General features: G+C 44.4%; 51 protein-coding genes (2 of these 51 only partly in view). 29 read left to right on the top strand and 22 right to left on the bottom strand.

Annotated features, from left to right (window positions below):
- Positions 1-589, top strand: the 3' portion of a protein-coding gene (locus NB504_RS16120) for a cytochrome d ubiquinol oxidase subunit II (protein WP_017042970.1). The gene continues 404 nt to the left of window position 1, outside the view; the window shows 589 of its 993 coding nt (coding positions 405-993); its start codon lies off the left edge, out of view; the stop codon is at positions 587-589.
- A 63-nt stretch (positions 590-652) separates the two neighbouring features.
- On the opposite strand, the gene NB504_RS16125 is transcribed toward NB504_RS16120, so the two are convergent.
- A complete protein-coding gene (locus tag NB504_RS16125; protein ID WP_258429301.1) occupies positions 653-2,284 on the bottom strand; it encodes a methyl-accepting chemotaxis protein in 1,632 nt (543 codons plus the stop codon).
- Positions 2,285-2,747: 463 nt separating this feature from the next.
- On the opposite strand from NB504_RS16125, the gene NB504_RS16130 reads away from it, so the two are divergent.
- Positions 2,748-3,515 (top strand): potassium channel family protein, encoded by a 768-nt coding sequence (locus NB504_RS16130; protein WP_019282399.1) that lies wholly within the window; start codon positions 2,748-2,750, stop codon positions 3,513-3,515.
- A 46-nt stretch (positions 3,516-3,561) separates the two neighbouring features.
- Here the strand turns inward: NB504_RS16130 and NB504_RS16135 are convergent, their stop codons facing one another.
- The 3 genes from NB504_RS16135 to NB504_RS16145 form a co-directional block, all read right to left on the bottom strand.
- A complete protein-coding gene (locus tag NB504_RS16135; protein WP_258429302.1) occupies positions 3,562-4,956 on the bottom strand; it encodes an EAL domain-containing protein in 1,395 nt (464 codons plus the stop codon).
- 259 nt (positions 4,957-5,215) lie between these two features.
- Entirely contained in the window at positions 5,216-6,136 is a 921-nt protein-coding gene (locus NB504_RS16140) for an aminoimidazole riboside kinase (protein WP_258429303.1), read from the bottom strand.
- Between the two features lie 84 nt (positions 6,137-6,220).
- Entirely contained in the window at positions 6,221-7,660 is a 1,440-nt protein-coding gene (locus NB504_RS16145) for a sucrose-specific PTS transporter subunit IIBC (protein ID WP_258429305.1), read from the bottom strand.
- Between the two features lie 273 nt (positions 7,661-7,933).
- Between NB504_RS16145 and NB504_RS16150 the strand changes: the two genes are divergently transcribed.
- From NB504_RS16150 to NB504_RS16165, 4 genes are all read left to right on the top strand, one after another.
- Positions 7,934-8,920, top strand: coding sequence for a LacI family DNA-binding transcriptional regulator (locus NB504_RS16150; RefSeq protein ID WP_010319758.1), 987 nt, complete (start codon positions 7,934-7,936; stop codon positions 8,918-8,920).
- A 118-nt stretch (positions 8,921-9,038) separates the two neighbouring features.
- A complete protein-coding gene (locus tag NB504_RS16155) occupies positions 9,039-10,718 on the top strand; it encodes a glycoside hydrolase family 32 protein (protein ID WP_258429306.1) in 1,680 nt (559 codons plus the stop codon).
- A 249-nt stretch (positions 10,719-10,967) separates the two neighbouring features.
- Positions 10,968-12,506, top strand: a complete 1,539-nt coding sequence (locus tag NB504_RS16160; protein ID WP_013856727.1) for a methyl-accepting chemotaxis protein — start codon at positions 10,968-10,970, stop codon at positions 12,504-12,506.
- Between the two features lie 25 nt (positions 12,507-12,531).
- Positions 12,532-13,263 carry a transporter substrate-binding domain-containing protein gene (locus NB504_RS16165; protein ID WP_013856728.1) on the top strand — a complete coding sequence of 244 codons (732 nt, stop codon included), beginning with the start codon at positions 12,532-12,534 and terminating at the stop codon, positions 13,261-13,263.
- A 92-nt stretch (positions 13,264-13,355) separates the two neighbouring features.
- On the opposite strand, the gene NB504_RS16170 is transcribed toward NB504_RS16165, so the two are convergent.
- The 7 genes from NB504_RS16170 to NB504_RS16200 all read right to left on the bottom strand — a co-directional run bounded on the left by NB504_RS16170 (position 13,356) and on the right by NB504_RS16200 (position 18,978).
- Positions 13,356-14,339 (bottom strand): rhodanese-related sulfurtransferase, encoded by a 984-nt coding sequence (locus tag NB504_RS16170; RefSeq protein ID WP_258429307.1) that lies wholly within the window; start codon positions 14,337-14,339, stop codon positions 13,356-13,358.
- 90 nt (positions 14,340-14,429) lie between these two features.
- Positions 14,430-15,212, bottom strand: a complete 783-nt coding sequence (locus NB504_RS16175) for a heme ABC transporter ATP-binding protein (RefSeq protein WP_010319753.1) — start codon at positions 15,210-15,212, stop codon at positions 14,430-14,432.
- Complete coding sequence (locus NB504_RS16180) at positions 15,209-16,153, bottom strand: iron ABC transporter permease (RefSeq protein WP_232471681.1); 945 nt, start codon at positions 16,151-16,153, stop codon at positions 15,209-15,211. Before NB504_RS16180 ends, NB504_RS16175 begins: the two co-directional genes overlap by 4 nt.
- A gap of 100 nt (positions 16,154-16,253) precedes the next feature.
- The gene (locus NB504_RS16185; protein ID WP_258429308.1) at positions 16,254-17,102 is read right to left on the bottom strand and encodes a hemin ABC transporter substrate-binding protein; all 849 of its coding nucleotides are present in this window, start codon (positions 17,100-17,102) and stop codon (positions 16,254-16,256) included.
- A 51-nt stretch (positions 17,103-17,153) separates the two neighbouring features.
- On the bottom strand, positions 17,154-17,564 hold the full coding sequence (locus NB504_RS16190; RefSeq protein ID WP_258429309.1) for a biopolymer transporter ExbD: 411 nt from the start codon (positions 17,562-17,564) through the stop codon (positions 17,154-17,156).
- The gene (locus NB504_RS16195) at positions 17,561-18,268 is read right to left on the bottom strand and encodes a MotA/TolQ/ExbB proton channel family protein (protein WP_013856734.1); all 708 of its coding nucleotides are present in this window, start codon (positions 18,266-18,268) and stop codon (positions 17,561-17,563) included. The genes NB504_RS16190 and NB504_RS16195 overlap by 4 nt, the downstream gene beginning before the upstream one ends.
- Positions 18,268-18,978, bottom strand: a complete 711-nt coding sequence (locus NB504_RS16200) for an energy transducer TonB (protein WP_208892639.1) — start codon at positions 18,976-18,978, stop codon at positions 18,268-18,270. The genes NB504_RS16195 and NB504_RS16200 overlap by 1 nt, the downstream gene beginning before the upstream one ends.
- Positions 18,979-19,133: 155 nt before the next feature.
- Here NB504_RS16200 and hutW point away from each other — a divergent pair, with 155 nt between their 5' ends.
- Genes hutW through hutZ form a run of 3 tightly spaced genes read left to right on the top strand, consistent with a single transcriptional unit; the run spans position 19,134 to position 21,631 of the window.
- Positions 19,134-20,534, top strand: a complete 1,401-nt coding sequence (hutW, locus tag NB504_RS16205) for a heme anaerobic degradation radical SAM methyltransferase ChuW/HutW (protein WP_258429310.1) — start codon at positions 19,134-19,136, stop codon at positions 20,532-20,534.
- Between the two features lie 2 nt (positions 20,535-20,536).
- Entirely contained in the window at positions 20,537-21,046 is a 510-nt protein-coding gene (hutX, locus tag NB504_RS16210) for a heme utilization cystosolic carrier protein HutX (protein ID WP_258429311.1), read from the top strand.
- Positions 21,047-21,100: 54 nt separating this feature from the next.
- On the top strand, positions 21,101-21,631 hold the full coding sequence (gene hutZ, locus NB504_RS16215) for a heme utilization protein HutZ (RefSeq protein WP_064625323.1): 531 nt from the start codon (positions 21,101-21,103) through the stop codon (positions 21,629-21,631).
- A 124-nt stretch (positions 21,632-21,755) separates the two neighbouring features.
- On the opposite strand, the gene NB504_RS16220 is transcribed toward hutZ, so the two are convergent.
- Complete coding sequence (locus tag NB504_RS16220) at positions 21,756-23,906, bottom strand: TonB-dependent hemoglobin/transferrin/lactoferrin family receptor (RefSeq protein ID WP_258429312.1); 2,151 nt, start codon at positions 23,904-23,906, stop codon at positions 21,756-21,758.
- A 212-nt stretch (positions 23,907-24,118) separates the two neighbouring features.
- On the bottom strand, positions 24,119-25,015 hold the full coding sequence (locus tag NB504_RS16225) for an ROK family protein (RefSeq protein WP_047691821.1): 897 nt from the start codon (positions 25,013-25,015) through the stop codon (positions 24,119-24,121).
- 223 nt (positions 25,016-25,238) lie between these two features.
- Here NB504_RS16225 and ribA point away from each other — a divergent pair, with 223 nt between their 5' ends.
- The 8 genes from ribA to NB504_RS16265 all read left to right on the top strand — a co-directional run bounded on the left by ribA (position 25,239) and on the right by NB504_RS16265 (position 34,105).
- The gene (gene ribA, locus NB504_RS16230) at positions 25,239-25,886 is read left to right on the top strand and encodes a GTP cyclohydrolase II (RefSeq protein WP_013856740.1); all 648 of its coding nucleotides are present in this window, start codon (positions 25,239-25,241) and stop codon (positions 25,884-25,886) included.
- A 166-nt stretch (positions 25,887-26,052) separates the two neighbouring features.
- Positions 26,053-27,315 (top strand): imelysin family protein, encoded by a 1,263-nt coding sequence (locus NB504_RS16235; protein ID WP_019282386.1) that lies wholly within the window; start codon positions 26,053-26,055, stop codon positions 27,313-27,315.
- Between the two features lie 78 nt (positions 27,316-27,393).
- Complete coding sequence (locus NB504_RS16240) at positions 27,394-28,776, top strand: di-heme oxidoredictase family protein (protein WP_258429313.1); 1,383 nt, start codon at positions 27,394-27,396, stop codon at positions 28,774-28,776.
- Positions 28,777-28,785: 9 nt separating this feature from the next.
- A complete protein-coding gene (locus tag NB504_RS16245; protein WP_258429314.1) occupies positions 28,786-29,823 on the top strand; it encodes an imelysin family protein in 1,038 nt (345 codons plus the stop codon).
- Entirely contained in the window at positions 29,813-30,913 is a 1,101-nt protein-coding gene (locus NB504_RS16250; protein WP_258429315.1) for a DUF1513 domain-containing protein, read from the top strand. Before NB504_RS16245 ends, NB504_RS16250 begins: the two co-directional genes overlap by 11 nt.
- Positions 30,914-31,056: 143 nt before the next feature.
- Positions 31,057-32,610 carry a murein L,D-transpeptidase gene (locus NB504_RS16255; protein WP_094123355.1) on the top strand — a complete coding sequence of 518 codons (1,554 nt, stop codon included), beginning with the start codon at positions 31,057-31,059 and terminating at the stop codon, positions 32,608-32,610.
- A 220-nt stretch (positions 32,611-32,830) separates the two neighbouring features.
- Complete coding sequence (locus NB504_RS16260; protein ID WP_047691839.1) at positions 32,831-33,373, top strand: YcbK family protein; 543 nt, start codon at positions 32,831-32,833, stop codon at positions 33,371-33,373.
- A gap of 75 nt (positions 33,374-33,448) precedes the next feature.
- A complete protein-coding gene (locus tag NB504_RS16265; protein ID WP_010320728.1) occupies positions 33,449-34,105 on the top strand; it encodes an MBL fold metallo-hydrolase in 657 nt (218 codons plus the stop codon).
- Positions 34,106-34,152: 47 nt separating this feature from the next.
- On the opposite strand, the gene NB504_RS16270 is transcribed toward NB504_RS16265, so the two are convergent.
- Entirely contained in the window at positions 34,153-34,818 is a 666-nt protein-coding gene (locus NB504_RS16270; protein ID WP_064625306.1) for a DUF2982 domain-containing protein, read from the bottom strand.
- A gap of 199 nt (positions 34,819-35,017) precedes the next feature.
- On the opposite strand from NB504_RS16270, the gene NB504_RS16275 reads away from it, so the two are divergent.
- Positions 35,018-35,407, top strand: coding sequence for a MarR family transcriptional regulator (locus NB504_RS16275; protein ID WP_161439660.1), 390 nt, complete (start codon positions 35,018-35,020; stop codon positions 35,405-35,407).
- Positions 35,408-35,485: 78 nt separating this feature from the next.
- Here the strand turns inward: NB504_RS16275 and NB504_RS16280 are convergent, their stop codons facing one another.
- Positions 35,486-35,962, bottom strand: a complete 477-nt coding sequence (locus NB504_RS16280; RefSeq protein WP_010320725.1) for a MarR family winged helix-turn-helix transcriptional regulator — start codon at positions 35,960-35,962, stop codon at positions 35,486-35,488.
- Between the two features lie 393 nt (positions 35,963-36,355).
- Here NB504_RS16280 and NB504_RS16285 point away from each other — a divergent pair, with 393 nt between their 5' ends.
- Both NB504_RS16285 and NB504_RS16290 read left to right on the top strand, forming a co-directional pair.
- Positions 36,356-37,933, top strand: coding sequence for a BCCT family transporter (locus NB504_RS16285; protein WP_017044778.1), 1,578 nt, complete (start codon positions 36,356-36,358; stop codon positions 37,931-37,933).
- Between the two features lie 198 nt (positions 37,934-38,131).
- Positions 38,132-40,015 carry a methyl-accepting chemotaxis protein gene (locus NB504_RS16290; RefSeq protein ID WP_017043629.1) on the top strand — a complete coding sequence of 628 codons (1,884 nt, stop codon included), beginning with the start codon at positions 38,132-38,134 and terminating at the stop codon, positions 40,013-40,015.
- Between the two features lie 127 nt (positions 40,016-40,142).
- Here NB504_RS16290 and NB504_RS16295 read toward each other — a convergent pair whose 3' ends face one another.
- The 4 genes from NB504_RS16295 to NB504_RS16310 form a co-directional block, all read right to left on the bottom strand.
- Positions 40,143-40,862: a 3'-5' exonuclease gene (locus tag NB504_RS16295; RefSeq protein ID WP_405054818.1), complete on the bottom strand. Its 720-nt coding sequence runs from the start codon at positions 40,860-40,862 to the stop codon at positions 40,143-40,145.
- 5 nt (positions 40,863-40,867) lie between these two features.
- Complete coding sequence (locus tag NB504_RS16300; protein ID WP_013856754.1) at positions 40,868-42,757, bottom strand: putative nucleotidyltransferase substrate binding domain-containing protein; 1,890 nt, start codon at positions 42,755-42,757, stop codon at positions 40,868-40,870.
- A 269-nt stretch (positions 42,758-43,026) separates the two neighbouring features.
- Complete coding sequence (locus NB504_RS16305; RefSeq protein ID WP_088721173.1) at positions 43,027-44,217, bottom strand: amino acid aminotransferase; 1,191 nt, start codon at positions 44,215-44,217, stop codon at positions 43,027-43,029.
- A gap of 291 nt (positions 44,218-44,508) precedes the next feature.
- Positions 44,509-45,963 carry an HD domain-containing phosphohydrolase gene (locus tag NB504_RS16310; RefSeq protein WP_258429319.1) on the bottom strand — a complete coding sequence of 485 codons (1,455 nt, stop codon included), beginning with the start codon at positions 45,961-45,963 and terminating at the stop codon, positions 44,509-44,511.
- 432 nt (positions 45,964-46,395) lie between these two features.
- On the opposite strand from NB504_RS16310, the gene NB504_RS16315 reads away from it, so the two are divergent.
- The 9 genes from NB504_RS16315 to NB504_RS16355 are packed head-to-tail and all read left to right on the top strand — an operon-like array spanning position 46,396 to position 55,210.
- Positions 46,396-47,568, top strand: a complete 1,173-nt coding sequence (locus tag NB504_RS16315; RefSeq protein ID WP_013856758.1) for a methyl-accepting chemotaxis protein — start codon at positions 46,396-46,398, stop codon at positions 47,566-47,568.
- Positions 47,569-47,585: 17 nt separating this feature from the next.
- Positions 47,586-47,969 (top strand): response regulator, encoded by a 384-nt coding sequence (locus NB504_RS16320; protein ID WP_013856759.1) that lies wholly within the window; start codon positions 47,586-47,588, stop codon positions 47,967-47,969.
- Between the two features lie 9 nt (positions 47,970-47,978).
- The gene (locus NB504_RS16325; RefSeq protein WP_258429320.1) at positions 47,979-48,290 is read left to right on the top strand and encodes a lipid asymmetry maintenance protein MlaB; all 312 of its coding nucleotides are present in this window, start codon (positions 47,979-47,981) and stop codon (positions 48,288-48,290) included.
- A 17-nt stretch (positions 48,291-48,307) separates the two neighbouring features.
- The gene (locus tag NB504_RS16330) at positions 48,308-50,503 is read left to right on the top strand and encodes a chemotaxis protein CheA (RefSeq protein ID WP_309303451.1); all 2,196 of its coding nucleotides are present in this window, start codon (positions 48,308-48,310) and stop codon (positions 50,501-50,503) included.
- Positions 50,504-50,538: 35 nt separating this feature from the next.
- On the top strand, positions 50,539-52,158 hold the full coding sequence (locus NB504_RS16335) for a methyl-accepting chemotaxis protein (RefSeq protein WP_094164230.1): 1,620 nt from the start codon (positions 50,539-50,541) through the stop codon (positions 52,156-52,158).
- Between the two features lie 15 nt (positions 52,159-52,173).
- The gene (locus NB504_RS16340; protein WP_228209078.1) at positions 52,174-52,722 is read left to right on the top strand and encodes a chemotaxis protein CheW; all 549 of its coding nucleotides are present in this window, start codon (positions 52,174-52,176) and stop codon (positions 52,720-52,722) included.
- On the top strand, positions 52,706-53,584 hold the full coding sequence (locus NB504_RS16345) for a protein-glutamate O-methyltransferase CheR (RefSeq protein ID WP_064625292.1): 879 nt from the start codon (positions 52,706-52,708) through the stop codon (positions 53,582-53,584). The genes NB504_RS16340 and NB504_RS16345 overlap by 17 nt, the downstream gene beginning before the upstream one ends.
- Positions 53,584-54,102 (top strand): chemotaxis protein CheD, encoded by a 519-nt coding sequence (locus tag NB504_RS16350; RefSeq protein WP_258429322.1) that lies wholly within the window; start codon positions 53,584-53,586, stop codon positions 54,100-54,102. Before NB504_RS16345 ends, NB504_RS16350 begins: the two co-directional genes overlap by 1 nt.
- Positions 54,103-54,136: 34 nt before the next feature.
- The gene (locus NB504_RS16355) at positions 54,137-55,210 is read left to right on the top strand and encodes a chemotaxis response regulator protein-glutamate methylesterase (protein WP_017044770.1); all 1,074 of its coding nucleotides are present in this window, start codon (positions 54,137-54,139) and stop codon (positions 55,208-55,210) included.
- A 65-nt stretch (positions 55,211-55,275) separates the two neighbouring features.
- Here the strand turns inward: NB504_RS16355 and NB504_RS16360 are convergent, their stop codons facing one another.
- The 3 genes from NB504_RS16360 to NB504_RS16370 form a co-directional block, all read right to left on the bottom strand.
- Positions 55,276-55,575, bottom strand: a complete 300-nt coding sequence (locus NB504_RS16360; protein WP_017043621.1) for a hypothetical protein — start codon at positions 55,573-55,575, stop codon at positions 55,276-55,278.
- Between the two features lie 246 nt (positions 55,576-55,821).
- Complete coding sequence (gene asnS, locus NB504_RS16365) at positions 55,822-57,222, bottom strand: asparagine--tRNA ligase (protein ID WP_026028293.1); 1,401 nt, start codon at positions 57,220-57,222, stop codon at positions 55,822-55,824.
- A 154-nt stretch (positions 57,223-57,376) separates the two neighbouring features.
- A protein-coding gene (locus NB504_RS16370) for a methyl-accepting chemotaxis protein (protein WP_258429323.1) crosses the window boundary here: on the bottom strand, positions 57,377-57,671 show its final stretch. It continues 1,337 nt past the right edge of the window; 295 of the gene's 1,632 nt are visible here — the last part of the coding sequence; its start codon lies beyond the right edge, outside the window — the gene reads right to left on this strand; the stop codon is at positions 57,377-57,379.

The following is a 57,671-nucleotide window of genomic DNA, read 5'->3' on the forward strand; positions in this document are numbered from 1 at the left end:
GTATGTGATGAGCTTTGAGGAGTCGATGCAGGCTTATGGCTTTGCACTACTCAGTTCGCTGTGCGTGACGGCCGCTTATGTTTATATCGGTGGTGCTTGGCTGGTGTTAAAGACCGAAGGCGCGTTACAAATTCGAGCGGCGCGCTGGTCACGCCGCGCGGGTTGGTTGGCCGCGCTGGGTATTTTCTCAGTCAGTATTGTTAACCCGCTATTTAATCCACTGGTCGCGGAACGTTGGTTTAGCTTCCCTGAAATGCTGTTATTAGCTCCTGTTCCGCTGGTGGTGTTAGTCACGATTTTTATGGTTGACCGCTATTTAAAAAGAGTGCCTGTAGTGAATGATATGGGCGTTCAATGGCCATTTTTTGGCGTGATGCTAATTTTTGCATTAAGCTTTCTTGGATTAGCCTATAGCTTTTTCCCTGATGTCGTCCCCGGGATAATGACGGCTCAAGAATCAGCCGCCTCTACGGCTAGCTTATTGGTAGTGGGCATTGGTGTCGTGATTGTGATGCCGATGATCTTGCTGTACACCTTTGTGGTTTACCGAATCTTTAAAGGTAAAGCGACAGATTTAAGCTATAAATAGCAAGAGAATGGATACTATAACGGCCTCAAAAGAGGCCGTTATTTTTAAACCCACGATATGAGGCTAGACTTGGAAGCGACGTACCGTATTTTGTAGCATTGCTGCCAACTGACTCAGCTCTGCACACGCTTGAGCGGCGCTGGAAGAACCTTGTGCAACTTGCTTGGCTGATTCACTAATGCGTTCGATATTGCGGCTGAGCTCTTCGCTAACCGAATCTTGCTCTCCGCACGCACTGGCGATTTGAATGGTCATATCAGCAATATGCGCGCTTTGATTACTAATGTGGTCAATCGCGATTTGAGTTTGGCCACTTTGCTCCACACATTGTCCCATAAGTACACTGCTTTGTGACGTCGCTTCACGAGCACGCAGTGCACATGTTTGTAGGCTTTGGATAATATTGACGATGTCGCCCGTCGATTGCTGAGTTTTGCCAGCTAAAGCACGGACTTCATCAGCCACAACCGCAAAACCACGCCCTTGTTCACCAGCACGCGCCGCTTCAATTGCTGCGTTAAGTGCAAGCAAATTGGTTTGGTCGGCGATGTTGCTTATCACGTCAACGACAACGTTAATTTGCTGTGCTTGCTGCTCAAGTTCTAATACGCGTTGTTCTGCTTGATCAATTTCTTGAGTCACAAGAGAGATAGCATTGGCGACGGAATCCATCTGTTTTGATCCAAGGATGGATTGTTGGTTACTTTCACGAGCGGCGTCAGAAGCGACTTCTGTGCTTCGTGCCACTTCTGCAACCGTTGATTTCATTTGCGTCATGGCCGTAGCAATGTGCATCACCTCGACCTGTTGCTCTTGCATGCCCTGTGATGTCTGTTCAGAGACGGCGCTAACTTCATCGACAGCATGAGATAGTTGAGTCGCTCCGGCGATGATCTCTTCCACCATTGAGCGTAAATTCTCTTGCATACTTGAACACGCATCGGCCAATTCACCTAGCTCATCTTGTCCAATATGCTGACGTGCTAATCGATGGCTTAAATTACCTCCAGCAATGGCGTTCGCTTGCTGTACAACCAACTGTAGTGGCTGGCAGATTAAGCGAGAAAGCAATAGTGTAATGAACACCATAAATGCCATCAGCGCAACAATGCTGCCTGTGGAAAATGAGGTGATAGCTTGAATAAGCGTCATCAGTTCAGAGCGGTTTTTGACAACAAAGGTTTGGTTTAAATTGAGAAGATCATCAACCGCACTCTCTAGGCGTTCAAACGTGACCAAAGAAGCTGAAATATCCCCCTGAGCTTTTACGATATTTTGATTGAGGATATCGTCATTAAAAGAGCCAAGCGCAGCCAAGTAGTCACGCCAGAGGTTTTTAACTGGCATAAAAATCGAACGCTCGTGATCGGTCCAAACCGCACGCTCATAGGTGGCTAGTGCACTATCAATTTCCTCATACCGTTCTTGCATCCAACGAATATCTTCCGTAATTTCGGCTTGATCGGTTGCGGAAAGCAAACTGATTTGAGCACGTCGCACAGAAGCCATATTGTATTTGACGTTATTGACCATCATCATTGATGGAAGTGTGTCATCCGTTAGATTGAGTAGGTCATCTTGTATTTCGTTCAATGAACGATATAGGTAATAACCGAAGGCGATGTTGACTAACGCGATAATAGTAAAGGCAAGCGCAATTTTTTTGCGAATGGCTAAATCTTTTAAAAAAGACATGGTAATAAGTGACCTCGGAGTAAAACAACGGAGTTATACCTGTCCCACTTGCAGCATTGCTGTATTGATCACGTTCATTGACGCCAATTCCATCATTTTATTGATGTTTTTTCGGCCTCACTTACTGGTCATCGACAGCATCCTAAGTGGCTTGGGTATCGGGTCACGTCCATATGAAAATAGAGAGATATCCATAAAGTTGTGCATCGTATCACAATTGAAACTTGACTCCTATGGTGTTTTTGAGATTTTTGTGAGTGAGATATTGGGTGTGAAGAGCTTAGAATAACGCTCAAGACGGTTATTTTAAGCTCTGTTAAGGTCACAATTCTTTACATCTCAACCACCTAGTTTATAGTGATTTCCATTTTGAATTGGGTGCTAATTGGGTAACGAAAGGGATGGTTGTACTGTTCACTTAGTACTTTTGGCGTTAAGGTAAACGGAAAAAGGTATTTGAATCATGAAATTAAAAACACGTTTACAGCTACTGTCTGCGATCGAACATAAAACTGAAATTCCGATGCTGCTGCTATCGGTAGTGTATGTGATCGTCGCTTTACTACCAGATATTGCACCTTTACAGCCCGAAGAGCTTGATTTTCTGGAGCATCTGCTTTGGATTATTTGGGCATTGTTTGCAACGGAGTTACTGGTTAAGGTCTTACTCAGCCCACATCCAGTGCGTTACATGGTAAAAAACTGGCCTGACGTGTTGATTGTGGCCATGCCATTCCTACGTCCGCTCCGTTTTTTACGCATTTTACTGATCTTGCCAAGAGCATGGCGTCAAACAAAGGCGGTACTGAGACAAAAAACGCTCAGTTTTATTGGGCTAACCAGCTTATCGACAGTGCTTCTTTCCGCGGCTTTTGTCTATTTGGTCGAAAAAGGAACGGATAGCCCAATCAATGATTTTTCTGATGCGATTTGGTGGGCAATGACTACGATTACTACAGTAGGATATGGTGATATGTACCCGGTTACACCGTTTGGTCGTGGTGTTGCGGTCTTTTTAATGCTTACGGGCATAACACTTTTTGGTTTATTGACGGCCAGTGTTGCGTCTTTCTTCATTGAAGATGATGAACAATCAGTGGCGAATCATAGCCAGCATCACAATAAACAACTCAATCAAGTATTAAAACAACTGTCTGCTCATCAGCCAGTTCGAAAACGTTTTCATTTAGCTCGCTACCGTGCTCAGTTGGCTTCTCGTCATAAGAAATAACCACTGAAGTTCTAGTTATCACCGCATTGGAATGCCAGAGATTGATCTAGGTGGTTTTAAGCAGAGTGATAAACTCACTGAGCGGCATAGGTTTATAAAAGAAATAGCCTTGTAAATAGTCAATTTCTCTTTCGTTCAAAAAATCAATTTGATCTTGGGTTTCCACACCTTCGGCGATGGTTTTTAACCCAAGTCGCTTAGCCAAATCGACTAAGTTTTCAACAATGTGGCTAGAGATCGCATCACTACCGATCATGGTAATAAAGCTTCTGTCGATTTTTAAAATGTCAAATTTGAACTCTTGCAAATAGTTCAAACTAGAGTGACCCGTACCAAAATCATCAATTGCTAGCAACACACCTATTTTATCCAATGACTGGAAGAGCTTTTTTGCTTCATCACTATCAATAACCAACTCTCTCTCAGTGAGCTCTAACGTTAAAATATGCTTACGATTGTCGAAGGTTTCAATAAAGTGTTTGCAATCATCAAACAAATTGGAAGCTACGCAGTGCTTGGCTGAAATATTAAATCCAATACTGAAATGCTCTGGAAATTGTGACTGGTGTAATGAAAGTTCATGCTCTACTTGGGACATTAACTGAGTCGTAATAGGAATGATTAGCCCAGATTCCTCCGCTAAGGGAATAAAAAGATCGGGCCTCACTAATCCATGAACAGGATGTTGCCAGCGGGCAAGCACTTCGATATGGCAGAGCTGACCACTACCATCAACAATCGGTTGTACATACGGAATGAACTCGTTGGATTGAATAGCGCGTTTCACTTCTCCTTGCATTGACGAAGCTTGGCCGAGTTTCCAATAAGCAAAGCCGCCTAAACCAATACTCATAAGAATAACTAACATCGTGCTGGTTTGTTTGGTGTTTTTAAAATAAAGCCAATAGTCGTCCAATGTCAGCTTAGCTGAAAAGGTATAAGGGTATTGAGAGGATATGAGGCTCAGTGTTGTTTGAACCTGCTGATCCGATACCCTCCCTTCACTATTTAATTTATGTTCACCAACTCCAAAATAGAGAATTCCATAATCTTTTAACAGAGTAATAGTGTTGGTTAGATAGTAGCCATTGACCCCCGTTATTACTGAACCTTTGGAGTATTGGCGATGAAAAGTGAGCACGGGCATTAATGGGGTTAGCCGATTACCATCAGATAAATAGAGTTCATGTGCCGTATAATGCTGAGTGCGGTAAAAAGTTTCGCCGTGTAATGAATTACAATAAACGTTTGAATCTTGTGCCAAGTTTAATGTGCGTATATCGGGAGTGGTGGCAACAAGCTCTCGTAAATATGGAAATACCTCTTTGCATTCCATCTGTAGGTAATATGACGCACGTTCGTTAGCGACTTCAGCATTTCGAATGACCCGATTAAACTGAATTTCACCTACTTTGAGTTTATCTTTAATATAATTGTTCAAATCAGTTTGTGTTTGCCAAGCGATAATTGGACTAGCAATAATAATAGGCAGCAAGCAATATAAAAAGCTAACTACCCATCGTTTAGATCGTTCATGTTTTACTAATCTTTGCATTAAGTCTGGTGGTTGTTTGCGTGTTGATGCCATAAGTGTAGCAAATAGATTTAGAAAACCATCAGTTTACATTGATTTACATCACAAAATTGTCTCTAGCTATTTTGTTTTTCTATCCATTGTGGCTTACGGCAGCATTATCATTTTAGCCAATCCATTGATCAAGCATGTGTTTATCTGGTAGCGCTGTCATTGCCCCTTTTTGGGTGGTGGCTAATGCTCCGCAGCCATTAGCCCATTGCACTGCGTTTATGATATTACCCTTAGTAAACCACTCTTTATGTAATGACAACTGGCACAGCAATCCACCGACAAAAGCATCTCCGGCACCTGTTGTATCGATAGGTTTTACGGCTTTTCCCGTAATCATTGTTTGCATCTCTGCTGTGATTACCAGCGCTCCTTTTGCACCTTGAGTAATGACAATCAGCGGAATGTTCAATTCTTTCACTGAGATTAATCCCTGCTCAAGGCTAGGGCGCTGCGTGAGCAAGAGCAGTTCGTCATCGGAAAACTTAACCACATCCGCCATTGCCACCACGCTCATCACCACTGGGATCATCTCTTCGGGGTTAGGCCAGACCTCTTCTCGTAGATTGGGATCAAAACTGACAAATCCCCCGTTGGCTTTGATGCGTTTAATCGCTTCAATGGTAGTGCTGCGACTCGGTTCACTGGCCAGTGCAATGGAGCAACAATGCAGCCATTCGCCCGCTAAAAAGGTGGGAATATCTGAACATTGGATGAATTGATCCGCGCTCGGTTTCACCATAAAGGTAAAACTGCGTTCGCCGTGCGAGTCTAAATCGACCACGACGGTTGATGTTCTTTGTTGACCATCCAACTGCAAATATCGGGTGTCCACTTTCTCTTCGGTTAATGTGGATTGCATAAAGCGCCCCATAGGGTCATTACCCACACGGCCAAAAAAGGCGCTATTACCCCCCAATTTTGCGATGGCAACAGCCACATTCGCCGGAGCACCGCCCGGACATTTTAGATAGTGTGCTTCACCATCAGGAATTAAGTCGACGACCGCGTCGCCTGTCACCCAAACTCGATTCATTTTTTCTTCCAATATCCGTGTTATTCGCTGAAGAAATAAGCCCACTCACATCGAGCGGGCTTAGGAGCATAACAGCCTTGGGGGTTACGCTGTTGCTTGTTTATCAAGCTTTGCGCGCTCTTTGGCACCCAAAACAAGTGTTAAGGTAAAGGCAATGACAAAAGAAATCAGCATACCAATCATGTAGTAGCTGATTTTCTCTGGGTTAATGGAAATCACTCCTGGAAGCCCAGCCGCGCCTAACGCTTGTGCTTTGACATTAAACAAGGTGATGAATGCACTGGCACAAGCTGAACCGATGATCGCAGCAATAAATGGGTAGCGAAGTTTCAGGTTTACACCGAACATTGCGGGTTCGGTAATGCCCAGAAGGGCGGTCACACCTGATGGAATCGCAATGCCTTTTAATTTGATATCTTTGGTGTTCATACCAACCGCTAAAGCTGCTGCACCTTGTGCGACGTTTGACATGGCCGCAATAGGAAAAATAAACGTACCGCCAGTAATGACGATGTCAGCCAATAGTTGTGTTTCGATAGCAATAAAGCTGTGGTGCATGCCAGTAATCACAAACGGTGCGTAGATAAAGCCAAACAGTGCACCACCAATGAAGCCAGCAGAATCGTATAGCCAGTTCAGCCCATCACCCAATAGAAAGCCGATATCGCGGGTAATCGGGCCTACCAGTGTGAAGGTTAAAAAGCCTGCAATGAAAATCGAGAGCATAGGCGTCAGTAAATTATCCAGTACAGAAGGGATAATTTTGCGCAGGCCATTTTCGATTTTTGCAAGAATAAAGGCGGAGACTAAAACGGGTAAGACAGAGCCTTGATAGCCGACTTTCTGGATCTCAAAGCCAAAAATATTCCAAGTAGGGATGGTGCCTGCGACAGACGCGCCGCCAAATCCCCAACCATTAAGCAGGTCTGGGTGAACCATCAGCATACCTAATGCAGCGCCAAGGAATGGGTTGCCGCCGAATTTTTTAGAAGCAGAAAATGCCAACAAAACAGGAAGATAAACAAAAGGGGCGTTAGCGAAGGTGTTGATCATGCTGGCAAGATCAGCCAAGCCCGGGTTGGCATCAATCAGTGACTGCCCTTCGATAAAAAGCCCAGTGGCTGTCAGTACATTGAACAACCCCATCAATAAACCGCCAGCAACGATGGCCGGGATAATAGGGACAAAAATGTCCGACAACCCTTTAACGGCGCGCTGCACTAGGTTCTGCTTTTGTGCTCCCGCGCTTGCAACATCATTGGTTGACATTTCAGCAAGGCCGGTCAGCTTGGCCATTTCCGCATAAACTTGGTTAACGATACCGGAGCCAAAAATAATTTGATATTGGCCAGCGACTTTGAATTGTCCTTTGACACCTTCAAGTGAATCAATGGCTTGTTCATCAACCAATGCGTCATCTTTTAGCGCTAATCTTAAACGTGTTGCACAGTGAGCAAGGGCTTGGATATTTTCTCTGCCACCTAATTGCTCTAATAATTGTTTTGCTATGACTGGATAGTTCATAACCCACCCCGGTTGTTGTTTGGTATCCAGATGACTTGATCTCTTTAAGATAAGCATGGTGGATAAAATTAAAATAAGTATTTTTGGGAACGTTTGCAGAATGGATTTTTGATGAATAATTCAAAGTAGTCAAAAGCCAACCATTGATTCTGTGAATTAGATCAGTAAAAGAGAGATCGATAATTCTACAAACAGCGTTAGAATCACACTATTCGATCGTTTGCCGCGCTGAGTTTTGCAAACAATCCCAAAACAGAATGAGTAAGGTTATGTATGTCGAGTTTGCACGATGTCGCTAAGCTGGCCGGAGTTTCTAAATCGACGGTTTCACGCGTTGTAAATGATGAGTATGGTGTTAAAGAGTCTACAAAAATCAAAGTGTTAAAGGCAATTTCCGAATGCGGCTATATGGTCAACCAAGTCGCTAAAGATCTCAAATCACAAAAAACCAATTTAATTGGAGTCATCGTTCCGCGAGTCTCTTCGCATGCGACAGCACAAGGCGTTGATGGTTTAAGTGCCATATTTGAACAAGCGGGCAAACACGTGTTGCTTGCCAATACTCATCAAGATCACGCTAAAGAATTGGAATATATTCAAATATTTAATCAAAAGAGGGTCGAAGGCATTGTACTTTACGCCACACACCTTGATATGCCATTAGTGAAAGCAATCCAACAATCTAATGTCCCGGTGGTATTGGTTGGGCAAGATGGCTCACTGCACGATATCCCAAGTATTGTTCATGATGATCTTCGCGTTGGATTCGAAGCGGGTAAACGGTTGATAGCAAAAGGTTGTCAACACATTGGTTTTATTGGTGTTCAGAGCGATGATGTAGCGGTGGATTGCTTGCGTTCTCAAGGGTTAGAGCAAGCACTGGGTATCAACAATTTAACCCTGTTGTTTCATGTGCGTGGTGATTTTTCGATTGAATCTGGTTACTTACAAGCTAAAACATTAATCACGCAATACCCACAATTAGATGGTCTTTTTTGCGCAACCGATAGAATTGCGGTTGGAGCGGTGAAAGCACTGCAAGAGTCTGGAGTTCAGGTTGGATCGCAAATAAAAGTATTAGGAGTTGGCAATGATGAGCTCGCATTTGTCAGTAACCCAAGCTTATCAACATTCAACTATGCCTTTGATAAAGCAGGTGAAAATGCAGCCAAGATGTTGCTTGAACGTATTGCTGGTCGTGGGCAGGAGATGAGTAAAGTCGTGTTAACATTCCAAAATATCGAACGTGAAACCGGCTAAGGCTGAAGGTGCTTGCTGAGGGGAAGCCCGCATAATTGAGGGCAATATTTCACCAATGCTTGCAAGCAGGCTTATTTTTTTATATTTTGCAATCGTTCCCAAAAATTGAGTGTAAGTCATGTCATTAGAAACAGTGCCAGTAGAAAAAATGTCATTTGAAGATATGGTGAGATTAGTTGGCGGCCCGGCCAATATTCAGCGAGTACTCGCACCAAGAGGCGAAATCGTTATTGCGCTGCGAGATCCAGCTTTAGTCAATGTTTTGCCGAGTCATATGCGCTTGCGAGAAGTGCTCGGTGAATGGCAGCTTTCATTTTTGATTCAACAAGATAGCATCAATGAATATGCCGATGAACTGATCAACAGTTTAGGCCGAATGATTGATTCTCAGTTGCGGCTTAATGCGTACGCCTATTCCTCGCCAAACGATTGTCCATTTCGTCCTACTTGGCATATTTCTCCGCCGCAAGGGCTGCTCAATGATCCAAACGGTTTCATTTATCACCAAGGAAAATATCATCTTTTTTATCAGTGGTATCCTTATGGGTGTGAGCACAAGGATAAATATTGGGTACAACTGACGAGTACTGATCTTATTCACTGGCAATGGCAAGGTATTGCACTGACTCCATCAGATTGGTACGACAGCCATGGGGTTTTTTCTGGTCATGCTTTAAGTCACAACGATGAGTTGATGCTCTTCTATACTGGCAATGTTCGGTTAGGTGACCAGCGATTGCGTCAAACAACGCAATGTTTAGCTGTGTCGCAAGATGGTCTCCGTTTTGAAAAACGTGGCCCAGTGATCCGTAATTTGCCAACGGGTGTCACGGAACACATTCGCGACCCTAAAATAGTGCGCCACCGAGGCAAATGGCTCATGTTGCTTGGCGCGCAAACAACGCAGTTGCAAGGTCGGCTGGCGATTTACCATTCACATGATCTTAAAGAGTGGCATTTCGATGGTCTATTTGGTGAAGAAATCGCACCGCTAGGTTACATGTGGGAATGCCCTGATATGTTTGAAATTGCGGGCCAAAGTTATTTTGTTTTTGGCCCTCAAGGGATTATTTCAGATAACGTGAACCACACAGTTGTCCATCAAAATCGTATTGCAAAAGTCTTATGGGATGAAAATGATCATCCTCACTTTTGTCATCTGCAACCACTGGATCACGGCTTTGATTTTTATGCCCCTCAAACAATGCAAACGGCAGACGGGCGGCGCGTCTTGTGTGCATGGATGGGGCTGCCTGACGAAATTAATCATCCTAGTTGTGACAACGGCTGGCTGCATCAACTTACGGCACTGCGAGAGTTGAGTCTTGAGAATGGTCAAATTATTCAAAGGCCTATAAGGGAGCTAGAGCAGTTATGCCACCACCCGTTAAGTTTGGAGTTGAGCGATAAATGCACCATTCTCAACACCAAAAGTTTTGAAATGTGCATCACTTTGCCTTGGGGGGCAAGCTTACGTTTGTTTGAAAAAGATGAGCAATACGTTGAATTGAGTTTAGATGCCCAGCAAAAAGTATTACGCTTTGATCGTTCCCATACTTTGATACGTCAAGGTGATGTGATTCGTGAATTGGCCTTAGAGTGTGAACAGGTTGAGCTGCAGATTCTCGCGGATAATTCTTCATTAGAAGTGTTCATCAACGGCGGAAAAGCTGTGATGACTGCAAGAGTGTTTACTGAACAAGAGGCGACAGGAGTATCACTATTAAATGCGTTGACCACGGCCAAATACTCTTCTATCCAGCCCGTTAGCGCTTCTTCATTCGCTACTCAATTCTAAATTAAGCCGAAAGTAAACTTTCGGCTTAAAAAATAATAGCCTTTTTCTTTCTTGGTCTATCCTTAAGTAAAAGATAAGTGAGATCAACATGATCGGTATGAGTTCAGACAATAGCAGAGATGATATTGACCTCTCTTCTGGTCTGCATTGTCCTATTCATTAAACACAAGAGTCAGATGGTTATCATGCGGTGCGATGAAGCCAACGCACAGTGCTTAACTCATACCATTGATTAAGGCGAAATGAAGTATGTGGAAAAGTGTCAAAGTGATCTTTGTTACCCAAGTTGTTCTGGCAGTGTCCATTGTGTTGGGCATTTCTAGTTACATTGATTACCAGTCAAAGAAAGCGGAGCTACAGCATAGCCTAGATACATCAATCTTGAATGCAAAAGAGCGTTTGAGCTACAGCCTACCTAAAGCAATTTGGGATTTTGATTTACATGCCGCCAAACTCACTATTTCAGCAGAGTTAAATAACCCAGACATACAAGCGGTTAGAGTGAAAGATGCGGGTGGTACACCGCTTCTTTTCCTGAGTACATCACCCGACTCTCAAGATGTGAAAGAGATGGAGCCCAATGAGGGGAAACAATACGAATCCATGCTCTCTTCGGTGCAAAAGCTCACCTTTGTTGAGTATGAAAAGGAAAATGAAGTTGGTCAGGTAGAGCTTTTCTATAACACAGATAGGCTAGAAAAAACCTTGTTACAAAGTCTGCAATATAGCCTGATTGAGTTGCTGATTTTAGATAGCGTAATGATTGTATTCCTAATTTTGGCGTTAACGAAAACCGTCCTTCGCCCGCTCAACGATTTAACAGAGCGAGTGGCCGATCTTGCAACCGGTGAAGGAGATTTAAGTCGTATCATTCCAGAACCCAAATATAGAGAGTTTTCGCAGATCATCCGCAGTATTAATCATTTTACGGAGTCGCTAAGGGAGATAGTTGTACAAGTAACGAATGCTTCTGTGCAGTTAAAAGACACCGCAGAGATGAGTGGTCAGGTTGCCATGAGAAATGCACAGCAAATTGATCAACAAAAACACAGTTTATCGACCGTCGCTGCCGCTTCCACACAGATGAGTCAGTCGGTAGCTACAGTGGCCGAAACTGCTAATGACGCCGCAAGGCAAGCAAGTGAGGCTTCTCAATTGGTCGATAATGTTTACCACTCAATAGAACGCTCTGCTGCCGAGATTGTAAACATGCGTTCCGAAATGGGTTCGGTCAACGCGGAGATGCATAAGCTGCTTGATGAAGGGCGAAAAATATCCACGGTGGTCGGGGTGATTAATGACATTTCCGAGCAAACCAACTTGCTGGCACTGAACGCTGCTATTGAAGCGGCACGCGCAGGTGAGCATGGTCGTGGTTTTGCAGTAGTGGCTGACGAAGTGCGCAACCTTTCGACCAAAACTAGCCAATCCACCGAACAGATCCAAACCAATATTCGCTCACTTAGCAGTGCAACAGAATCGGTTGAGCAAGAAATTATTCGCATCTCTAATTTGTTAGAAAGCACCGCTAAGCGAGTATCAGAGTCACAACATTCTGTTGAGCAGGTGAAAAATACTATCTCTGAAATTTCTGAAAGAAATGGCGAGATTTCGCATGCTACAGAAGAGCAAAAACAAGCCATTGATGAAGTTAGTCAGGCGATTGTTGAAGCATCAGAGGCCACTAATGAGCTGTCGAGTAGTGGTCAAGATAATGCTCAGAGAACGAAAGAAGTTCTTCAACTGAGCTCAAACATTAAAACTCATATGCGTAAGTTCAAAACATAAGTTCCACCTTCAAGGAGAAGAAAGTATGAAGCGTCTGTTGATCTTTATTTTCAGTATGATGATGGCCTTACCGAGTAGCTTTGCTGCTACTATTACGGCTGCGCAAGATCCATGGCCACCGTTTATTTCACCGGATAAAAGCATGCCGGGGCTATCGGTAGAAATCGCTGTTGCGGCTATGAAAACACAGGGCTATGACGTCAATTTTCAAATCATGCCTTGGTCACGAGCATTAGATGAGGTGAGTAAAGGCAGAATTGATCTGTTGCCCGCAACTTGGTATACGCAGGAGAGAACGGCTTATTTACTTTACAGTGATTCATATTTAGAGAATGAACTGAGCTTTATTAAAAGAGCAGGCGATGCTTTCGAATTTTCAGGTTTAAATAGTTTGAGTGGCAAACAAGTTGGCATCGTTAGGGGCTATGGTTATGGGGATGACTTTTTATCCGCCACTAATTTCAACAAACCAGACGCTAATGATCTCACGACTAACTTGAAGAAACTGCAAGCCAAACGAATCGATCTTACCCTTGAAGATAAGTTGGTTGCGTTATCGACCATGAAAGAGGCGGGCTTAAATAGCAGTGATTTTCAGTTTACCACTGCATCTTTGTCTAAAAATCCTTTACATGTTACCTCAGGTAAAGCAAACCCTAATGCGCAGAAATATATTGATGCGTATAACAAAGGGTTAGCCACGATTAAAGCTGACGGAACATTTGATGCCATTTTAGCGAAATACGGTATTCAGTGATTTTTTTTAAAAAAAGGCCGCAGTTTTAACGCTGCGGCCTTTTTCTATTCCAATAGGATTTGAATCCTTTGAAGTAAGCATTGGGGTAAATATTAGCGCTTCGAGCCGCGCTGCTCAGCTTTGCGTGCTAATTTTTGCGCACGCTTTTGCTCGATCAGTGATGCGGTATCACCGCCAATGTGTGCTTCTCCACGCTGTTTTGCGAGCTGAACTTGTTTTTCTCGCTCACGGAAACGGGCCAGTTGTTCCGCAGAGTGAGTACCGAAGCAGGATGGGCAACTGACGCCTTGCTCGTAGACTTCGCTCTGTTTGTCTTCATCGGTAATCGGCAAACGGCAAGCGTTACATACATCGTAGTGACTCTCTTTTAAAGCGTGCCCTACAGCCACTCTGCCATCAAACACATAGCAGTCACCTTGCCATAAGCTCTCTTCTTGCGGCACTTCTTCTAAGTATTTCAAAATGCCACCTTCGAGATGGTACACCTCATCGAACCCTTGCCCTTTTAAATAAGCCGTGGATTTTTCACAGCGAATCCCGCCAGTACAAAACATCGCGACTTTTTTGTGTTTCTCTGGTGCGAGGTTCTTCTTCACATAATCAGGAAACTCACGAAAGGTTTCAGTGTGTGGGTTAAGCGCATTTTTGAAGGTGCCGATTTGGATTTCATAATCATTACGGGTATCGACAACCAGCACATCAGGGTCTGAAATTAGCGCATTCCAGTTTTCTGGTTTCACGTAAGTGCCCACAACGTGACGAGGGTCAATGCCTTCAACGCCCATAGTGACAATCTCTTTTTTTAGCTTCACTTTGGTACGGTTAAATGGCTGCTCTGAGGCTTGTGATTCTTTGTAAACCGTGCCTTTCAAGTTCGGTTCAGCATCAAGCCAAGCCAGTAGCACATCTATCCCTTTGCGTGTTGATGCCACAGTGCCGTTAATTCCTTCACTGGCTAATAATAGCGTGCCACGAATTTGGTTTTCCTCCATTAGTTCAAGAAGCGGTGCTTGCAGCTCTTGGTAGTGATTGAGTTCAACAAACTTATAGAGTGCACAGACGACGTACTGACTCATGGGGTACCTTTTAAAAAACGATATGAAGAATTGGGGCGCATTATAGCGAAGGGACGCGCCCACAAATACGGACAATTATTAAGGACAATATTAGATGGGGTAGACCATTGGGAAATCCATGGTTGGATGCGCGGCGACAAGTGACGAGTAGCCATACACCTGCTCAATTCTTTCTGCATTGAGCGCTTCCCAAGGTGGGGCATCGCAAACCAGTTTGCCATTGTGCAGCATCACCATACGATCTGCATATTGAGCCGCAAGGTTGAGATCGTGCAGCACGACGACAACAGCGCACTGCTCTTGGCGTGCTAATGAACGTGCAATGCGCAGTGTATTGTGCTGGTGAGCCAGATCTAACGCTGACGTTGGTTCATCCAGCATCAGGATTTTTTTGTCACCGGAGTGGTGAAGTTGAGTTAATACCCGCGCCAGATGTAAACGTTGTTTTTCACCACCCGATAAAGCCGGGTAGAGATTGTTCGCTCTATCGCTGATATCGGTTTGTTGCATGTAGTGTAGCGCCACTTCACTGACTTGTTGGTGGCTTAAATTTAATGGCAGTGCGCCTAATTCCACCACTTCTTGAGCGATAAAAGGAAAGCTCAACGTACTTTGCTGCGGAAGAATAGCCAAGTGCTTTGCTAACTCATTCGGTTGCCACAGTGCTTGCGGAACACCGAAGTAAGCCATTTTGCCTGTTGATGAGATTTCACCGCTGAGTATTTTCAGCAAGGTACTTTTTCCAGCACCATTGGGGCCAAGTAACGCTGTGACTTGACCTGAAAAAATCTCAATATCAATCTTATCCAAAATGGTTCGATGGCCAAATTTAACCGATATATTACTGGCTTGGATCGCTGCCGTTGTACTCAAAATACTTTGCCTTTTTGTTGAAACAGAAGATAAAGGAAGAAAGGTGCACCCACCAGCGCAGTCACAATCCCGACAGGCAGCTCCGCAGGTGCCACTGCTATACGGGCAAACATATCGGCGACAGTGAGTAAGAGTGCACCAAGTAAAGCCGAAATGGGGATCAAACTACGGTGATCGGGGCCAACCAGCATCCGGCCTAGATGAGGGATGACCAAACCGATAAAACCAATCATACCCACCGCGCTGACGGTCACTCCAACGCCGAGTGCGCTGAGTAAAATCATTGAACGTTTAAGCCGTTGCACAGAAATGCCTAGATGACGCGCTTCAGACTCGCCAAGTAATAGTGCGTTGAGCGCCATCGCTTGACGGGAGAAACAGACGAGCAGCAGCAGTAAGGTCACAGCGCACAAGAGAATATTTTGCCAGTTTGCACCCGCCAGTGATCCCATTGACCACAATGAGAGATCGCGTAGCATTTGATCGTCTGCAACATAATTCAAATAGCCAATACCCGCCCCCGATAGCGCGCTGATGGCGACGCCTGCGAGTAGCATGATGGTGACGGAAGTACCAAATTTACTGGTGCCTAATCGATAAACCAACAAGGTAGTCAATGCACCGCCTAAAAAGGCAAAAATAGGTACCACCGCAGCGCTCATCCACGGGTTGGAAAACAGCGCTAAATTGGCGAATAGCACAATCGCAAGTGCGGCTCCGAGGGCTGAACCTGCCGAAACACCGATAATGCCAGGCTCAGCTAATGGATTACGAAACAAGCCTTGCATCACCGTTCCGCACAGCGCCAAAATTGCGCCGACCAACAAGCAGAGCAGGGTACGCGGAAAGCGTATTTCGTGGATGACTAAATTGATGTGCGCGGCAATGTCATTGGAGTGCAGCACGAGACTTTTTATGCTGTCACTGAAGCTGATATTCATTGGACCAACGGTGACAGAATAAAGGCTCACTAAGATTACCAAAACTAACAGCGTTGCATTCACCACATTTTTTGAGAGATGACGTAACAAAATAAGCTCCTTAAGGATAGAGCAATGCGTTTAGACGTTGCGCTTCAGCCAAGCTTTTAAGGCCTAACCCGCCGACGAGAGCGTGGCCATCGATGGTGATGATCTGCTTATTTATCCCAGCCGGAGTTGCTACTAACGTCGGTATGGATTGCAAAATGGCGTCTGCTCCTCCGAGTTTTTCATAACTGCGGCCACTGACTAAAATCACGTCTGGTTGCATCTCAATTATCGCTTCCATCGACAGTGGTTTATAAGACGTCACTTGTTCAGCGGCTGGGTTAACCGCGCCAGCCAACTCAATAATGCTGTTTGGCGTGGTGTCACTGCCCGCCACGTTAGCTGCTCTTCCTTCGTGGATAAGAAGAAATAGCACCTTTTTCGGAGTCTTGTGGGTAGATTGATGGTGGATTAACGCCGCTATTGTGCTTTGAACTTGCTGTTTGAGCGCTTTAGCTTGAGGCTTTGCATCAGCGAGCGTCGCGATTTGGTCAATGCGTGCCAACAACCCCTGTGGTGTGGATTCATCATTCACCACCTCGACGTTAACGCCAGCGCCTTTAAGCTGTTGCAATGTGCTTTCTGGCCCCATTTCACTAGAACCAATCAATTGTGTTGGTGCTAAGGCTAATAATCCTTCTGCGGATAATTGGCGATGATAACCGATTTTTGGGAGAGCAAGATCGTTTGGAATTTCACTGGTGACATCGACCGCAACAAGTTTATCTTGTGCGCCTAACGCAACGAGGATTTCGGTCACCGCGCTGCCCGCACTGATAATCCGTTCTTGCGCGCAGAGCCAAGGTGAGAAGATGAAGAGCGTTATGGCAACAAGCCAATGAGAAAGAGATTTGTGTGTCATCGTGTTGTACTCATGAAAATCATACGGTTTTTAAAAGCGCGTATGAATAGGCTATTGGGGATGGTCGGTTAATAACTGAGTGGCAGCGATGCCATTGTCTTGCAAGAACGCCAGCAATTTAACCAACTGCTGCACTTCGGCGGTTTTGTCTGCGCCAATCACGATCGGGCGATCACTCGCTTTGCTTTGCTCTAACAACGCCAATGTGAAATTATTCCAATCGATATACTGTTTGCCATCGATAGCCCAGTAAGGTTCGTGCGCCAGAAGATTCACTGTGATTGACTGCTTGTTCACTTCACTCACGGTGGGTGAGTCGGTTGTTGGCAGTGAAACGTCTAATGACTCAAATTTAACCGCGGCTGTAAGCAGTAAAAACACCATGACAATAAAAATGATATCCAACAATGGCGTTAAATCTGGCATTAATGCGGATGGGTGAGAGTGCGGCGTTTTAATCATGATGCATTAACCACATCATTATCAGAGACGTCTTCATACTTAGCTACACGCTCTTGTTTGGTGGTGCAATCATGCTGTAAAGAAACACCTTCGAGCCATAAGTTGACATAATTTAGTGTGTGCTCAAGTTTTGCCATCACTCTGTCAGCCCATACGCCAAGCAATTGAGCGCCGGTAATTGCGGGAAGCGCGATCAGCAAACCTGCAGCCGTGGTTCGCATCGCAATGCCTAGGCCATCCGCAAGGTCGTTTGGCGTAATATTGCCAGAAGAGAGCGCCACCCCTTTGAACATTTCAATCAAACCTAACACAGTGCCAAGTAAGCCTAGCAGCGGGCTGATCACACCAATCAAAGATAAAATACGCAGTCCAGAATGCAGTTGATGACGCTTTTCTTGCAACCAAATGCCCGCCGCATCTTCACGTAATCCTTTAGAGAAATCGTGATGAGCAAGTAGCATGGCAACCCCTTTATAAAGCAATGGGCGCTTGCTGGAAAATTCACTGGCTAACGCCTCAATTTGCGCTGTATTGGTCGGTGATATTTGGTTGAGCGCACTACCGATCGCACCTTTTCCAACACCAAGGCTAAGCAGTACTTGGAAAAGCCGTTCAGTAATGATCATTGTCGCAAGTGCTGAGCAGACAAAAAGAGGCCAGGCCATCAGGCCAAGTTGTTGTTCTAGTTGAGTAAGTAGTTCCATTATCCTTCCAATTTAAAACGTACTGGGATTTGCACTCGGTGGGCTATTTTTTCACCGTTCACCACTTGAGGAGAGAATTTCCATTGTTTGATGGCATTAAGAGCCGATTCATCCAGCAGCGCCGCGCCCGACGAAGAGAGCAAAACCTGTTTGATTTGACGGCCGTTTTCGTCTAACCACACCTCATACATAGCGACCCCTTCAATTCCTCGTTTTTGTGCAAGCCTTGGATAAACAGGAGGGGCTGGGCGAGTAACAAAAGATGGCGCATCGACTAATTTCGGTTGATTAGTTGCGCCGCTGCTGCTTGGGGCGGCGGCGGTTTTCGGTGTCGATTCAGCGCTATTTTCATTCTCTGTAGAGGATGTCACAGCTTCCTTTACAGGAGTTTGCACTTGTGCTGATTTTGTCGGTATTTTAGGCACCGGTTTGTCTTTTACCGGTTTTGACAGGCTCTTTTTCTGCACCACTTTTTGCGGCTCTTTTTTTGCTGGTTTGGGTTTGTTGGCTCTCTTTTCTGGAGGTGGGGTTTTTGTTGCTTGCTCTTGTACTACCTGAGCTTGAGGTTGAGCCACAAAGTTAATCGACACTGAGGTGGATTGATTTCCCGCAGGCATGGCAAACACTTTTGATTCGTCATCAACAAACAAGATCGCCGCGTGAATCGCGAGAGATAGACTGCCAGCGACAAGATATCTAGTGAAATTCACGTTGTACTCCATATAAAAACAAAGTGTTCAGAGAGAGGATTATTACTTATCATTCAAATAAGATCAATTATCAATTGCATTATCATTTGCATCAAATTATGATTTTACGAATTAAAGAATGCGCGTAATAACCTCTCATTACGCCTAGGTTTTCTATGAATATTGTGATGAATTTAGATAAATATGATGAATCCGTTTTGGGGGCGAGAACAGACGACCCACTGCGTTTTGCTTTTGGTCAAAAACACTCCGCTCATGCGGGAGGAGTGGCGACTCCCATTGGTGCGGAGCAGCAACCTCGATTATGGCAACAATTAACGTCGCAGAGCAGTGAGCGCGCCAATAAACGCTGTTTATACATCCATATTCCCTTTTGCCGAGTACGCTGCACATTTTGTAACTTCTTTCAAAATGCCGCGAGTCGAAGTTTAGTCGATGATTACTTCTTAGCGTTGATGCTTGAGCTTGAGCAAAAATCCCAATTGGCTTGGACACAATCAGGTTTATTTCATGCGGTTTATATTGGTGGTGGTACACCGACCGATCTCTCAGCGCAACAAATACAGCAGTTAGGCCAGAGCATTCGTCGTCTATATCCATTATCAAATGATTGTGAAATCACTTTAGAAGGGCGTATTAACCGTTTCAGTGATGAAATGTTTGAGAGTGCGCTTGAAGGTGGGTTCAACCGTTTTTCATTTGGTATTCAAAGCTTTAATACTCAAGTTCGCCGCAGTGCAAAACGTCTTGATGATCGTGAAGTCGTGTTAGAGCGCATCACGAATTTGAGTGAAAGAGAAGAAGCACCCATTGTTCTCGACTTATTATATGGCTTGCCTTATCAAACCTTGGACGTTTTCGAGCAAGATTTGCATGACTTCGTCAGCACAGGGGCACAGGGTATCGATTTGTATCAGTTATTAGTTTCAGGTAGCGCACCAATATTGAATTTGGTTGAGAAAGGGAAAATACCCGCCCCTGCTACCACACCAGACAAAGCCAGCATGTACCAAATTGGCGTTCAATTTTTTGCCAAACACCATTTCAAGTCGCTGAGTGTCAACCATTGGGCGAAAGATAACCGAGAGCGCAGCCAATACAACAGCCTAGCAAAAACCTTTGCAGAGGTGTTGCCAGTAGGTTGCGGCGCAGGAGGTAATGTTGGTGGATACAGCATGATGCAGCATCGCAGTCTTGAAGCGTATATGGAAGCGATGAAACAGCAACAGCCTCCGCTCGCCATGATGATGAAACAACACGCACTAGAGCCTGTCTTTGCCGCGATTAAATCAGGCTTTGACCGGGGCGTGTTAGCGCGTAAAGCCTTACCCAATTTTATGGGATTGGATTGCTTTGACTACCTAACGCCGCTGCTTCAGCATTGGCAGCAGGCAGGTTTAGTTAAACTAGAAGAGGATTATCTAGTCTCCACTTTGGCGGGTGGATTTTGGGCCGTAAGTTTGGCGCAATCATGCATTAAAGTTTTACATAACGAATTTACGGAACGCACGGATTTAACACACAGTGATTCAACACTGATAGCAAACTGGAAATGAATATGGATTTACTTGAACAGAAAGTGGCCTCTTTATTAGAGCAACAACCGACCTTATTGCCGGCATCGATGGCGCAAGAGTTGAATGTGACTGAATTTGAAGTGGTGCAGGCATTGCCTGAAGAGATGGTTGCGATTGTTGATGGGGCTCAAGCTCAATCGCTGTTGGAATCACTAGCGGATTGGGGAATGGTCACAACGATTGTCCACTCTTTTGGCTCTATATTTGAAGTGAAAGCGCCTTTTCCAAAAGGGAAGTTGGCTCGTGGCTATTATAACTTGATGGGTAAAGAGGGCGAGTTACACGGCCACTTAAAATTGGAATCCATCCAGCACGTTGCTTTAGTCAGCAAGCCTTTTATGGGACGTGAAAGTCATTACTTTGGTTTCTTTAGTGAGCAAGGCGATAACATTTTTAAAATTTATCTAGGCCGAGATGAAAAACGTGAACTGATTGCAGAGCAAGTCGCACGTTTTAAAGCATTACAACAAGACGTCCATTCCAACCAATAATATTGATATAACGATAAGCCCTGAACACAGTGCGAAAGGGCCGAGGAGAAAGTCATGGATCAGCAGATCAAACAAGAGCGATTACAAGGACGATTGGAGCCTGAAATCCAAGAGTTTCGTCAAGAACGTCGTACATTGCAATTGGCTACGGTGGACGCGGAAGGCCGTCCGAATGTGAGCTACGCGCCATTTGTGCAAAACCAAGAAGGTTACTTTGTGCTGATTTCGCACATCGCTCGTCACGCGCGTAACTTGGAGGTGAACCCGCACGTCTCCTTGATGATGATTGCAGACGAAGGTTCATCAAAACAGATTTTTGCCCGTCAACGGTTGACGTTTGACGCCGTTGCGAGTGTTGTACCACGTGAAACGCCATTATGGCAGCAAGTCATTGGCCAAATGCAAGCTCGTTTTGGTGAGATCATTGACGGCTTAAGCCAGCTGCAAGACTTTGCTGTATTCCAATTGAAAGTAGAAAAAGGTCTTTATGTGAAAGGCTTTGGCCAGGCGTATCAAGTGTCTGGTGATGACATGGTTGATTTTGTGCACCTTGATGAAGGGCATAAGAAAATTTCCAACGCGTAATCTTAATCGCTCAAGATACATTGGACATTGGAAGAAAAGGCTAGTTATCTAGCCTTTTTTATTGAGGAGTTCATGGAACAACAAAGCCAGCATAACGCTGGCTTTGTGAATAATGGTTTAATCGCTAAAACTCATATTTAGCGGTAATAGCATAGTTACGCTCAGCTTGAGAGTAGTCGTTATCTAAGCTTGTTTTACCGCGGATATCATTCCAACGGTAGTACTCTTTGTCGGTTAAGTTAAATATACCCGCAGTAATCGTGACATCTTGCATTGGTTTAAAGTAAGCGGTGATATCAACAATGGTCGCACTCGGCAGTTCAACTTGGTTTTTTGTGCCGCTATTAAGCTTATCACGGTTGATATTACTGGCTGATTTCGCTGCAGTATAATTTAACTTCAGGCTAGTCCCCCAAGTGGTACTGTCATCATCATAATTTAGTGCTGCGACAACATTCCATGGGTTTACGCTGTTCAATGGACGTCCGTTACCATCTTCACCTTTGCTATAACTTGCCGCTAGGCGTGTTGACATACCATTCGGGGCTCCAATTAATTGATCCAATTTTAATTGATTTGATAATTCAATCCCTTTGATCGTCGCTTCACTTAAGTTGACATAAGAGTAGTGCTCTATCTTGTTCTCCTTCTTTGTTATGACTTGTTCAATGAAATCATCATAATCGCTATAAAATGCAGAAATTTCAGTTGCCGAGGAGTTTGTATTGTGACGATAACCCAATTCATAGGCCAAGCTTTTTTCTGACTTAAGGTATGGGTTTGGATCGTTCACATAATTGTGAGCAATGTTGTCATACGTGTAGTACAGCTCAGTAAAGTTAGGGGCACGGAAACCTTGGCTGACTTGAGCAAATACCGAATGTTGATTATTGATGCGGTACAGTGCACCAAGACGGCTGGTGAGTGCTGAATCGTCAAATTTAACGAGGGGTTCTGTGGTGCTACCACCGGGATCGGTGCTAAATGAATCATAACGAAGGCCTGGTGTGACAGTCAAATTACCGCTCAAAAGGGTGATCTCATCTTGAACAAAGAGGCCGATTTTTTGGTCTGTAGCATCCGGTGTATAAACCAAAACTTGATTTGGCGTGGCAGGATCCGAGTTGAGTTCTGTATTGGTATTTGAAATATCGCTACTGGCAAAACTTAAACCATAAATAAAGTTATGTTCGGTTTGACCTAAGGTAACTAACTTATCCAGTTGCGTTTCTAATTCAATTTTATCTTCATTATAGAAGTAATCTTTGGTTTGTTGGTTGTCCGCATTGGCTGGAGTGTAAGGAGGCCTTCCTGACGATGCTGGCTGAAAACGGTGCGTTAAGCCGTTATCTTCTTTGCTTTGCCAAGATGCTCGGCTAGTGATGCTGTCTGCGATGGCAGAGTCAGCTAGCCAAATGTGTTTGATGCCAAGGCGATACTGTTTCGTTGTATCTTGACCATGATAGTTTTTGTAACTGGAATGAGCGATATCAGAATCTGTTTTGTTATGCAGTGCTTCACCAAAGAACTCCAAACGGTGAGCATCGCTCAGTTGATATTGGAGCTTAAGTAGCAAGTCATTTTTTGCACTATCTTGACTCTCTATCGAATAATTTTCTTTACGATCTGCAAAATTTTGTTGCTCTTGTCCATCACGGCGAGTATAGGCGACCAAGGTCTCTAAATTGCCACTTCTATTTGCAATGGCAATATGTTCACTGAAAGATTTATCTTCTGAAGAGTAGGAAAGCTTTGCTTGTCCGCCTGTGGTTGCGTCTCCTTTTAGGAAATCACGAGGATCTTTGGTGTCAAAAGCGACGACACCACCAATGGCATCACTGCCGTGAAGGCTTGACGCCGCACCTTTGATGACTTCAACACTCTTTACCATATCGGGATCGATACTGATAGCGCTCGAATTGACAAAAGAGTAAGGACCTCCGTCGAATGCTTGGCCTTGTGTGACTCCATCAACCATGATTTTGATTCGATTACCTTCTACGCCGCGAATATTGATGGTCTGTACACCTTGGCGAGATGAGCTATTGGTTGAAACTCCAGGGGTATATTCAAGGATAGCTGCGACATCTTTTGCCATATTGGCTTCAATGTCTTTGCTCGAAACGACAGCAACAGAAGCGGCGGTATTTTCGATAGTTTGAGAAGTTCGCGTTGCCGAAACAACGACCTCATCGAATCGAGAAACTTCTTCTGCGAGAGCTGCAGGGGAAAGCGCTAGTAATATTGAGGCTGATAGTAGTGTTTTAGTGTACATCTGAGTTATTACCTTATTCATCAATAACAGATTCAAGCTGTGCGCAATGATATTGGATCTAAATGGTAATTACTATCATTTGTATTTGTGTGCTGGGATGAAATATAAATAGAATTAGGAGTATATGTTTTAAATATCAGTCATTTGATATGTAAAACACTTGCTTTACTTAATTTTTCGATGACTAAAGTTGTGACTTTAACCACTTTCTGCTAGTTCAAACCTAGCCAAGCTGCACCACGGATGCCGCTGCTGTCACCATATTTTGCTTGGGTAAACACAATCTGTGCACTATCAGAAAAAACGTAGTTCGCTGTTGCCCGAGGTAGATCAACATACAGCGATGCTACGTTTGATAATCCTCCGCCAAGCACTATCACATCAGGATCCAACACATTGACGATGCAAGCAAAGCTGCGCGCCATTTGATCAATCAATTGTTGATAAAGCTTTGTTGCTTGTGGGTCTTGCTGCTGGTAGCGAGTGATAATTTCGGCTGCATTCCACTCTTGTTGACCAATCAACTGAGCACTCTTTGTTAAGCCAGAACCGGAGATAAAGAGTTCAATACAGTTATCGCGTCCGCAATAACAGTGGCGAGTAGGCCCATCACGTTCACTGGTAAAACTTGGCAGCGGATTGTGCCCCCACTCACCGCATACGGCGTTCGCACCGACCAATACCTGCTTGTTGATCACAATACCGCCACCGCAACCTGTGCCCAAAATCGCGCCAAAGACTACGTTGCCATCTTTGGCGGCACCATCGACCGCTTCAGACAGCGCAAAGCAATTGGCATCATTGGCAATCACAACGTTGCGTTGCAGACGAGCGCACAGATCGGCTTTTAAATCTCGACCATTTAAAAAAGTGCAATTGGCATTTTTGATAAGCCCTGTCGCTGGGCTGATGGCTCCGGGAAGTCCAATCCCGATTTGGCAGTGAGTTTGCGTTTCGCTTTCTGCCATTGCAACCAGTTGGCATAAGGTACTTAGAAAAAGCTCGTACTCATGTGGGGTAGGGGTTCGGTGTTTAAAGAGGGTGTTTCCTGATTTATCCAGTACGCAAATTTCAATTTTGGTGCCACCAATGTCGAAACCTATCAGCATGATTTTTCCTTATTTTGGATGTTGAGTGTGAGTCCTGACTATGGAATATAGTCTAATAATCAACGTGTTTTGTCTTTGAACTGAACAAGATAACGTGAAGTGGTGAGATTTTTTCTTTTGATTGCTGAGAATTGTTATATTATAACATTTCTCAGCAAGTGATCTTTTTATTGAAAAGGGGAGTATCTATCCCCATAGTTAGGTCATCAATGGGTCAATTCGAATGCAAATCAATTCAGCATTGCAACAAGCAATTATTCAAGTGAGTGTAGATATGGCGGAAGTACGAGCCAGAGTGGATTTCAAAGTCGGTCTAAAAAGCAATATTGACGCCGAAATACTCTCTTTTAGAGGACTGAAAACAGACAAAGAACATGTTGCGGTCATTTTTAAATCCGCAGATGTTACTCAGGAAACTCCTTTAGTCCGTATGCATTCAGAGTGTTTAACGGGCGATGTTTTTCACTCATCACGCTGTGATTGTGGTGAACAATTAGAAGAAACCATTAATAAAATGGGTGAAGTTGGCGGCATTATCCTCTATTTGCGTCAAGAAGGTCGAGGCATTGGTCTGTACAACAAAATTGATGCCTATCGCTTACAAAGTGCGGGGATGAATACCTATGAAGCCAACAATCATCTTGGCTTTGGTGACGACCTGCGTGATTTCACTGAAGCGGCGCAGATGTTGAAAGCGTTAAATGTGACCAAGATTCGTTTAGTCACTAATAACCCTAAAAAAAGTCGTGAGCTGAAGGAGCATGGTATTGAAATTGTAGAGGTCGTGAATACCGCGGCACATATTAAGTCGGGTAATGAAAATTACCTCAAGGCCAAAGTCTCCCATGGCAAACACAACTTAAAACTATAATTCAGATTTATAGATGATAGCCAAAAACCTCATTTCGGTGAGGTTTTTGGCGTTTTTACCTTGCAAAAAAATGGATAATTTGTATTATCGGCGACTAAAAGTGCAAATGATAATAATTAGCACTACCATAAGATAACGCTCAAATCGCCTCAACAAGGATGCTCCCATGAAAGTTAACACGCCTCTTATTCAGTCAATTGCTGCCTCACTTGCCATCGCAAGTAGTGCGTCATTTGCCGCTACCGTCACTAAGGAGCAGGTGGTCGAACATTATGCCAATATTGCCCATGCCGTGTTTGCTGATTCGCTGACGACCGCTCAATCATTAGAAAAATCAATTGATCAGTTCTTGATGACACCCTCGGCGGCTAAATTGGAAGAGGTGAAACAAGCGTGGTTAGCATCGCGAGTGCCTTACCAGCAGTCCGAAGTCTTCCGTTTTGGCAATGCCGTTGTTGACGATTGGGAAGGGCAACTCAATGCTTGGCCTCTTGATGAAGGGCTGATTGACTACGTCGCTACCGATTACCAATATGAACTGGGCAATGAAGGCGCCAGCGCTAACATCATTGCCAACCAAACGTTGAAAATTGGTGCGACAACGATTGATGTCTCCACTATCACACCAGAGCTGATTGCCAGCTTAAACGAAATCGGTGGCTCTGAAGCTAACGTCGCTTCAGGTTATCATGCCATTGAGTTCCTACTGTGGGGCCAAGATTTAAATGGCACCAATGCGGGAGCCGGTGCTCGTGCTTACACGGATTTTGTCGTGGGTAGCGAATGCACCAATAACCATTGTGATCGCCGTGCTCAATATTTAAAAGCGGCTGCTCAACTGCTCGTGCAAGATTTGGCATGGATGGAAAAACAGTGGTCTGCGGATGAAAAAGCCAATTACCGTCATGAATTGCTTGCGGAATCAGCAGACAATGGTTTGCGTAAGATGTTATTTGGTATGGGGTCTTTATCACTGGGCGAATTAGCGGGCGAGCGTATGAAAGTGGCGCTAGAAGCAAACTCGACTGAAGATGAGCACGATTGTTTCTCGGATAATACCCATAACTCTCATTACTATAATGAACAAGGTATTTACAACCTTTATACGGGTTCTTACCAGCGTCAAGACGGAAAGGTACTAACAGGCCCAAGCCTGAATGATTTAGTGGCACAAAAGGATGCACAAGCAGCCAAAGAGATTCAAAAGCAGTTTGACAGTGCGCGCGCTGAAGTCGGTAAATTAGTCACGTCGGCTGAAAAAGATAATCAGCATTTCGATCAATTGATCGCGGCTAACAATCCTCAAGGCAACGCGATAGTCAATGGAGCCATTATGGCTTTAGTGGCTCAAACCGCTTCGATAGAACGTACCGCTTCAGTGATTGGGATTGATAACCTTAATCCAGATACTGCAGACCACGAATTCTAATAATAAGATGAAAGATCCAAGGGCTCAGATGAGCCCTTTTCCACGTTTACACTGAATAAAGATGTTGAGAAAAGCCCAATGAGATCGTTTTTTACCGTCGCGCTCCTAACCTTGTTTGCCAACCCCGTTTATGCCGATGAGGTGAAATCGGGTGGCAAAACCAGTACAACCAAAGCTGGGCCGAATGCTTACTCGCTTCCTGCGGCCAATTTGCCGATGAGCAAACGGCTCGATTTTAGCGTGGGAAACAGTTTCTTTCGTAACCCTTGGGTGCCAGCGCCATCATCCACTGATGCAAGAGATGGTTTAGGGCCGCTTTTTAACACCAATGGTTGCCAAAATTGTCACATCAAAGATGGTCGCGGCCATCCGCCAGAAAAAAATGACACACATGCCGTTTCGATGTTGGTTCGCCTGAGTATTCCAGCGGTGACGGATGAACAAAAAGCGATCTACGCTAAAGAAGGGGGGATCCCAGAGCCCGTCTATGGTGGACAGTTACAAGATTTCGCTTTGCCCGATCAAAAAGCAGAAGGACAAATCCAAATCGCTTATCAAGAGGTTGCGGTTGCTTTTATGGATGGCCACCAAGTGATGTTACGTAAACCCAATTTAAAAATTGCTGAACTTGGTTATGGCGATATGCATCCTGATACCCAGTTTTCGGCGCGTGTCGCCCCGCCAATGATTGGCCTTGGCCTACTTGAAAGCATTGCTGATGCCAGCTTATTAGCAATGGCAGACCCTGAAGATAGTGATGGCGATGGTATCTCTGGCAAAGTGAACCGTGTTTGGGATGTAGAAAAAAAAGATTTTGCCATCGGGCGTTTTGGTTGGAAAGCCGGGCAGCCTAGTTTAATGCAACAGAATGCCGCGGCGTTTAACGGCGATTTAGGATTGACCAGCCGTTTATTCCCAAAAGAAAACTGCACCGAGAAGCAAACACTCTGTCAAACCTTACCTAACGGCGGCGACCCTGAGGTCAGTGACAACATTCTTGATTTTGTCGAATTCTATTCTCAGCATTTAGCCGTTCCAGTGCGTCGCAATGTCGACGATCCACAAGTGAAGCTGGGTCAATCATTGTTCAAACAAGTTGGCTGTGAGAGTTGCCACCGCACTGACCTTAAAACGGTAAAAAGAACGGATCGCCCAGCCTTGTCAGAGCAAGAAATCCATCCTTATAGTGATTTACTACTGCATGATATGGGCGAAGGGTTAGCCGATAATCGTCCTGAAGCCTTAGCTAATGGACAAGAGTGGCGTACCCCGCCTTTGTGGGGGATCGGCTATACGCAAGAGGTGAGCGGCCATACTTATTTTTTACATGATGGCCGAGCGCGTAATCTCATGGAAGCGGTACTTTGGCATGGTGGTGAAGCGCAAGGTGCCAAAGAGAAAGTACGTCAATTCAATGCCAGCGAACGCAACGCGTTGATCGCTTTTCTTAATTCTTTATAGGGTGCGAGCATGAAATTTCCTCTGCTATTTTCGATAGCGGTTACCAGTGTACTTTCGGCTTGCCAACCCACGCCGAAATCAGCGCTTGAGCCGCAAAAAAACAATCATGTTAGCCAAGGTGTTTATGAGGTTGAATTTGCTGCGGCGCAGCGTTTTGCTCAACAATCGCACCAGCTTGCTCAATTATTTGATCAGCAATGCCAGCCGGGCGATGTTGCATTGCCCTTGCTGAAAGAACAGTGGCAGCAAACTATTGGGGCGTGGATGTTTTTACAAGGGCAAGAGAGAGGGCCAGCTAAAGCACTCGAGCAAAGTTGGAACGTACAATTTTGGCCAGATAAAAAAGACACTACCGGGCGAAAAATGAGCCTGTTAGCGAGCAGTGGCAAGCACTGGAGTGAGGAGCAGATTGCAAACCAGAGTGTCACAGTGCAGGGGATTGGCGCATTGGAATGGTTACTCTATGACCCTCAATCGCCACTCCTTCAAAACCAGCAATTAGAAACTGGCTGTATGATTGGACAAGCGATCAGCGCGAATTTGGCGACGAAATCTCATTTGATTGCTGAGCAATGGCAACAGAATCCATGGTTGATGCTGGATCTGAGCGCTTGGCAAGCCGAATACATTGCGCTGCTCTCCAATCAGCTTGATTACAGCATGAAAAAACTGAGCCGCCCCTTAGCCAATATCGGCCAGCCACGCCCTTATTTTTCAGAATCGTGGCGCGCCAAAGTCTCTTTGAATAACCTGCAAAAGAATGTTCAAGCGATGCAAACACTCTATTTAGCAAAAGACGGTTTAGATCAGATGTTGCGGGAAAGAGATCAAGTCGCTATGGCCGAGCGCGTAAAAGCACATTTATCCTTGATGTTGGAAACGTGGCCGCAAACGGCCAGCTTATTTGATTTATTGCAAACGAAAGCAGGCTACCGTGAGGTGCTTGCGCTCTATAACAAGTTCGAACAACTCAATTATTTACTGCATGACGAAGTCGCGGTAGAGCTAGGCGTAGTGATAGGATTTAATGCAACCGATGGTGACTGATCTAACAAGACGTACGCTGCTGAAAGCGGCGTTATTGAGCACTTCAGCGCCTCTGCTGCCGCTGGGGTGCGCCACTACTCGTCGTGACGACCCACAACCCGCTTTGATTGGTTGCGCTATTCATAAAGGCTCGCAGTTTCGCGCCGTTGTAGCCGACGCCCAAGGCCAAGCGATTCACCAATTACCTTTGCCTGCAAGGGGACACGGTGTTGCTATCCATCCTACCTTGACGCATGCGGTCGCTTTTGCCCGTCGTCCCGGTGAGTTTTTGATGGTGTTTAACTATCAAAATGGAGAACTCATCAAATTGCAACTGGCGCAACCCACGCGACATTTTTATGGGCACGGCGTTTACTCAAATGATGGTGCGTGGCTTTATGCAACCGAAGGCGAGAAAGCGACAAGTCGCGGCATTATTGGTGTGTATGATGTGCAGCATAGCTACCAAAAAGTGGCTGAGTTCAGTGGTTTTGGTATTGGCCCTCACGAAGTCATTGTGATGCCAGATGGCAGGCTCGCGATTGGGGTAGGTGGGGTGCATACTTTCGGCCGAGAGCCACTCAACGTAGAGAGCATGATGCCGAGCTTGACCTACCTTTCTCATCAAGGAGAAGTGCTTGAGCAACGGATATTGAACGACCACCATTTGAGCATCCGCCATCTTGCTCATGATGGTGCAGATACTGTGCTGTGCGGCCAACAATACCGAGGTCAGCCGGAAGAGTATCCACCTTTGGTAGCGCTACATGACCAAGGTGGCGAACTCATTCCGCTCTTGGCAGAGCCTGAACAATGGGCAAGATTCAACCATTACATTGCCAGTATTGCGGCGACCGACCAATGGATTTTAGCGACTTCTCCACGTGGTAACTGTTACGGTATTTGGTCAAAAGAGACATTGCAACTGGTTGAGTTGGCCTCTTTGCCGGATGCTTCTGGCGTGGTAGTGCAAGATCAGCAGTTCCAAGTCAGTTCAGGAGCTGGCTTGGTCGTTAATTCACCCTATCCTCAACCTGAAATACGCACGCGTAGTAATGTCCAATGGGACAATCACTGGTCTGCCATTGATTACTCTTGCCAAAAAAGCTGAGTAAGCGAACTAAATTTGTTTAATGATAATTCTCATTGCATGAGAGTTTATGAATATATTGTTGATATCGACAACAACGTTTAGCAGATAGCCGTTTCTTTTGCCATACTGAAACGTGAATCAGCGTTGTTGGATAGATCGGAATGAGTAAAAGCATCCTATTTGCTTTATTATTGATTTTTAGTAGCTTTTCTCTTTACTCTGCCGAGAAGGTACAGCCTTTTGCTGTCTCGCAAGAGAATGCCTCGTTGCAATCTTTTATCCAATATCCGCATTTAGTCGAACGAATTTACCAAGAGAATGAGAATCGGCGCATTTGGCAAGATGAGCAGATTGTTCGTCAATTTGAACATCAATTGGAAGTGATTCGCCGAGCGGGGTTTAGCCCTTTATTTTCACGCCAGTTAGCGCAAATGAAAGCGTACCGGAATCAGCAAGCGTTCAACGAATACGATCTGCTGGCGACCGATACTTTACTTTTGTATTTGAGTTATGCCGAGCAAGCTCCCAAAGTCGGTATGGCTTGGTTCTTTGAACGTAAGCTCAACTCTGCGATTGCTCCACCAAGCCAAGAAGCCTTGTTCGCTCTTCATGTTGCGGTGGAAGTTAACAGTATCGGAGATCTGCTCAATGGTTATGCGCCGAGCAACGCGGCTTATGATCAACTGCTACACGCCTATGATTTTCTGCTCAGTACTGAAAATGCAGCGCTCTCGTTGTACAGCCAAAAAGGGTTAAAAAAACCTGGCGATAAGCTCTCACAACGTAGTGTGCTTATTGCCCGCTTATCATTAGTTAATATCGATGTTAGCACAGTGCGTGACGACGTAACTTGGTATGACAACAGCTTGGTCAAACCTGTGAAAGAGTTTCAAGCGATGCACGGTTTAAAAGCTGATGGCATGATTGGCCCCGAGACCTTAAAGTGGTTAAATTTGTCTTTGCAGGCACGCTTGTCTATGTTGGCATTAAATGCAGAGCGAACTCGTTTGTGGCCAGAATCAAAAGAGACACAGATCGTAGTCAACGTTCCCAGTTTTGATATGCGCTACTGGTATTTAGGTAAAGAAGTCTTTCAGTCTAAAGTGGTGGTGGGCCGAGTTTCACGAAAAACGCCACTCATGAGCACCAAATTAGATTCTTTGATCCTAAACCCGACGTGGAATGTGCCACACAAAATCATGGTTGAAGATATTCTGCCGATGGTAAAAAAAGATCAAAACTATTTGCGTCAACACAATATTGATATTGTTTCGAGCTGGCGTTCGAACGATCAAATTGACCCAAGCAACATCAACTGGTCTGCGGTGAATCCGGCCTCTTTTCCCTACCGAATGCGTCAGCAAGCCGGGCAAGATAATGCGTTAGGTCTGTATAAATTTAATACGCCCAATCGTAGAGCGATTTACCTACATGATACGCCGAGTAAATACCTATTCAATAATACGTCGCGAGCCTTTAGTTCGGGTTGCATTCGAGTACAAAATGCCGATAAGTTTGCTTCGATGATATTAGAAACCCAAGGTATTAATGGTGATAAATTAACGGGTAAAGAAGGGCCAGCGAATGGCACGATCCCATTAAAGCAGCGCATCCCCGTACACATCATCTATCAAACCGTTTGGTATGAAGGTGGGGAACTGCACTACCGAGATGATATCTATCGTTATGATGCATTCAGTACCAGTAATGGGTGAATGGATACTGCTAAAACAGTGGTCACCTAAGTAAGCAGGGATGCGTCTCTCAATTTACCAAAAAATGACTTAATAAAGATCTCTTTTATGTTCAAAGAGTAACGATGCTGTAGCTCTCTCTTGAGCATTTCGAGCACAATTTATGCATTTGATCTTCACAATGGAGTCCGGTAGTGTCCGGGCTTGTTGAAAATAAATTCAGTTGTGAAGGTATCCAACCTTGTTAGTTTCTCGTCGTCATTTTATAAAATTGGCTGGTAGTGGTGTAGTTGTAGCGGCGTGTGCCCCCCAAATAGTATTGGCATCGTACCCTGAAACCTCTCGCATACTCGCGATGAATAATTTACATACCGGTGAAACACTTGAAACCTGTTATTTCAACGGTGTTCGCTATGTTCGATCTGAGCTTGATCGGCTCAACCATATTTGCCGTGATTTCCGCCGCAACGAAGTCCATCCAATGGACAAAAATCTATTTGACCAAATATCGAAAATTCAATCTCTACTTGGCACTCAAGCGGAAGTACAAATCATCTCTGGTTATCGATCTCCTGCCACCAATGAAAGGTTGCGCACTCACTCCTCTGGGGTTGCTAAGAAAAGTTTCCATATGCTAGGCCAAGCAATTGATTTTCGGTTAGATGGTATTCAGTTGAGTCAAGTACGCGAAGCGGCGATCGAATTGGGCGCTGGCGGTGTTGGTTATTATCCTAGCAGTGATTTTGTGCACATTGATACTGGACCTGTACGTCATTGGTCATAAGGCTGTTCGTGACTTGTCAAATGAAAGTGTCAATGTCATAGTTCGGCCAACTGCGAATTCGAACAAGGTTTTAGTATGTCGTTAAAGTATCAAGTAGTGCCCGTCACTTCCTTCTCTCAAAACTGCTCTATCGTTTGGTGTGATGACACCATGGAAGGGATCGTGGTTGACCCTGGCGGTGATGTGAAACAGCTCGTGATGTTGATCAATGAACTCGGGGTAAAAGTGGTCAGTTTGGTTCTTACTCATGGTCATTTAGATCATGTCGGTGGAACCGAACCGCTGGCGCAGCAGTTGGGCGGCGTCGATATTATTGGACCACATAAAGCGGACAACTTCTGGCTACAAGGCCTCGAAGGCCAAAGCCAAATGTTTGGTTTTCCACTGACGGAAGCCTTTGAACCTACCCAATGGCTTAATGACGGTGATGAAGTGAAGTTTGGCCTTCAAACTCTACAAGTATTGCACACGCCCGGCCACACGCCCGGTCACGTGGTGCTGTTTAGCCAGCAAGCGAAATTGGCGTTTGTTGGTGATGTATTGTTTAACGGTAGTATCGGCCGTACGGATTTCCCGCAAGGTGATTTCAATACCCTGATTCACTCGATCAAAACTAAGCTATGGCCACTTGGCAACGATGTGACGTTTGTGCCCGGCCATGGTCCGCAATCGACTTTTGGCCGTGAACGTGCCAATAACCCTTATGTCGCAGATGAAATGCCCCTGTATTGATCTTGATTAGGCTCAGAGTGTTCCTTCTGCGCCCATTAAATCATGTCTTAGTCTGGTTCGGCCGCCGCGAGGTAGCGCCGAATCAGCCCTACAAACGCCTCGGCGTCACGATCCAGATCGTGCGCTGAGATAAAAATATCATAATCAAAAAATTGCCGTTGATAGCGCATCCGATTGGCTAACATTGCCATAAGACCATGATAGTAATTACCGTTTGGCGCAGTGTAAGGTGCGTTGTCGAGTACCAAATCTTCAAATTGAGTCTCTTTGCGCTGTTGTTTTGCTCCTAAGTAGAGCAGCGCGCGCTGGCTGAGCAAGATCTCACTAGCGATTCTGGGACACACACTCTCAAGGTAAGGTGAATAATCCTTCAGTTTGATCCCAATCCAAGGCAAAGGCTGGTGCCAACCATGATATTCATAACTGCATACCCCAATGCGGCTAATATTGTTCCATTTTACGACCCAACCTCCTTTAAAGAGATGCTGCTGAAAATGGGTAGCGGTTAGGGTGTAGCTAACTTTTCCTTTCAAAATCAAAAGATAGAAGGTGATTAGAGTCACTGCCAGTGCACTTACTAACAGCAGCGCATGAATAATGTTGGATGAGAACATGACAATGCAAATTGAAGCGATGATACAAGTCGTATTGACCCATTTAACCACAGGTGATTGCAGAGAAAAGCGCGTATTAGACAAATGTTGGGTGTGCATAAACCAGTGAAACTCCTTCGAGCTACAGCATCGTTGTTGGCTGTTGCGGCCTGTATAAATTGTAGTCAGTTACCGCATCAAAATGCGTTTTTGCCCCTCAATCTGTGCTATGCCCTACAAATCGAGGACGATTTTTGATATAAAACGCGCTTCAAATTTTCACCACTGCTTGAAACGCAGTGAAATGGAGAAATATTCGATGAGACTTGCTCATAAGCGTAAGGTGCAGGCAAAATTGCAAAAGCGTATTAAAGCGACTGTTGCAAACTTGATCGCCTCTCAATCAGCAAAGCCTGTAACAGCGCAATCGACCGTAGCAAAAACCGCTGCAACAAAAGTAGTTGTGGAGAAAGCGGCGGCGAACTCTAAAAAAGTGGATGTTGCGTTAACGCCAAAACAGCAACAGGTTTTAGATATCGTCGCTAACCACACAGAAGGTATGAATCCTAAATCGATCGGCTTAAGTGCTGGTCAAGAAGATGCGAAAGCTGCCGCTTGGGCCACTGGCGCACTCAAGAAACTAGTAGAAGAAAATCTGGTAGTGAAAGAGCAGTTAGCAGGCAACAAAGTTATCTATAAAGCCATTTAATCTGCTGTTCGTTGTGAATGAATTAGCCTCGGTAGCTCCGAGGCTTTTTTACGATCAAATTTTAAAATGCAATCAAAGCTACTCTTCTTTGGTAATAGAGCCAATTTCGAGCATCGGTGCGACATCGATGTTTTCGGCATTCATCATAGAAGATAAACGTTGTACTGATGAGAGCAACAAGCTTTGCTCCCACTCTTGAAGCTGCCTAAATTGTTCGACAAAGCTTTCTTGCAATGGTTGCGGTGCCTTTTCTAGCAGCTTCTTACCTTCGTCCGTTAAATGGGCGTGCACTTTTCGTTTATCGGTATTGCTGCGAATTCGCTGTACGTATCCGTTGCGCTCTAATCTATCCAAAATGGTGGTGGCAGTGGCCTGGCTCATGTTCGTATGATCCGACAATGTGCGGATAGTCACCTCACCAAGGGTTTGAATTGAGCGCATTAAAATAAGCTGGGGACCAGTAAGCCCAGCGTCTCTATTCAGTTTTTTAGAGTGCAGATCAATTGCGCGGATAATTTGTCGAATTGAGATCAAAACTTCTTCATGTTTTTCCAAACTCATTGTCCCAAAAAGAAAGTTATTAATAAGCGGGGACCATAGCGCAGTTCTTTTCACTTGAAAAGTAGCATTCGACCTCTTTTGTTTTGGTCTAAGATGATGAGTGTATAAGTTGAGATGTGAAATGATTAGTGCTCAAATGTTTTTGCTTTCGATTTCTCCCCTAAATTGGTTGACATTTAACCTTATAGGCTTGATTTTTGCCTTTTATGGCATTTTTTGTTGATTTTTAGTGGAATTTTTCTGTGATGTTGGTAGGGTATTCAGCATATTGAAAAACAAATTGCTATGAGTACGAAGTTATTTTTGGTTTTTTTTCTTAAAATTGTTTCGTTCTCATGGTTATTAATCTCAACTGAAAAATCATGTCTAGATTTCTAGAGAGGTAAAATGACAAAGGGTATTGATAAGTACAGTATCGACAGTACTGACTACACTGTCGGGCAAGATAACGTGCAAAAGTGGGGGTTTGATGTTCATAACCCAGTGTTTGGCTTTAGCGCCGGATTTATTGCGCTATTTTTAGTCGCCGCTTTAGTCGTTGATCCTGAGGTTGCGAAGAGCGTGCTTGATGGCGTTAAATGGAAAATTATTGGCACTTTTGACTGGCTGTTTATTTGGTCGGGTAATCTTTTTGTGCTGTTTTGCTTAGGCTTGATAGTTTCTCCCTTTGGTAAAATACGTTTAGGTGGCCAAGAGGCGACAGCAGACTACTCTTTTATTTCTTGGCTCTCTATGCTGTTTGCCGCAGGGATGGGTATTGGTCTCATGTTCTGGAGTGTCGCTGAACCTGTGGCGTATTTTACCGGTTGGTATGAGACGCCCTTAGGTGTTGCAGCCAACACACCCGAAGCGGCTAAACTAGCATTAGGTGCAACCATGTACCATTGGGGTCTACACCCTTGGGCCATTTACGGTGTGGTAGCGCTTTCCCTTGCGTTCTTTACTTACAACAAAGGGCTTCCGCTTTCTATTCGCTCTATTTTTTACCCGTTGCTTGGCGATCGTGCTTGGGGCTGGGCAGGGCATATCATTGATATTCTGGCTGTATTAGCAACATTGTTTGGCTTAGCAACGTCATTAGGGCTGGGGGCTCAACAAGCGGCTAGTGGTATTCATCATGTGTTTGGCATTGATGCCGGAATGGGCTTACAAATTGTCGTGATTACCGTCGTTACTTTATTAGCAGTGGTATCCGTGGTGCGTGGTATTGATGGTGGTGTCAAAGTCATCAGTAACATCAATATGATCGTTGCGTTCTTGCTGCTGATTTTGGTTGCACTGATTGGCTATACCGTAACCTTTTCATCCATTCCAACCACATTAATGGCGTATATTGAAAATATCATCCCACTCAGTAACCCGCACGGTCGAACTGATGAGGCTTGGTTCCAAGGTTGGACAGTGTTCTATTGGGCTTGGTGGATTTCATGGTCACCATTTGTTGGAATGTTCATTGCGCGAGTATCAAAAGGTCGTACTATCCGCGAGTTCCTCACCGCCGTATTATTAGTACCTACTGCTGTTACCTTGATTTGGATGTCTGTATTTGGTGGTTTGGCGATTGATCAAGTCATCAACAATGTTGGCCAATTAGGCGCGAATGGTTTGACCGAAGTGCCACTGGCGATGTTCCAAATGTTTGATGCACTGCCTTATGGCACGTTACTTTCAGTGATTGCGGTTGTGTTAGTGTTGGTATTTTTTATCACCTCATCAGATTCAGGGTCACTGGTCATTGATAGTATTACTGCTGGAGGCAAAGTGGATGCCCCTGTCCTACAGCGTATTTTCTGGGCGTTGATGGAAGGCGCTATCGCCGTAGCCTTGTTATGGATTGGTGGCACCAATGCTATTGAAGCGTTGCAAGCTGCCGCCATATCAACGGCGCTGCCATTTACTATCGTGCTGCTGCTGATGTGTGTCAGCCTACTGTTGGGAATGCGAACCGAGCTCTTGAAACGTTAATTTCGACATTGATTTGAAAAGGCGACGAAAGTCGCCTTTTTTGATGTTTTTTTGACGATCGTCATTAGAGTGTTTTGCTAAAATACTAAGAAAAGCAAATGGTTATCTTGTGTCAGAATTCGACATATATTTCGTGCATCTTGTGTTAAATCTGGTTAATATTCGCCTCCGTTCCTGTATCTAACATTCTGCAAACCAATGAAATTAACCTTAAAGCAAAAGCTAATCGGTGCCAGTCTTTCTGCCGTCGTCGTTATGGCGAGCGCGTTGACTTGGCTAGCCGCTGATCAACTCTTTGAACAAACTCGAAATGGCGTATATTCGCGGGCAGAAAGCTTGTCAGCTGCCGCTGCGAAAGGCATTTCGGACTGGATTGTGGTCCGTAAAGAGATCTCAACCGCTTTTAATGACTACACCGCTCAAGATGATGTCGTTCCTTTCTTACAGCAAGCTCGCAAAGCGGGTGGCTTTGATGATATTTTCTTTGGTACACCGCAAGGTGAGATGTATCGTTCACACCCTGAGCGTAACCGTGCTGACTATGATCCTCGCCAACGTCCTTGGTATAAAGATGCCGTTTCAGCGAATAAACAAATTATCACCACCGCTTATAAAGACGCGATCACCAATGCACTGTTGGTGACAATTGCAGATCCTGTGCGTCGCAATGGGCAATTTGTCGGCGTCGTTGGTGCCGATGTGTTAATTGATCAGTTGATCCAAGATGTCATCAGTTTAGATGCGGGCAAAAATGCCTACGCGATGTTGATTGATGCGCAAGATGGAACCTTTTTAGCGCATCCAGATAAAAATTTCTTATTAAAACCAGTGTCGTCATTGTCGAAGACGTTGACGATGAACATGATAGAGCAAGCAGTGGCTTCAGGTACCGTTGAAGACGCGTCATTACAAGGTGTTGATAAGCTATTTTACTTCGCGAAAGTGCCGCAAACCGATTGGATCTTTGCTATCCAAATGGATCGTGCAACGGAAGAAGCAGCGCATACATCCTTGCTCATTGACCTAATTGTGACTGCACTTGTGATTACTATCGCTGTGATTGTGATCGTCTCTTGGTTAGTGAGCTTTTTGTTTAGAGATCTTAGCCGAGTATCCAAAGCCTTAGAGGAAATTGCTTCCGGAGACGGTGATTTAACTCAACGTCTTGAACCAAGAAGTGATGATGAAGTTGGGCAATTAGCACAAAACTTCAATACCTTTGTCGGTAACATGCACACTATGGTTTCTAAACTCAGCTTTGTTTCTGCTGCGTTGTCTGAACAGTCAAAACAGACGGCCGCTCAAGCCAAAGAGCGTAGTGCGCGTATCCGTTTACAACAAGATGAAATTAATATGGTGGCTACGGCCATCAATGAAATGGCCGCAGCTACACAAGAGATTGCCGGTAACGCAGATCATACCGCTCAAAACTCTGGTGAAGCGGTAACGGCTTGCGTACATGGTTCGAATCAAGTTTCACAAACACAAGGTTCGATTCAAAATCTGGCTCAAGAAGTTCAAGTGGCCACTGATGTTATCCTTGAGCTGGAAGCACACGGTAAACACATCAATACGATTCTGGCGACTATTCAAAACATAGCAGAGCAAACTAACCTGCTAGCATTGAATGCGGCGATTGAAGCGGCGCGTGCTGGTGAGCAAGGCCGTGGCTTTGCGGTGGTTGCCGATGAAGTTCGTGTGCTTAGCCAACGTACACACGCTTCGACAAAAGAAATTCAGCAGATGATCGAAACGTTGCAATCAACGACGGGTAAAGCGGTTGGCATTATGGGTGATAGCCGTATGCTTGCTGGAACCAGCGTAGATGATGCGAACGCCGCTGCAGCAAGTTTGATGCAAATTCATAATTCAGTTGAGCGCATCAGTGACATGGCGACGCAAATTGCCTCGGCCGCTGAAGAGCAAGCTTCTGTGACGTCTGAAATTACTCGAAACACGGAAGGGATCCGCGATGTGTCTAACGATCTTGCACAAGAAGCGCATGAAGCAGCAGCACAAGCATCACAACTTTCTGAGCTTTCGCATCAGTTAGAAAATGAAATTCGTCGCTTTAAGCTGTAAGTTCTAAGCGTAAAAGCCGAGATGTGATTAAAAAAGAGGAACCTAACATGGGTTCCTCTTTTTTTGCTCGTGTCGATCACGGTACTAAACCTTGAAGAAAGAATCCCTTTAAAGGAAAATCAAAAAGTTATAGCCACAACGTTCGGACACTTTGCTGCCGATCAAAATGATGAGCGATTTGTGCTTGGAATAATTCCGCGGTGGCAATAGCATCAACTAAAGCGTGGTGTGGAGTGTACGCTGGTAGCCCATAACGCGCTCGCGCTTGCCCTAAACGCACTGATTGTGGTTTTTGCCCTTTTAACTGGTTCCATAAACCTCCATGTAACCGTTGTTGAATTTGCGTTTCCAATTGCAAAGTATCGATCACCGGGAACTCAATGCCTTCACCCAATCGCACTTTTAATGCTTGATTGAGAAAGCTACGTTCAATATGACGGTAATGGACCACAACAATTTTTCCAGATAAGGCCTTCAGTATCGACTCCTGCACTTCTGCCAAATCTGGCGCATCTAAAATATCGTTGTGTGTGATGCCATGGATAACCACCGAATCCTCTTTTAACGCTTGGCGTGGCCGAACTATCCAATGTTTAGAGCGGTTGAGATAGATACGGTTTAAGGTAAAAGGCACCAAGCCAATGGTGATAATGTCATCATGCTGCGCACTTAAACCCGTTGTTTCCAAATCTAAAGCGACAAACTCTATTTCATCGATTGGCGTGCTACCCTTAGCAATCGGCCTTGAATAAAAATCTTTGAGTAACGGATGGTTAACCAACGACTGCTTATTGGCATATTTTGCTACCCAATCGATGCTCGGTTTTTGAAACCATTGTTTAATCATCACTCTCACTTAAAGTTATTGCTGGCTTGATAACGGAATTTCAAGAAATTTTGCGCATTGCTTAGGATTTGAAACGCATCTTTTAAGTTACGTCTTTCAAAATCAGATAGGTTTTCTGGCTCGATATTGTTATCTGGCTCTATTTCTTGTTCAACGTCAGCCGCTTGGTGGCGAATGCGTACCATCGCGATAAACTCCATTGCGTCACGCAGATCTTGCGCCCGTCCTTTGGGTAGAATTCCGGCTTCAATGATGTCATCTAAACGTTCAAACGAGTTGGTAGAACGTGAACCGACAGCCAATGCATGCACACGGATTAAATCCGCTAACGGTGCAGTGCCGCGACGTTTTAAATTGATGGTGTTATTGTGTCGTCCATCTTTTTCCATCACAAAGTCTTTGAAAAACCCCAATGGTGGCGTGCGGTTCAGTGCATTTCGTGCAAGGCATGCAAGAAATCGATTATTTTTGCGTGCTCGCCGTACAATAAACCCATTCAGTTGTTCTGCCCATTTGGTCCTGCCACACACTCCGTATAAGTCAAAAAAGATGGATGCATTCAATAGCGCCTTAGGGTTAGGGTTATCTATCCAATCGGCAAAGCAGGCTTCCCATTCTTTACGAGTCATACGCCACATCGGGTTACTGGCCATAATGTCCCCCGTACAGTAGCTGTAACCGCATTGATCTAAGCTGTCGCAGACAAATTTGGCGAACGCTTCGAAATAAGCACCATGCTGTGTTTCTTCATAGCTATCGTCCAAAATTAAAGCGTTATCTTGGTCCGTGACAATTAACTGTTCATCACGGCCCATAGAACCCAAGGCTAAAAAGCAGTATGGAATAGGCGGCGAGCCTAGTAATTCTTCGGCAAGTTCAATGATTCTTTGTTTAAAGCTACGGCCAATCACTGACATCGCCGTGCCGATCATATGTGAGTTTGCATCTTCATTGACTAAACGAACAAAACTGTCTTTGACTTGGTGCGACAGTGTGGCTAACTCTTCAACGCTTTGTTGCTGAAAGATACGACTGACCAACAGTAATGAGTTTTGTGATTCATAACGAACAATATCGGTCGCTTCAATAATACCGATCGGCTTTTTTTCTTTGAGTATAGGAAGATGATGAACATTGTACCGAAGCATTTTCAGCATGGCCTCATAGACATAAGCATTATGATCTAATGAGATAACCTCCGTTGTCATCACTTCCGTGACGAGGTGATTAGGATCGATGCCAACGGCTAATACACGCGTGCAGAGATCTCGGTCAGTCAGGATGCCGATTACCGGGCTGTTATCGTCGTCACTCTCTTGCAAAATATCAGGGTCAATCACCAGCAGTGAAGAGATACTCTCTTCCGCCATCTTGATCGCCGCATGTTGAATGGTTTCTGTTTTGTAAACGAAAGGGGCTTCTCGGCTGAGTAAGGTTCGCACTTTCGAGGTGGTGAGATCATTCTGCTCTGTTTTACTCAGTACGGCTTGGCGAAGGCGCGCGTTATCTTGCACTTCAACGAAATCAGCAAAGGAATCATAGTTGTCATATAAATCCTGAAACCTTGCCTCTGGAATACAATAAACCAGCGTATCTTCAATCGCTGTGACCGGAAAACGAACACGGTTATTGGTCAATAGCCCCATTTGACCAAATAAACCGCCTTCGGTTAGGCGGTTGTATAATTCGCCTTTGCGACGGTACACCTCGACGACGCCGCTGCGGATCAAATATAAGTCCTGGATATGATCACCAAAATGAATGATGGGTGTACCTTGTCGAAAATAGGAGATTTCTACGCTCTGCGTCACTTCGATCAGTGTTTCTTCAGGTAGTTCATTGAACGGTGGATACTGAGCAAGGAAGTTCTTGATTTCAATTAATTCTGCTTCCATGGAGGCTTCCTTGTGTTTCGGAGTTCATATTGTGGGATTCTGACGTCGTGAGCCAGCTAAACGATGTAACTTGTCAAAGGGATCCGGTTACATCGGTGGCATTGGACATAGGATTCAGAGAGTTATACTACATGAAAAGAACGTGCTTTGCAGGCAAGAGGGGAAAGTGTACGCGCTTTGAGGTGAATCAAGTGTCATTTCAGTGAATTGAAGATAAAAAAATAGCCGACAAGTGGCGGCTATTGTTGTCTATTTCTTATCATTATCGATTATAGAACCGCTGCAATACCTTTGCACAGTGGGCCCATATTCGATTTCGTCATGCCTGCCACGCTGATACGGCCGGAACCGACGATGTAAATTGCTAATTCATCTTTCAGACGAGCAACTTGTTCCTTGTTCAAACCAGAAAAAGAGAACATGCCATTTTGACGTTCAATAAAGCTAAAATCAGCCTTCACACCTTCGGCTTTTAGGGTGGTAACAAACAGCTCACGCATCTCTTGAATACGTTCACGCATTTCTGTCACTTCGTTTTCCCATTCTGCGCGCAGTTCGGCGTTGTTGAGGATATAAGTAACGACCGCAGCACCGTGCGCTGGTGGGTTTGAGTAAATGGAACGAATGATCGCTTTGATTTGTGAGAAAGTTGTTTCAGCGACATCTGTTGAGCCAGCAACGATGGTAAACGCACCCACGCGCTCATTGTACAAACCGAAGTTTTTAGAGAATGAGCTCGCCACTAAGATCTCTTTATTGTATTTCGCAAAAGTACGTAGGCCTTGTGCGTCTTCTTCAACACCTTTCGCAAAACCTTGATAAGCAAAGTCAAACAGAGGAAGAAGCCCTTTATCAGCGACTAATTTTGCTAACGTTTCCCACTCTTTATCGGTTGGATCAATGCCAGTTGGGTTGTGGCAGCACCCGTGTAGAAGAACAATATCACCCGCTTGAGCTTGCTCAAGATCGGTAAGCATCGCTGCGAAATCTTTATCTTTCGTTTCGGCATTGTAGTACGAATACTGCGTGGTTTCTAAACCAGCCGCATTAAAAACACCGTGATGGTTTGCCCATGTTGGGTTGCTGATCCACACTTTCACGTCGCCGATTTGACGCTTAATAAATTCACCTGCTACACGCAGTGCACCAGTACCACCGGGCGCTTGCGCCGTTTTTGCGAGCTTTTGCGTCACAATCTCAGATTCATCGCCAAACAGCAGTTTTTGTACCGCGAGCCCATATTCAGCAGTACCTTCAATGGTGAGATAAGATTTGGTCTTTTCAGACTCAAGCAACGCCGCTTCCGCTTTCTTTACTGTCGCAAGAACAGGTGTTTCACCTGCTTCATTTTTGTAGATACCAACACCGAGGTTAATTTTTTCAGTGCGAGGATCTTTTTTAAACTCTTCGGTTAAACCAAGAATAGGGTCAGCCGGAGCTGCGACAACTTTTTCAAACATAATCATCATCCATGTAAAGTGTTAGAAGGGATTTTAGAAACATAAAATTAAGGTATTTATACCTTTATGAAATATCCGTTACAACACACAAAACAGAAAAACTGAAAATAATTTGTGTTGGCTAAGAATCATGAACAAAAAGGCGATTTTTTTAAAAAAACTCTATCATCCACCGTTTTCAGGCGGGGAGATTAAATAGGTTTTACTTTGAGAAGTAGTCAGCTCAACGGCAAAATTCATCATCAAATACGATATTTTGCCGTTGAGCGGAGGAGTCACTGTAATAAGAGATTAATGTTTATCCTGATGGCGAGCGGCAATGGCGACAAATTGTTGTTCAACACTCAAAAAAGCCTCTACGACTTGTGGGTCAAAATGTGTCGCTTCGCCCTGTAGAATGATGGCTTTTGCTTCATCATGAGAAAACGCGGGTTTGTAAACGCGCTTTGAGATGAGCGCATCATATACATCAGCCAGTGCCATTAAACGGCCTGAGAGTGGAATCTCTTCCCCTTTGAGTTGTTTTGGATAGCCCGAACCATCCCATTTTTCATGGTGAGTGAGGGCGATTTCTTTCGCGATTGCTAAAAAGGAACTTGTGCCAAGGTGCTGCTCGGCAATCGACAGCGCTTGTGCGCCGATCTCAGGGTGCCCCTTCATAATAATGAACTCATCATCGGTGAGCTTGCCGGGTTTCAGTAGGACGGCATCAGGGATACCGACTTTGCCAACGTCGTGCAATGGGGCTGATTTGTAGAGTAAATCAATATAAGTGGGCGTTAATAAAGGCTGATATTTCGGTTTTTGGCTTAGATATTGCGCGAGTACTTTGACATATTCTTGAGTACGTAAAATATGAGCGCCAGTTTCATTATCGCGAGATTCAGCTAAAGCGGCCAGGCTGACGATGGCGACATCACGCGTGGTTTTTACTTCATCCTGTGAGTTTTGTAGGCTATCCAACATTTTATTGGTCAACCAAGCTACAGAACCTAACTCGTTATTTTCAAAAATCGGTAAGCGTTGTGCTATATCACCTTGAGTCACTTGGCATAGCGAATGCTCTTGAGCGTGCAATATTTGCTTCATCAGCTTTCCCCACTGCCAGAGGATAGCGATCACATAACCGCCCAAAACCAAAGAAACATAAATAAACTCTTTAATAATACTTATCTTGCCATGTCCATTGATTAAACTGGCAGGGTTATGTTCAAGCCAAAAAAGATCTTTCACCGCGACCATGGTGAGTGTGGCTGTCAGAGTGATGATCATCAGCATCATTAACCCGATCATCTGCTTAACAATCGAATGTCGCTCACCTTGGAGTTGTTGACGATTCAATTGTACTGCGTGCTGGCGATATTGAGCTCGTTTGGCGATGAGTTGTAATAAGCTTCCGGTAAAGAAACCAAACAGTGTTAAACCAAACAGGACTTTTACGTTGCTATCGATAGTGAATTGATAGTACTGATTGTAGTAAAGAGATAGTGGAATGCTGACAAGAAAAAACAAAACACTATCGAGTTTTGCATACTGCTCTGTTTTTGCCCAATCATGGTGAATAAAGACATATAGACGCATTACCCATGCACAAAATACGCTAATCGTCACATGGGCTGTGATTTCTAATGCGCTTAAACTGGACAACATCGGACATATTCGTCCGCCATAGGTGGCAAATAGCAGCGCAGCTAAGAGGTAGAGCAGTGCGGTGAGTTGGCTGTTGTTTCGCTTGGTATTATTCATGAATTTGATTTCATTACAGTATGTGATGCTTAAGTTTAGGTGATTAAATTCGTTCAATGTTGTGTTTTCGTGATTAACCGATGTGCGGAGGATCAGAAAAGCGATGGATTCTAGTGATGTATTTCTAGGAAAGATAGCTAAATAAAATAAAGCCAATGTGATCCGATCAGTGCGTCATGTTATGAGAACAGAGGAGAGGGCTTAATGACGTTACTCAGCCGAACTTAACGAAAGTCAATCATTACTCTGACTGATAAGAGTGGACTGTTTAAAATTACCTAACACAACAAAAGTAAAATTACATCTACCGACTACATTGCAGATTCCTCTAAGCTTTCCTATCTTTAGTTATGAGCTCTAGGCGTTGCATAACAACTTCTTACATAACGTCATAGCTTTCGTCAGTGTTTTATGGCTAAAGGATAATAAATCATGCTCCTCATTAGGCTGGTACGTGTTTACGTGCCCTTAGTGCTATTGTCGATAGTTGCTCTTATGCCACAGCCAACACATTTTGGTGTTTGGGCTCTATTATTTGTTACTTTTGCTAGTGTTAGCTATGCAATTTGGAATTACGAATCCTTCATTTCCCAAGTCAAAGCTCAAAAAAAGACGATTGAACACCTTTCTCAAACACAAGAGATCCAACTGGATGGATATCATTCTTTAGAGCCTCTCTTTGCTCAATCTCTGCCAGTGTGGTCTCGTCATATTGATTTAGCCAATGTGCAACTTACCGATTCTGTTACTCAACTGAGCCAGCAATTTGGTGATCTTGTCACGCAGCTTTCACAAGCACTCTCCTTCTCGCAAGGCTCAACCTTAAAAGATGAGCGTAATTTAATGAGCGAAATTGAGCGTTGTCGAGCCATGCTTTCTAAAGCGGTTGATGAGCTTAGAGAAAGCCAAAAGACAAGAGAGCATATGCTTGATGAAATGCGCAGCCTTGATCAATACACAGTCGATTTAAAAAAAATGGCAACCGATGTGGTGGGCATTGCTGAAAAAACCAACTTATTAGCACTTAATGCTGCCATTGAGTCAGCCAGAGCAGGAGAGGCAGGTCGAGGTTTTGCAGTGGTGGCCGATGAAGTGCGTAACCTTTCACAACGTTCAAGGGAGATCGCTAGCAGCATGACGGAGAAAGTGAACGTTGTCAGTGATGCGATTAATACTACATTTAAGACGGCTGAAATGGCTATTGCGGCTGAGAGTGAACAAATGGAACAAACCGAGCAGCGTATCGATTATGTCATTAACCACTTCCAAGATATGGCACAAACCTTACAGCAACAGTCTGAGCGGTTAAAAGAAGATGCATTTTCGGTGAAGGAAACAATCAGTAGTGTGATTGTGAAATTGCAATTTCAAGACCGAGTAAGCCAAATATTAGAGCAAATCAGCACCAATCTCAAAGAACTCAGTGACTCATTAGAGCTGCTCAAACAAGACAGCAATCATGCGATCGCAGGCGAATTATCCCCGCAAAAATGGCTGGAAAAAATGACCAAGAACTACACCATGATAGAACAGCATGAAAGCCACAAAGGCAAGGTTACTGAGGTGAAAAGCAAGGTGACTAGCACGGACATTACTTTCTTTTGAGAACCGTAAATGAATAAATGAGGAACTCTGTGATGAACAAAACGGTACTTGTTGTAGATGATTCGGCTTCAATTCGGCAGGTTGTGAGTATGACCTTAAAAGGAGCAGGCTATCAGACGATCGAAGCTCATGATGGTAAAGATGCATTATCCAAATTGGCCGGGAATCGTGTTCATTTGGTCATCAGCGACGTAAATATGCCGAATATGGATGGCATTACCTTACTTAAAGAGCTGAAGCAAAGGCCAGACACAAAATTTACGCCGGTGATTATGCTCACAACTGAATCTGAGGCATCGAAGAAAGAACAGGGTCGTGCTGCGGGTGCGAAAGCTTGGGTTGTAAAACCCTTTGCACCTGAACAGATGCTTGCCGCCGTAGCAAAACTGATCCAAGCCTAAGGGGGGATTATGCTGACTCCACACCAAACCGATGAGCAATTAATGTTAAAACTTGACGGTGAACTGACGATTTATGAGGCTCGAAATTTGTTTGAGCAGCTGACCCCTTTTGTGTCTCATAGCGAGAAGATCGCCATTGAACTTTCCCAAGTCACTGCTCTGGACAGCAGTTGCGTACAAGTATTGATGGCATTTAAAAAAGCAAGAATAGAAGAGGGATGTGAACTGATTCATCACAGTGAAGTCGTGGTGGATGTGCTGGGTAAACTGGGGCTAGTGGGATGGTTTCATGACCCTATCGTTCTTTCGAGTTCACAATAAGACAAAGTGACAAGCTAATGACGAAGCCCCAGGGAGATACTATGGACGAAATGATGGCTGCGGCGCTCCAAACTTATTTTAATGAGAGTAGGGAGTTGCTTGAAGGGATGGAATCTGACCTTCTTGAACTGGATAGCGGGAATCTTGATGGCTTAAATGAGCGATTAAACGCAATTTTCCGAGCAGCGCATACTGTAAAAGGCTCAGCAGGGATATTTAACTTAAATGAGATCGTTCGTTTTACTCATAAAGTAGAAAGCTTGCTTGATTTATTGCGCTCAGAACAACTTAAGTTGCATGAAAAGCATATTTCCTTGTTGCTTGAGTGCCGCGATCACATGGTGAGCTTGATTGATGATGCTCAAACGGGGCAAGAGTCATCAGAAGATGACGTTACCGGACAGCGCTTAGGAGCCCGATTGTCTGAGTTTTTAGGTCAATCTGAACCAGAAAGTCATTCACCAGCCACGGAATCTGAACCTGATCACACCGCACTCGACAATTTCTGCTGGCATATCTCTTTAACTTTCCCGCTTCATGCATTCCAAGATGGTATGGATCCGCTCTCTTTTCTTTCTTATTTAACTACGCTGGGAGAGGTTATTTATATCGAGGCGGTCGACCGAAAATTACCTGATTGGCACAACTTTGATCCGGAATGTTGTTATTTGGGTTTTGAACTGCGTTTCTATTCGCCGGCATCTAAACAACAAATCGAAGACGTGTTTGAATTCATTCGTGAAGAAGGTGACGTTCGCATCTTTCCACCCAGTGCCAAAGTGGGTGACTTCATTGAGCACATTCAATCAATGCCCGATGAAAATTATAGAATTGGCGAAATATTAGTTCGTTGTGGCGCGCTCACTGAGACTGAATTGAAGCGTGCATTGCAGCAACAAAGTGAGCGGCGAGAAGCGAGTTCGGACGCGATACCCATAGGCGAAATTATCACTCAGGCTGATGCTCAATTAGCACCCGTACTCAATGCGGCGGTCGATAAACAAAGTAAAGCCCGAGAGGCGCTAACCAAAGAGCAAAAAAGCTTGCGAGTGGATGCTGAAAAGTTAGATACCTTAATTAATTTAGTCGGGGAATTGGTCACCGCAGGTGCCGGCAGTGCATTACAGGCGGAGCTAATTGGCGAAAATGTAATGATTGAATCTGTTGCACGGCTTAATGGCCTTCTCGAAGAAGTCAGAGACGCGGCACTACAGCTTAGAATGGTGGCTATCGGTGCGACATTTGCCCGTTTTCAACGCGTTGTTCGTGATATGGCGAAGGAGCTAAACAAAAGTATTCATCTCACGATTACCGGTGCGGATACCGAATTAGATAAATCAGTGATTGAAAAAATTGGCGATCCTTTAATGCATTTAGTGCGCAATGCGATTGACCACGGCATTGAAACAGAGGAAGAGCGTGTCGCAAATGGTAAACCTTCTCACGGCACCATCACGCTCAATGCTTACCATGACTCAGGCAATATAGTGATCGATGTGAGCGATGACGGAAAAGGGCTCAACAGCGAAAAATTGCGCGCAAAAGCGATTGAAAAAGGGCTACTTGATGAAAACCAACTCGTGAGCGATGACGAGATTTTTCAGCTCATTTTTGAGCCCGGCTTTTCAACGGCCCAGCAGGTTTCCAATATTTCAGGACGCGGTGTCGGTATGGACGTAGTGAAGCGAAATATTACTGATTTGCGAGGTCGAGTAGAGATTCACAGCCTACTTAATCGAGGAACAACTATCCGCATTGTATTGCCGCTCACACTCGCGATCATTGATGGTTTTTTAATTGAAGTGAGTAGCGAAACCTTCGTTGTGCCATTGGATGCCGTTCAAGAATGCATCGAACTTGATGACCAGTGGCTCAAAGATGGCCAAGGCAAACCTTATATTAATCTCAGGGGACAAGTGCTGCCTTTAATTGATTTAAGAGTGCAATTTAACCTCACTGTGCGTCGCTCAAAACGCCAAAATGTGGTGGTGGTCAGTAGTGCAGGGCAAAGTGCTGGTTTGATCGTGGATAATTTGTTGGGGGAATTACAAACCGTAATTAAGCCACTTGGGCCGATTTTTTCACGGGTTAAAGGAATCAGCGGTTCGACTATTTTGGGCAGCGGAGATATTGCTCTTATCTTAGATATCGCCAGTTTATCACAACATATTATGAAGGAAGAGTCGAAGCATCGCTTATTGGCAATGCACTAACTTGGCTCAATTACATCGTCAGAAAGGAATAGGCTATGTTTAAAAATATTTCAGTTAAATTCAAACTAAGTATGCTAGTTGGCATCTTAAGTTTGTTACTCATTGTAGTCGGATCACTTGGGCTTTATGGCATGCAAAAAACACTGCATGGGCTAGAAACGGTCTACTATGACCGAACCGTACCAGCACTGTCTATCGGTGACATTAAATCTCGTCTTCTGAGCAATCGTATAGCGCTGGCTTTCTCACAACTGTACCCAGAAGCGGATATTATTCGTGCTCAGATTGAGACGGTTGAGAACCACCTCAAAGTGATTGATGACAAATGGGGCAAATACAAGTTAACTAAATTAACCAAGGAGGAGGCTGAATTAGCAACACAATTTGAAGAACAAAATAAAGCCTTTGTTGAACAAGCGCTGCAACCAACAATTGATGCTTTGCGACGTTTAGACATTGATGAAGCGACTCGCCTTGCGGTAGATAAAGTGCGCCCACTCTATGCACCCGTTGAAAAAACAGTAAATGCATTAATTCAGCTGCAATCTAATGAAGCGCAGAATGTTTATAACCATGAGGTTGAGCTTTATGACAACCTACAAATGATAGCCATTGGATCAATTATATTGGGGCTACTGTTTGGTATTGGATTTGCGGTTACCTTGATCCGCGGGATCTGTAATCCTTTAGAGCAAGCAGTGTCGCTGGCTAACCGACTCGCTGTGGGTGATTTAACAGGTAAAATTGAAGCGACGTCAGGCGATGAATTGGGTCGCTTGCTTGAAGCCATGCAAAAAATGGTGGCCAAGTTGTCAGACATCGTAGGTGAAGTGAATAGCTCAAGTAATGCATTGGCTTCTGCATCCGAAGAAGTTTCAGCTACCGCTCAGAACTTAAGTCAAGGTGCGAGCGAACAAGCGGCCAGTGTTGAACAGACTACCTCGTCGGTAGAGCAGATGTCAGCCTCAATCGCGCAAAACACTGAAAATGCGAAAGTGACTGATAGCATGGCAGGTAAAGCGGCTAAAGAAGCGAAAGAAGGTGGAGAAGCGGTAGCTAAAACCGTGTTAGCGATGAAATCAATAGCTGAGAAAATTGGTATTATTGATGATATTGCTTATCAAACTAACTTACTTGCGCTCAACGCCGCAATCGAAGCTGCTAGAGCTGGCGAGCATGGTAAAGGTTTTGCTGTGGTGGCTGCCGAAGTCCGAAAATTGGCAGAGCGCAGTCAGGTTGCTTCTCAAGAAATTGGTGAGGTTGCTAAAAATAGCGTTGGTTTAGCGGAACAAGCCGGAAAACTGCTGGATGAAATGGTGCCTTCTATTCAAAGAACATCCGATTTAGTGCAAGAGATCAACGCAGCTTCAATGGAACAAGCAACCGGAGCAACACAAATTAACCAAGCGATGGAACAGCTCAACAGTATCACGCAACAAAGTGCTTCCGCATCAGAAGAGCTTGCGTCGACCTCTGAAGAGATGAGTAGCCAAGCACAGCAGCTCCAGCAACTAATGACCTTCTTCAAAACAGAAAATAATCGCCGTGAAGCAGCAAATAAATCTTCAGTTCACCACGAGCAGCAACGCCCTAAACAGAAGAAAGATGTTGAGTTTGTCTCTATGGACGATGAACCTGAGTATGTGCGCTTTTAGTGGCTGGAGGTGAATGTGGCTAATCTTATCCCGGTTGAGGCTAACTCGATGATATTGGCTAAGTCCAATACAGAATTAGCACAAGATCAACAGTACTTAACATTTCAGCTCAATGGTGAAATGTACGCCTTTGCGATTTTGCATGTTAAGGAAATATTAGAGTATGGCAAAGTAACTCAGGTGCCAATGATGCCTGACTACATTCAAGGCATTATTAACTTGCGTGGTGAAGTGGTACCTGTCGTCAACCTAGCTCGGCGTTTTTATCTTAAACCGCAAGAAGTGAATAAAAAGACTTGTGTTGTCATTATCGAAGTGACGAATGAAGAACAGCGTCAAGACCTAGGTGTTATGGTTGACAGTGTTTCTGAAGTCATTGAAATATCAAGTAAGTTTATGAGGCCTGCCCCTAATTTTGGTACCAAGATCCGGACCGAATTTATTTGTGGTATGGCTCAATTCGATGAAGAGTTTGTCATTATTTTAGCGGAGGATAAAGTCCTATCTGTTGAAGAGTTGGCCATGATGGAACAGGTCAAAGAGCAGAATGAACTTGCAAGTTAAGCACAAATCTCAGCAACTTGGGAATTCAGCCATGGAGCAAATGTCCATCATCAGTGATGCAGACTTTGAGTTGTATCGTGGCTGGATATATCAATCTGCAGGTATCGCACTAACACCCAGTAAGAAAGCGTTGGTGGTTGGGCGTTTAAGCGGGCGCTTAAGAGAGCTCGGTATAAGTTCATATCGGGACTATTTTGAGTATTTGACGAAATTTAGCGATCAGCAAGTACGCAAACTTGAACAGCAACGAGCCATCAATTTGCTGACCACCAATGAAACGTACTTTTTTAGAGAAGAGGCCCATTTTGCTTACATCCAGCACCATCTCTTTACTGTATGGGGGAAAAAACAGATCCGTTGCTGGAGCGCAGCAAGCTCGACAGGTGAAGAGGCTTATTCTCTGGCAATGTTATTAGACAGCCGTTACCAAGGAGAATGGCAAATAGTTGGTACCGATATCAATAGTCAAGTGTTGCAAATTGCATCACAAGGTATCTATCCGATGCTACGCCATGAACATATACCGAAAGCCTATCTCAAAACGTATTGCCGAAAAGGCATTGATACCAAGCATGACACATTGAAAATCGTTAATTCATTAAGGAAAAAAGTGAAATTCGGATTAGCGAACTTACAAAATCAGTTGGATGAACTTGGTCACTTTGATCTTATTTTTTTACGCAATGTGATGATTTATTTTGATCAAAATACCAAACAAAGAGTCATCAGTAACGTTACGAACCGATTAAAAAGTGGCGGTATTTTATTAATAGGCCACTCTGAAACATTAAATGGACTTAACTGCGATGACTTGCAATTACTGCAGCCGTCTATCTATCAAAAACGAGGGATTCGTGATTAATGGCGAACGAATTTTTATCTAAAACAGAGGCTCTGAACTTGATGCCTGGTGAGATATTTTTTGGTCATCACAGAGGTTGGATTCATACGCTGCTGGGTTCGTGCGTTGCCATTACGTTATGGCATCCAAAAACGCAGTTAGTGGGTATGTGCCATTATCTGTTGAGCCAGCGATCCGCCCTAGGTGAAGAGGCCAAACAACCTGAAGGCTATTATGCTAGCGATGTTGTGGCGTACTTTTCCCTTCAGTGCCGACGACATCAAATCAATCCTAAGGAATGTGTTGTTAAAGTATTTGGAGGTAGCACTATGTTTGCAGATCACTACAGCAAAGTCGCTTCGATAAATGTTGCACAACAAAATGTGCGACTGGGTATGCAGTTACTGAAAGAGCACGGTTTTCAAGTAAGCCGCAATGATGTGGGTGGAAAGCGTTATCGTAAAGTATTTTTTGATGTCCAAAATGGTGATGTTTGGGTTCAATATGGGCGATCTTCTGCAAGAGAGGTAGCTTATTAATCAGCCATTGAGTGTCGAATTATAGAGGCATTACATGAAAAAAATAAAAGTATTAATCGTGGATGACTCCGCGGTTGTTCGGCAAGTGATCAGCGCTTTGTTGAGTAATGAACCTGATATTGAAGTGCTTACTCCCGCTTCTGATCCTATATTCGCTCAAAAAAAAATGGCTGTTCAATGGCCAGATGTGATTATTTTAGATGTAGAAATGCCTCGTATGGATGGTATTACGTTTCTTAAGCAACTGATGGCGGAGCATCCGACGCCAGTCATCATTTGTTCTACACTGACGGAACGTGGCGCGGAAGTGACTATGCAAGCATTGCAAGCGGGTGCGTTGACGATTATCACTAAACCCAAAGCAGGGTTGAAAGATTTTCTACAAGAAAGTCGGCAGGAAATGTTAAGTGCGGTGCGCGCCGCTGCACAAGCAAAGCTAGAAAATATTGTTAAACCCAAACCTCATGTACTCAAGAAAGTACAGCAAACAATGCCGAATCCGAATCACCCGACATTAACATTGAAAACCACACAAAAAGTGGTCGTGATCGGCACATCTACAGGTGGGACACAAGCTTTAGAAGCGATCTTAACAGCATTGCCAGCAGTCTCTCCGGGGATTGTTATCGTGCAACATATGCCCGAAAAATTTACTGCGATGTTTGCTGACCGGCTCAATGGGCTTTGTCAAATAGAGGTCAGGGAAGCAAAGAATGGTGACCGAGTTCTTCCGGGGTTGGCATTGATCGCTCCAGGTGGCCGTCACATGCAACTGAATCGAAGTGGTGCACATTATCAAGTTGAAATCAAAGATGGCCCCGCAGTTAACAGGCATAAACCATCAGTCGATGTACTTTTTCGCTCAGCGGCAAAACATGTAGGCCCTAACGCTGTCGGTTTTATTTTGACGGGAATGGGAGATGATGGCGCACGAGGTTTGCATGAGTTGAAAGAGAGCGGTGCCTATACAGTTGCACAAGATGAAGCAAGCTGTATCGTTTTTGGTATGCCCAAAGAGGCAATCGAACGTGGTGGTGCTTGTTCGGTGCTACCACTCAATCAAATAGCGCAGGAAATATTGCAACGAGCTTCATCGAGGCACTTATAGATCAGATCTTCATTTATTTTTAGTTGAAACCGACTTGTTGAGACGCTCCCAACAAGTCGTAGTAGTTACTTTTTTAAGCCAATTTGAGATTCGATGGCTTCGGTTTCTATTTCAGGGTGTTCGGCGAGCTTTTCTGAAGCCCATTGATTGATATGCTTCAAAATAGCCGACACGGCATGTTTTTTTGTTGCTTGCTCATTTTCTGCCACATCTAACGCTTGTTTAGGCTTTAAGCCAGTAGCATCTTCTGCGATATGAAGCCAATCAGGATGCCAGTAGTAAGGTTGACCAGAAGGAGTCATCCAGCCATGAACACCGTTTGTTTCACCATTGTACTGCAAATTATCTACATCATTTTTTTTCATATAAGTTCTCGCCATGGATCGATCTGAATACGTGGTTAATGTAACTCGGTTGCATAGCACAATAGAGTGAACATGATCATGTAATTGAACTAAATGTAACAAAGGAAGATGAAATTGAGGTGATTTTGATCTCATGTTTATTTGAAATTCACTCTATTGTTATTGAGAGTGAACACTGATTGTTGGGGAAATAAAAAAACCACCGGGTTTAACGTCGGTGGTTTTTACAAAAATCGTGTTTGATTTTTAGAAGTTTGCAGAGCGTGGTGTACGTGGGAAAGGAATTACATCACGCACGTTGCCCATACCAGTCACGTAGGATACTAAGCGCTCAAAGCCAAGGCCGAAACCCGCGTGCGGTACAGTACCGTAACGACGTAAGTCGCGATACCAACTCATGTGTTCAGGATCTATGCCCATTTCAATCATACGCGCATCAAGAACATCTAAACGTTCTTCACGTTGAGAGCCACCGATGATTTCACCAATACCTGGGGCAAGAACATCCATTGCAGCGACAGTTTTACCATCGTCGTTTAGACGCATGTAAAATGCTTTGATGTCTTTAGGGTAGTTCTTGACGATCACAGGCGCTTTGAAGTGCTCTTCAGCAAGGAAGCGCTCGTGTTCAGAAGAAAGATCAATGCCCCATTCAACATCAAATTCAAACTTACGACCTGAATCGATTAGGATCTTCACCGCATCGGTATAGTCTACTTGCGCAAAATCTGAATTAACGAACTGCTCAAGACGAGTAATTGCCTCTTTGTCGATACGCGAAGCAAAAAACTCAAGGTCATCACGACGTTCTTCAAGAACAGCTTTGAAGACATACTTCAGCATATCTTCAGCCAGTTTCGCGACATCGTTTAGATCAGCAAACGCGACTTCTGGCTCTACCATCCAAAATTCTGCAAGGTGGCGGCTCGTGTTTGAATTTTCAGCACGGAACGTTGGGCCAAAAGTGTACACTTTGCTTAATGCACAAGCATACGCTTCGGCATTTAACTGTCCTGAAACTGTAAGAAATGTCTCTTTGCCGAAGAAGTCTTCATTGAAATCGACATTGCCTTGCTCAGTACGAGGAAGGTTAGCGAAATCCAGCGTTGAAACACGGAACATTTCACCCGCACCTTCTGCATCAGAAGCGGTAATCAGCGGCGCTGACATCCAGAAATAACCTTGCTCGTGGTAAAAGCGGTGGATGGCTTGAGAAAGGGAGTTGCGTACACGAGCCACTGCGCCAATCACGTTGGTGCGTGGGCGAAGATGCGCCACTTCACGAAGATATTCAATTGAATGGCGAGTTTTTGCCATTGGGTAGGTTTCAGCATCTTCAACCCAGCCAACAACCTTCACCTCAGTTGCTGCAAGTTCAAATGCTTGACCAGAAGCAGGGGACTCAACAATCTTACCTGTTACTTCGACAGAGCAGCCAGTAGTGAGCTTTAGCACTTCGTCATTGTAATTATTCAGATTATTAGGGACCACGGCCTGAATCGGGTCGAAACAAGAGCCGTCATAAATGGCAAGAAAAGAGATTCCAGCTTTGGAATCACGACGAGAACGAATCCAGCCTCGGACAGTCACTTCACTGTCAACGGCCAGCTTACCGCTCAATACGTCTGTTACAGGCGCGTAAGTCATGTTTGATATAGTCTCCATTGAGGTAAAAATTCAACCCAATGTTCAAAGGTATTCTCACTCTATAAAGTGGACAAAAAACAAGCGAAACATTGGGTTGCTTATTACTTTTTAATTCAATGGCACATATTACCTGTCAATTCGTTCGCATCAACCTTTATTGTCGATTCGTGGCCGAATTCTTAGCAGAAAGCGTAAATTGATTCATCAATGTTTCTAAGCGCTGCGATAGCTGTTTTAAATTGACGCTGATTTCTCGGGTTTGCGTTGCCGATTGAGACGTATCATCAGCATGTCGAGTAATGACTTCGATCTTCCCTTGAATTTCTTGGCTGACTTGTGTGGTCGTTCGTGTTTGATCTTGAATATTGTTTGCATGATCAAGCACCTGCTGCATCTCTTGTACGGCATTACTCATTGCGGAAGATAAAACTTCGACTTCATTTGAACGT

Origin of the sequence: Vibrio sp. RM-69-4 (assembly GCF_024743775.1) — a bacterium.
In the GTDB taxonomy this organism is placed as follows: domain Bacteria; phylum Pseudomonadota; class Gammaproteobacteria; order Enterobacterales; family Vibrionaceae; genus Vibrio; species Vibrio anguillarum.

Bases quoted from the DNA above. Each gene is read 5' to 3' on its own strand.
- NB504_RS16285 (WP_017044778.1), top strand. From the start codon at position 36,356: ATGACAAAGGGTATTGATAAGTACAGTATCGACAGTACTGACTACACT.
- ribA (WP_013856740.1), top strand. From the start codon at position 25,239: ATGCAAATCAATTCAGCATTGCAACAAGCAATTATTCAAGTGAGTGTA.
- NB504_RS16325 (WP_258429320.1), top strand. From the start codon at position 47,979: ATGCTGACTCCACACCAAACCGATGAGCAATTAATGTTAAAACTTGAC.
- NB504_RS16170 (WP_258429307.1), bottom strand. From the start codon at position 14,339: ATGAGTCAGTACGTCGTCTGTGCACTCTATAAGTTTGTTGAACTCAAT.
- NB504_RS16350 (WP_258429322.1), top strand. From the start codon at position 53,584: ATGGCGAACGAATTTTTATCTAAAACAGAGGCTCTGAACTTGATGCCT.
- NB504_RS16185 (WP_258429308.1), bottom strand. From the start codon at position 17,102: ATGACACACAAATCTCTTTCTCATTGGCTTGTTGCCATAACGCTCTTC.
- NB504_RS16290 (WP_017043629.1), top strand. From the start codon at position 38,132: ATGAAATTAACCTTAAAGCAAAAGCTAATCGGTGCCAGTCTTTCTGCC.
- NB504_RS16155 (WP_258429306.1), top strand. From the start codon at position 9,039: ATGTCATTAGAAACAGTGCCAGTAGAAAAAATGTCATTTGAAGATATG.
- NB504_RS16275 (WP_161439660.1), top strand. From the start codon at position 35,018: ATGAGACTTGCTCATAAGCGTAAGGTGCAGGCAAAATTGCAAAAGCGT.
- NB504_RS16310 (WP_258429319.1), bottom strand. From the start codon at position 45,963: ATGAATAATACCAAGCGAAACAACAGCCAACTCACCGCACTGCTCTAC.
- NB504_RS16335 (WP_094164230.1), top strand. From the start codon at position 50,539: ATGTTTAAAAATATTTCAGTTAAATTCAAACTAAGTATGCTAGTTGGC.
- NB504_RS16220 (WP_258429312.1), bottom strand. From the start codon at position 23,906: ATGTACACTAAAACACTACTATCAGCCTCAATATTACTAGCGCTTTCC.
- NB504_RS16150 (WP_010319758.1), top strand. From the start codon at position 7,934: ATGTCGAGTTTGCACGATGTCGCTAAGCTGGCCGGAGTTTCTAAATCG.
- NB504_RS16125 (WP_258429301.1), bottom strand. From the start codon at position 2,284: ATGTCTTTTTTAAAAGATTTAGCCATTCGCAAAAAAATTGCGCTTGCC.
- NB504_RS16195 (WP_013856734.1), bottom strand. From the start codon at position 18,268: ATGGAACTACTTACTCAACTAGAACAACAACTTGGCCTGATGGCCTGG.
- NB504_RS16295 (WP_405054818.1), bottom strand. From the start codon at position 40,862: ATGATTAAACAATGGTTTCAAAAACCGAGCATCGATTGGGTAGCAAAA.
- NB504_RS16165 (WP_013856728.1), top strand. From the start codon at position 12,532: ATGAAGCGTCTGTTGATCTTTATTTTCAGTATGATGATGGCCTTACCG.
- NB504_RS16320 (WP_013856759.1), top strand. From the start codon at position 47,586: ATGAGGAACTCTGTGATGAACAAAACGGTACTTGTTGTAGATGATTCG.
- hutZ (WP_064625323.1), top strand. From the start codon at position 21,101: ATGGATCAGCAGATCAAACAAGAGCGATTACAAGGACGATTGGAGCCT.
- NB504_RS16245 (WP_258429314.1), top strand. From the start codon at position 28,786: ATGAAATTTCCTCTGCTATTTTCGATAGCGGTTACCAGTGTACTTTCG.
- NB504_RS16180 (WP_232471681.1), bottom strand. From the start codon at position 16,153: ATGAATATCAGCTTCAGTGACAGCATAAAAAGTCTCGTGCTGCACTCC.
- hutX (WP_258429311.1), top strand. From the start codon at position 20,537: ATGGATTTACTTGAACAGAAAGTGGCCTCTTTATTAGAGCAACAACCG.
- NB504_RS16315 (WP_013856758.1), top strand. From the start codon at position 46,396: ATGCTCCTCATTAGGCTGGTACGTGTTTACGTGCCCTTAGTGCTATTG.
- NB504_RS16345 (WP_064625292.1), top strand. From the start codon at position 52,706: ATGAACTTGCAAGTTAAGCACAAATCTCAGCAACTTGGGAATTCAGCC.
- NB504_RS16225 (WP_047691821.1), bottom strand. From the start codon at position 25,015: ATGCTGATAGGTTTCGACATTGGTGGCACCAAAATTGAAATTTGCGTA.
- NB504_RS16270 (WP_064625306.1), bottom strand. From the start codon at position 34,818: ATGCACACCCAACATTTGTCTAATACGCGCTTTTCTCTGCAATCACCT.
- NB504_RS16255 (WP_094123355.1), top strand. From the start codon at position 31,057: ATGAGTAAAAGCATCCTATTTGCTTTATTATTGATTTTTAGTAGCTTT.
- asnS (WP_026028293.1), bottom strand. From the start codon at position 57,222: ATGACTTACGCGCCTGTAACAGACGTATTGAGCGGTAAGCTGGCCGTT.
- NB504_RS16330 (WP_309303451.1), top strand. From the start codon at position 48,308: ATGACGAAGCCCCAGGGAGATACTATGGACGAAATGATGGCTGCGGCG.
- NB504_RS16355 (WP_017044770.1), top strand. From the start codon at position 54,137: ATGAAAAAAATAAAAGTATTAATCGTGGATGACTCCGCGGTTGTTCGG.
- NB504_RS16240 (WP_258429313.1), top strand. From the start codon at position 27,394: ATGAGATCGTTTTTTACCGTCGCGCTCCTAACCTTGTTTGCCAACCCC.
- NB504_RS16305 (WP_088721173.1), bottom strand. From the start codon at position 44,217: ATGTTTGAAAAAGTTGTCGCAGCTCCGGCTGACCCTATTCTTGGTTTA.
- NB504_RS16300 (WP_013856754.1), bottom strand. From the start codon at position 42,757: ATGGAAGCAGAATTAATTGAAATCAAGAACTTCCTTGCTCAGTATCCA.
- NB504_RS16145 (WP_258429305.1), bottom strand. From the start codon at position 7,660: ATGAACTATCCAGTCATAGCAAAACAATTATTAGAGCAATTAGGTGGC.
- NB504_RS16160 (WP_013856727.1), top strand. From the start codon at position 10,968: ATGTGGAAAAGTGTCAAAGTGATCTTTGTTACCCAAGTTGTTCTGGCA.
- NB504_RS16265 (WP_010320728.1), top strand. From the start codon at position 33,449: ATGTCGTTAAAGTATCAAGTAGTGCCCGTCACTTCCTTCTCTCAAAAC.
- NB504_RS16235 (WP_019282386.1), top strand. From the start codon at position 26,053: ATGAAAGTTAACACGCCTCTTATTCAGTCAATTGCTGCCTCACTTGCC.
- NB504_RS16250 (WP_258429315.1), top strand. From the start codon at position 29,813: ATGGTGACTGATCTAACAAGACGTACGCTGCTGAAAGCGGCGTTATTG.
- NB504_RS16130 (WP_019282399.1), top strand. From the start codon at position 2,748: ATGAAATTAAAAACACGTTTACAGCTACTGTCTGCGATCGAACATAAA.
- NB504_RS16190 (WP_258429309.1), bottom strand. From the start codon at position 17,564: ATGATTAAAACGCCGCACTCTCACCCATCCGCATTAATGCCAGATTTA.
- NB504_RS16360 (WP_017043621.1), bottom strand. From the start codon at position 55,575: ATGAAAAAAAATGATGTAGATAATTTGCAGTACAATGGTGAAACAAAC.
- NB504_RS16140 (WP_258429303.1), bottom strand. From the start codon at position 6,136: ATGAATCGAGTTTGGGTGACAGGCGACGCGGTCGTCGACTTAATTCCT.
- hutW (WP_258429310.1), top strand. From the start codon at position 19,134: ATGAATATTGTGATGAATTTAGATAAATATGATGAATCCGTTTTGGGG.